The organism is Agromyces hippuratus (assembly GCF_013410355.1).
Classification (GTDB): domain Bacteria; phylum Actinomycetota; class Actinomycetes; order Actinomycetales; family Microbacteriaceae; genus Agromyces; species Agromyces hippuratus.
The window spans coordinates 959193-1016116 of the sequence record NZ_JACCFI010000001.1 but is presented as its reverse complement, the minus strand read 5'-3'; the positions used below and the strand labels follow the sequence as shown (position 1 = coordinate 1016116).

Sequence of the window (56924 nt, the reverse complement as noted above, 5' to 3'; positions counted from 1 at the left end):
CTGCACGCATGATCGGCGCCGCCTCGGGGTACGGCCGCAGGATGTGCGCACCGAGGGCGCGCAACGCGAGCGACCTGCGCCCGTCGGTCACGCCGGCTCCGGTCGCGAGCCGGCGCCCGAGCGCCTGCAGGCTCCCGCTGCGCACGGTCGACTCCGAGGTGAGCTCCGCGTTGAAGGCCCCGAGCAGAGCCCGCTGCTCGAGCTCGGGCGCTCGACCGTGGAACAGGCCGGCTGCCCGCAGCAACTGCTCGGTGCCGCCCCTCACCCCTTCGGGATCGGCCACGAACAGGGCGAGCATGGCGCGCAGCATGAGCACCCGCCCCTCGGCCACGGGGTCGAGGGCGGCCGGGTCGATTCGGTCGAGCATCTCGGCCGCGAAGCGTGCCGCACCGGCGACCGCGGCGGCCTCGGCGGCGGCGACGAGCCTCGCCTCCCGCTGCGGCCCATGGCTCGACAGATCGGCCGCGCGCGCCAGCAGTCGAGCACGTGAGACCGTGCCGCCACGCCCGCCCGCGGCATCCGCTGCCAGTTCGAGGCGGTCGGCGACCTCGTCGTCGATGCCGAGCGTGGCCTCTGCCGCGTGCCAGACCGCGAGATCGGGACGACCACGTGCTCCGGCGACCGATTCGAGCGCCTCGTGCACGCGGCGACGCTCCGTCGCTGGCATCGCGTTGTAGACGGCAGCGCGGACGAGCGGATGCCGGAACTGCACGCGGTCGCGCGAAGTGGCGAGCCCGGCGCTCTCGGCCGCCCCGGAGGCATCGGCGGGCACGGCGAGCCGGCGAGCGGCTTCGTCGATGAGCGCGGGATCACCGGTGGACTCCGCCGCGACGATGCCGAGCCACCGACGCGTGTCGGCCGGAAGCGCTTCGACCGCGCGAAGGTAGGTGGACTCCAGGCGTTGACCGATCGGAACGGGCCGAGCCCGAGCGAGGAGTCGGTGAGCTGCTGTGCGGTGAACTCCCGCGCAAGGTCGGTGAGGGCGAGCGGATTGCCACCCGTCTCCTCGGCGAATCGCATCGCGAGGTACGGGTCGACCTGATCCGTCGCCGACCGATTCAGCACGTGCACGGCCGTCTGCGCGTCGAGCCCTCCGAGCTCCAGGGAGGCGATGCCGGCGGCCGCGCGATCGACTCTCGGGTCGGGGCGGGTGCTGAGCACGATCGCCACCGCCTCCGCCTTCAGCCGACGCGCGACGAACGCGAGCACCTCGAGCGACTCGGGATCGGAGAGGTGCGCGTCATCGACGACGCACACGAGCGGTTCGCGCTCTGCGGCGGCCGCGAGCAGCGACAGCATGCCGAGGCCGACGAGGTATCGGTCCGGTGGCGGCCCCTCGTCGACGCCTGCGGCGATGCGCAACGCCGATGCCTGGCGACGCGGCAGAGCCGGTACGAGGTGTGTGAACGGCGTCCCGAGTCGCTGCAGCATCGCATACGGCATGGCCGACTCCGCCTCGAAGCCGTCGGAACGGACGACCCGAACGCCTGCGAGGTCGTGCATGGCCGCTTCGAGCAGGGTCGTCTTCCCGATGCCGGCCTCGCCGCGCAGGAGCAAGGCCGAGCCGTGCCCGTTGCGCGCCGAACCCACGAGCACGGCGAGACGTTCCAATTCTTCGCCGCGGCCGAGGAGCGAGGGCTGGATGTTGTCGATGGGGTTCACGGTAGTAGAGCGCTCTCAGCTGGCGCTAGACCGAATCCTCACGGGCGATCAGATCGCGAGCACGCTGCGCGCACGTTCGTCGACGCCTCGAGGGGGCCGAAATCGCGAATCGAGAACGCTGCGCGTGTGGCGAGAGCGCCGGAGGCAACGACGAGTGGGTCGTGTGGAGGGGATGACGGGAATCGAACCCGCGTGATCAGTTTGGAAGACTGAGGCTCTACCATTGAGCTACATCCCCGCGTACCCGCTCGCGGGCACTGGATCATCGTAGTACACGATGACCCCCCTCTCGTGACGCGCGCCGCGTATGCCGCCCGTCGAGTGCCTATCGCAGGGCTGCGATCGAGCGGATGGCGCCGCGAGCGAGCCTCATCTGGCGTTCGTAGGTCGCGGCGAGCACGACGAGCAGTACGCCGGCGATGCCGAGCCACAACCACCACCACACGGCCTCGTAGAGGTCGGTGATCCACGGCCAGAGCTGCACGAGCGCGTGCACGAGCAGCACCGCCCCGCCGAGCAGCAACGGGGCCTGCAGGCGGCGAACAGCGCCGACGACGAGCACGGCGACCGAGACGACGCCGAGCGTCACGATGCGCCACAGCTGGGGATCGGTGAAGTCGGCGAAGAGCGGCGGCACGAGCAGCACGGCCAGGCCCGGACCGAGAGCCGGCCAACTGCCGAGCTCGGGAGCGCGGCGCATGCGGAACCAGCCGACGCCGATGAGCGCAACGCCGACCGAGGCGGTGACGAGATCGAACGTGTCGAGCTGACCGGAGAACAGCACGATCGTGCCGCCGAGGGCCAGCGCGCAGAGCATCGTCCAGACGAACACCGAGCCGGCGAGGGGCCTCGCCGTCGTCGCGGCCGACGCGATGCACGCGAGAGCGAGCACGGGGAACAGCACGGCCGAGCGGAGCAGCGGTTCGTCGCCCGTGACGATCTCCAGCAGTGTCGGCACGGTGGCGAGCGCGACGGATGCCGCGAGCAGCACCTCAGCCAGCCAGGCGGGGCGCGACGCGGTGCGCGCCCACATCACCGCGATCGTGACGCCCGCCGCCAGGGCGATGAGCGGCCAGAACTCGACGACGAGCACGCTCTCGGCGCGATCCGCGGCGACGGTGGCACCGCGCACGAGGCCGGCGCCCGTGAACGCGACCCAGCCGGTGAGCACGCCGAGCAGCCGCACGGGCACCCCGCGCGCGACTTCGGGCAGGAACACCGCGGCGACCGCCAAGACGATGCCGATCGACACGAGCAGCAGGGCCCGCAGCTCGGCAACGCCCGCCGTGCCGATGCTCGGGAGCACGGCGACGGCGGCAGCGGTCGCGAACAGCGCCGTGCGGCCCTGAGCGGGAGCGGCGCCGCTCGTGCGACGCCACGTGATCAGCCCGCCGGTGGCGGCGAGGGCGGCGGCGAGCGGCAGCGTGTAGGCCTCGACATCGCCGACGCCCGAGCCGGAGAGCCGCACCCAGACCGTCGTGACCCCGAGCACGAGGCTCAGCCAGCCGAGATGCCTGGCCGGCGAATCGCCGCCGATCGGATCTCCGTCGAGTGCGGCGAGCACGATCGGCACCGGGGTCAGCAGCAGGAGCACGAGCCAGAGCTCCGAGGAGCCGAACGAGCCGGTGACGCCGGCGACGAGCGCGACCGCGCCGACGACGCCCGCGGCGACGGCCCAGACGAGTCGGGTACGACTCGTGCGCTCGGGCACCACGTGAGCCAGCGCCGCGCCGAGCAGGGCCGCGCCCGCGATGGCGATACCGATGGTCTCCCACCCGAACGCCTCGTCGACGACGACCACGGAGACGAAGGCGAGCGCGAGCGGAGTCGTCGCGGCGAAGGCGACGCGCAGTGCCTCGGGGACGCCGAGGCGCAACCAGACCACCCCGGCGATGACGAAGATGCTCGCCGGCACCCAGCGCCACGAGGCATCCGTCTCGAAGGCGAGTGCGCAGATCGAGATCACGGATGCCGCGAACAGCGGCGTCACCGCGCACAGGCGATCGCTCGTGCTGCCGAAGCGCACGACAGCGGCGGCGACGAGGAGCACGGAGGAGGCGACGGCGAGCCACATCCACGGCTCGATGAGCTGCACGTCGTCGGGAGCCTGCCAGAACGGGATGGAGAACACGGCGAAGACGAAGAGCGTCGACGCGATAGCGAGGTGCGTCGCGCCGGCCGCCGGTACGGCGACCGCAGGCCAGACCCGGCGCGCGATGACGCGGCCGACGATCGCGAGTGCGATCACGATCGTCGCGACCCACGGCCACACCGTCGCGTTCGAGTAGCCCACCCACCACGCCAAGGCGGCACTGGCGCTGCCGCCGACCGCGAGGGCCGCGAGCAGGCCCGGTGCCTCGAGGCGATGCCGGATTGCGGCGAGGGCGAGCGCGCCGCCGGCGAGCACGAGGAGCAGCACGGCGGCGATCGCGGGGCCGGGGGCGACGCAGGCGACGGCGATGCCGCTCGCGAAGGCTGCAGCGGTCGGGATCGCGGCCAGCGCCCGGCCGCTCCGCACGAGCACCGAGATGACGAGCGCGCCGACGGCGACGACGGCGGGCACGAGCACCGCGGTGAGGTCGTGATCGGGGATGCCGGGTCGCAGCTGCTCGTCGAGCTCGAGATTCCACGGCGGCACGCTTCCGGCGAACCTCGTCCAGACGACGCCGAGGCCGAGCAACACGCCGGGAAGCACCGAGCAGGCGGCGACGGCGATCGCCGCGACCATCGCTGCGAGGGAATCCCGTGCGACCGGGCCCGCGAGTCGTGTGCCGGCGGCGAACACTGCTGCGACGGCACCCGCGGCGGCCGGGGCGAGCCAGAGCGAGACCTCGCTGCCGAGTTCGCTGAAGATCGCCAGGGTCGGCGCCAGCGCGAGGCTCAGGCCGAAGGCGGGCGCCGCGATCACTGCCCAGACCGTGCCGAGCCCGTGTCGCAGTCGCACCGCGAGCAGTGCGAGCAGCCACGCGGCCGCCACCACGAGGTACCACCACAGCTGGCTCCACGGCACCTCGGGCAGCGCCCAGTAGGCGGGGAGGAGGGCGAGCGCTCCGCCGACGAAGCCTGCCGCCATCACGATGGTGCGCTCGACCGTGGCGGGCAGCAGCACGGCCGCCGACCCCAGGAGGGAGACAGCGAGGAATCCGACCCAGAACGGGGTGCTGAGCTGGTCGTCGGGCGCGGCCTCGCTGGCGAGCAGGAACACGCCGACGGGAGCGAACGCGGCCGCGGCGATGCCCGCGATGCGGATGCCGCTCGCCGCTCGCACGCCGACCAGCACCGCAGCCACGACGAGCAGGGCGCCGCCGAGGTACGCCGACGTGCCGATGGTCTCGGTGCCGAACAGCATGTTGGCCCGCACGATCCACACGTCGAGCAGCAGCAGCACGATGGCGACGGATGCCACGCCCTCGGCGGTGCCGGGAAGGCGGCGGGCCCTGAGCAGCCACGCGACGCCGAGCACGAGCACGCTCGCCACGGCGATGATGATCGAGCGCACCTCGAGGGACGCGACGAGGTAGGCGACGAAGAGGAACACGATCGCCGTGATGGAGATGAGCACGACGCCGAGCGTCAGGAGCAGCACCTGCACGCCCGAGCGTCCGGAGCGAGGCGCGGCGACCGGCGCGGTCGCGCCCGCGGGTGCCGGAGCAGAGGCCTGGAGCTGCTGGGGGATCGAGGTCGGGGTCGGAGTCACTGCCGGAGTCGGCGGCACTGGTACCGGCACCGACAGCACCGGCGGCGCCTGGGCCGGAACCATCGCGGGGGAGGGCGACGGCGTCGCCGCCGCAACGGGAGCAGCATGCGCCGCGGCATCCGTCACGCTCGCCGCAGCCTGACGAACGCGGGAGGTCTGCGCCTCGCGCATCGTCGAGATGAGCGACTGCCGGTCGGCTTCGCGATCGTGCAGTGCGCGGCCGGCGGCGAGCAGCTCGCCCGCGGCGGGCACCGAGAGGTCGAGTCCGCAGGTGCCGCACACCGCGCTGCGCAGCGCGCTGAAGCAGGAGGGGCAGAGCGTCGTGTCGATCAGTTGCGCGGGGTCTGACGGCCAGCGTCGGAGGTCGCGGGCATCGGCGGGCTGCTCGGGCATGGCCACACTCTGCCATGGTCGTGAGCGCCAGCGGTGGATCATCCACAACTCGGTGTCGGGCGCCCGAACCCCGGATGCACAGCACGGGCCTCACGCTGTGCAGTAGACTTTCCGGGGTCCATCCGTCTGACGCATGCTTCCGCATGCCCGCACGGCTGAATCGACGAGTTGAGTCGCGACTCGGGGCGTAGCTCAGCTTGGTAGAGCGCCCGCTTTGGGAGCGGGAGGTCGCAGGTTCGAATCCTGTCGCCCCGACGAGTTCCAGGACTCGACACGAACTTCCACACAACAGGAGAACTTCCACATGCCGACCACTTCGGTTGAGAAGCTGAGCCCCACTCGCGCCAAGCTCACCATCTCGGTGACGCCCGAGGAGCTGAAGCCCAGCATCGCCCACGCGTACGAGCACATCGCCGAGCAGATCAACGTGCCCGGTTTCCGCAAGGGCAAGGTGCCGCCGCCCATCGTCGACCAGCGCGTCGGCAAGGGCGCCGTGCTCGAGCACGCCGTCAACGAGGGCCTCGACGGGTTCTACCGCGCCGCCGTCGCCGAGCACGAGCTGCGCCCCCTCGGTCGCCCCGAGGCCGACATCGTCGAGTGGCCCAGCGACAAGGACTTCTCGGGCGACCTGCTGCTCGCCATCGAGGTCGACGTGCGCCCCGAGATCGAGCTGCCCGCCTACGAGGGCATCGAGCTCACGGTCGACTCCGTCGAGGTCGCCGACGACGAGGTCGCCGAAGAGCTCGACCGCCTGCGCAGCCGCTTCGGCACGCTCATCACGGTCGACCGCCCCGCCACGGCCGGTGACTTCGTCACGCTCGACCTCGTCGCCAAGATCGACGAGAACGAGGTCGACACCGCCAGCGGCATCTCGTACGAGCTCGGCTCGGGCGACCTGATCGAGGGCATCGACGAGGCCCTCGACACGCTCTCCGCAGGCGAGACCACCACCTTCGCGTCGAAGCTCCTGGGCGGCGACCACGAGGGCGAGACCGCCGAGATCACCGTCACCGTCTCCGCCGTGAAGGAGCGCGAGCTCCCCGCAGCCGACGACGACTTCGCGCAGATCGCGAGCGAGTTCGACACGCTCGCCGAGCTCACCGACAGCCTCAAGGAGCAGGTCGCGCGCAACAAGTCGTTCGGTCAGGGCAGCCAGGCCCGCGACCTCCTCGTCGACAAGCTCCTCGAGCTCGTCGAGGTTCCCGTCGCGCAGGCCGTCATCGACGACGAGGTGCACCGTCACCTCGAGAACGAGAACCGCCTCGAAGACGACGAGCACCGCGCAGAGGTCGCCGAGTCGAGCGAGAAGGCGTTCAAGACGCAGATCCTGCTCGACACGATCGCCGAGGCCGAGAAGGTCCAGGTCAGCCAGGACGAGCTGACCCAGTACCTCGTGCAGGGCGCAGCCCAGTACGGCATGGACCCGAACGAGTTCGTGCAGATCCTCAGCCAGAACGGCCAGATCCCCGCCATGGTCGGCGAGGTCGCGCGCAACAAGGCGCTCGCGATCGCGCTCGGCAAGGCGAAGGTGTCGGATGCCGCGGGCAAGCCCGTCGACCTCTCCGAGTTCACCGCCGTCGCCGCTGCCGAGGCTGAGGCCGAGGCAGAGGTCGTCGACGAGGCCGAAGAGATCGTCGAAGAGGCCGAGGCCGCCGAGAAGCCCGCGCCGAAGAAGCGCGCGCCGAAGAAGGCCGCCGTTGCCGACGAGGCCGCCGACGCCGCTGAGAAGCCCGCGCCGAAGAAGCGCGCAACGAAGAAGGCCGACGCCGAGTAATTCGGTGATCGAACGGTGAAGGGGTCGGGCGTTTCGCCCGGCCCCTTCCCGCATTCACGGGAGGTACGTGCATGAGCGACTGGCAGCAGCGGGTCGACGCGGTGTGGGCGTCGGCCGACGAACTCGGCGACCACGAGGTGATCCGCCGCATCGACTCCCTCGCGGCGGAACGCCCTGCGGGCGACCCGATCGCGCTCTTCGAGCAGGCCGGCGCTCGCGACTCGGCAGGCCTCGAGGCCGAGGCGGAGCCGCTCTACCGGCAGGCCATCGCGGGCGGGCTCTCGGGCTCCGAACGCGTTCAGGCGCACGTGCAGCTCGCATCGACGATCCGCAACCTCGGGCGCCCGCTCGAGGCGATCGCCATGCTCGACGAGATCGAGCCCGAGTCCGGAGAACTGCGCGACGCCGTCGTCGCGTTCCGCGCCCTTGCACGGGTCGATGCGGGCGACGCGCGGCTCGCGGCATCCGAGGCCCTCGCAGCTCTCGCCCCGCACCTGCAGCGGTACCGGGTGTCGCTCGCCGCATACGCTGCGGAGCTCGCGGCATCCGCCTAGGGCGAACAGCCCCGTTCCTGCGCGTTGCACCGGATAGATTCGAGTGAACGCGACAACGGAAACGGAGCGACACATGGCCGAACCGACACCAGGCACCGGTGTTTTCGATCGACTGCTGAAGGACCGCATCATCTGGCTTGGCTCCGAGGTGCGCGACGAGAACGCGAACGAGATCGCCGCGAAGCTGCTGCTGCTCGCGGCAGAAGATGCCAAGAAGGACATCTACCTCTACGTGAACTCGCCCGGTGGCTCGATCACGGCCGGCATGGCGATCTACGACACCATGCAGTTCGTGCCGAACGACATCGTCACCGTCGGCATCGGCATGGCCGCCTCCATGGGGCAGCTGCTCCTGACGGCCGGCACCAAGGGCAAGCGGTACATCACCCCCAACGCCCGCGTGCTGCTGCACCAGCCGCACGGCGGCTTCGGCGGCACCGCGAGCGACATCCAGACGCAGGCGCAGCTCATCCTCGACATGAAGAAGCGACTCGCCGAGATCACCGCGGCGCAGACGGGCAAGACCGTCGAGCAGATCAACGCCGACGGCGACCGCGACCGCTGGTTCAACGCGCAGGAGGCCCTCGAGTACGGCTTCGTCGACCACATCCGCGAATCGGCACTCGACGTTGCCGGCGGCGGCGGAACCCAGGCGTAGGCACGCGAGAGAAGAGAGAACGAGCGAATGAACATCCCTGCTTTCGGTGGCACCGCCTTCAACGGCGTTCAGGCACCGGGCTCGCGCTACATCCTGCCGAGCTTCGAGGAGCGCACGGCCTACGGCTACAAGCGCCAAGACCCCTACGCCAAGCTCTTCGAGGACCGCATCATCTTCCTCGGCGTGCAGGTCGACGACGCATCCGCCGACGACATCATGGCGCAGCTGCTCGTGCTGGAGTCGATGGACCCCGACCGCGACATCATCCTCTACATCAACTCGCCCGGTGGCTCCTTCACGGCCATGACCGCGATCTACGACACGATGCAGTACATCCGTCCGCAGATCCAGACGGTCGTGCTCGGCCAGGCGGCCTCGGCCGCCGCGGTGATCGCAGCAGCCGGCACGCCGGGCAAGCGACTCGCGCTGCCGAACGCCCGAGTGCTCATCCACCAGCCCGCCATGGGCGAGGCGGGTCACGGCCAGGCGTCCGACATCGAGATCCAGGCCGCCGAGATCATGCGCATGCGCTCGTGGCTCGAAGAGACGCTGTCGCGTCACTCGAACCGCACGCCCGAGCAGGTGCACACCGACATCGACCGCGACAAGATCCTGTCGGCGAGCGAAGCGCTCGAGTACGGTCTCATCGACCAGGTGCTCAGCTCGCGCAAGAGCCTTCCGGCGATCACGCGATAGCTCGCGGCACCGTGAACGCGGCGGATGACCGGCTGAACGACAGCCGCGCCATCCGCCGCGTTTCGCTGTCTCCGGATGCCGCGATCGACCGTGTCGCCTGGCCGGCGAGCATTCCCGCGATCGATCAGCTGATCGGCGACGGCGGCATCGAGTTCTCGCCGGGCCTGACCTTTCTGGTGGGCGAGAACGGCAGCGGCAAGTCGACGCTGCTCGAGGGCATCGCCATGGCCTACGGGCTGCCGCCGGAGGGCGGCAGCAGCAACGGCGGCACTTCGACGCGGCCGAGCGAGTCGCCGCTCGCGGAGTGGCTGCGCATCGAGCGCAGTCCATCGGCGCAGCGGTGGGGGTTCTTCCTCCGTTCCGAGACGATGCACGGCTACTACAGCTACCTCGAAGCGCTGCCCGACAGCCCCGATCGGCACCTGCACTCGCTCAGCCACGGCGAGTCCTTCAACGACCTGCTCGACAACAAGCTGAACCATCCGCGCTACCGGGCCGGGCTCGTCTGCCTCGACGAGCCCGAGGCAGCGCTCTCGTTCTCGTCGATCCTCGGGTGGATCGCAGGCCTCGACCGCATGGTCGCCCGCGGCACCCAGATCATCTGCGCGACCCACTCGCCGGTGCTGGCATCCGTGCCGGGTGCCACGATCCTGGAACTGGGGGAGTGGGGCATCCGCGAGACGAGCTGGGAGGAGCTCGAACTCGTCGCCCACTGGCGCGGGTACCTCGACGATCCGCGTCGCTACCTCCGCCACCTCCTCGACTGAACGTCCCGGTTCGCGTCCCGCGAACGACCGAGCGTGTCGAATCCCGCGCGCTACCCTCGATCGGCCCGATCTCGGGCTAGGCTCGGAACAGATTCGTCGACAGGGAGGGTTTCGATGGCACGCATCGGAGAGAGCGCCGACCTGCTCAAGTGCTCGTTCTGCGGAAAGAGCCAGAAGCAGGTGCAGCAGCTCATCGCCGGACCCGGCGTCTACATCTGCGACGAGTGCGTGGAGCTCTGCAACGAGATCATCGAGGAGCGCCTCGCCGAGGCCGGCGAGACCGAGGTCGGCGAGTTCGAACTGCCCAAGCCGAAAGAGATCTTCGGCTACCTCGAGGAATATGTCATCGGCCAGGAGGCCGCGAAGAAGGCACTCGCCGTCGCGGTCTACAACCACTACAAGCGCGTTCGCGCTCGCACGGCACTCACGTCGGCAGACGCCCGTGACGATGTCGAGCTCTCGAAGTCCAACATCCTGCTCATCGGCCCCACGGGCTGCGGCAAGACCTATCTCGCGCAGACGCTCGCGAAGCAGCTGAACGTGCCGTTCGCCGTCGCCGACGCCACCGCGTTGACCGAGGCCGGGTACGTCGGCGAAGACGTCGAGAACATCCTGCTGAAGCTGATCCAGGCCGCCGACTTCGACGTGAAGCGCGCCGAGACCGGCATCATCTACATCGACGAGGTCGACAAGATCGCCCGCAAGGCCGAGAACCCGTCGATCACGCGCGATGTCTCCGGCGAGGGCGTGCAGCAGGCGCTGCTCAAGATCCTCGAGGGCACGGTCGCATCCGTGCCGCCGCAAGGCGGCCGCAAGCACCCGCACCAGGAGTTCATCCAGATCGACACGACGAACGTGCTGTTCATCGTGGCCGGCGCCTTCGCCGGGCTCGAGGACATCATCTCGTCGCGAGCCGGCAAGCGCGGCATCGGCTTCGGCGCACCGCTGCACAACAAAGAAGACGAAGCCGACATCTTCAGCGAGGTCCTCCCCGAAGACCTCCACAAGTTCGGCCTCATCCCCGAGTTCATCGGCCGTCTTCCCGTCGTCGCGACGGTGACGCCGCTCGACCGCGAGGCGCTCATGGAGATCCTCACGGTGCCGCGCAACGCACTCGTGCGCCAGTACCAGCGCATGTTCGAACTCGACGGCGTCGAGCTCGACTTCGAAGAGGAGGCGCTGCAGGCGATCGCCGACCTCGCGGTGCTGCGGCAGACCGGCGCCCGCGGGCTCCGCGCCATCATGGAGGAGGTGCTCGGGCCGATCATGTTCGAAGTGCCGTCCTCCACCGGCGTCGCCCGTGTCGTCGTCACGAAGGCCGCGGTGCTCGACAACGCCGCGCCCACGATCGTGCCGCACGCCAAGCAGCGTCGCACCGAGAAGTCGGCATAGCCCGGGCCGAGAGCGAGCGCCGCCCATCTTCCACACCGTCGTCGCGGGCGTCATCGCGGCCATCACCGGATTCGCGAGCTCGTTCGCCCTGGTGATCGCGGGGCTCGTCGCCGTCGGTGCGACCGAGACGCAGGCAGCCTCGGGGCTGTTCGCCCTCTGCATCGCGACGGGTCTCCTCTGCATCGTGCTGCCGCTCGTCACGCGCATGCCGGTGTCGTTCGCCTGGTCCACGCCCGGTGCGGCGCTCCTCGTCGCCGCGGCAGCGACCACGCAGCAGTTCGCCGCCGCGATCGGCGCGTTCATCGTGTGCGGCGTGCTCATCGTGCTCGCCGGCCTCTGGCCCGCGCTCGGCAGGGCGATCACGAGCATCCCGAAGCCGATCGCGAGCGCGATGCTCGCCGGCATCCTCTTCCCGATCTGCGTCGCACCGGTGTTCGCGGCGGTCGAGCAGCCGGCGATCGCGGTGCCCATGGTGCTCGTGTGGCTGCTCCTCGCGCGCCTCGCTCCGCGCTGGGCGGTGCCCGCGGCGATGCTCGTCGCGGTGATCGGCATCGCCGTGCTCGCGGGGCCCGCGGTGATCGCGAGTGAGGCCGTGCGACCGCAGCTGCAGTTCGTGGCTCCCGTCTTCGACCCGTTCGTGATCGTGAGCCTCGGCCTCCCGCTCTTCATCGTGACGATGGCCGGGCAGAACGTGCCGGGCTTCGCCGTGATGTCGACGTTCGGCTATCGCCTGGCACCGAGGCCGGTGCTCATCGCCTCGGGAGCCGCCTCGGTCGGCGCGGCGTTCGCCGGCGGCCACGCGCTGAACCTCGCCGCGATCACCGCGGCGATCATGGCGAGCCCCGAGTCGAACCCCGACCCGCGCAGGCGCTGGGTCGCGACGTTCACCTCGGGCATCGTCTACCTCGTGCTGGGAGCCGGCGCAGGTCTCGCCGCCGCCGTGGTTCAGGCGTCGCCGCCGATCATCATCACCGCCGTCGCAGGACTCGCACTGCTCGGCGCCATGGTCACCGCGTTGACCGGCGCGCTCGAAGACCCGCGTCAGCGCATCACGGCGATCGGCACGTTCCTCGTGACCGCGTCAGGGGTCGCCGTGGTCGGCATCGGTTCCGCATTCTGGGGTCTCGTCGTGGGCGGGGTGCTCATGCTCTGGTTGGGGCGTGACGGGTCCGCCCCAGTCGCGACGGCACCCGCCTCAGCGGCCGCAGCGCCGCACTCAGGCGACGGCGAGCACGATCGAGACACGGAACCCGCGTAGTCAGTCGAAGACGCGCACGAGCTCCCAGCGGTCGTCGCGGCGGCGCACGTCGAACACGTGCGTCTCGCCGTCGTCTGCGCTCGCCTGGAATCGCCAACCGGTGATCTGCAGCGGGGGGCGCCCGGGTGACACGTCGTAGCGAGCCACCGGAGTCCACCAGTCGCACGGGCCCACGAGGGTCGTCGGCGTATCGCTCACCCGGAACCGACGCGCCCGCCACACCAGTCGCTCGGGGCGGCCGTCGTCGCTGGTCCACAGCTCGACGTACTCCTGCACGAGCGACATGGGCACCTCACCGATTCGAATGTATGTTCGATGGTATCACCGGGCGACGGCATGCGAAACGCCGCCGTGCGCGATGCACGGCGGCGTTCGACGGGTGGGGTGCGGCTCAGGCCAGGTCGTCGTCGGTGCGGGCCCCGAAGACGATCTCGTCCCAACTCGGCATCGACGCGCGGCCCTTCTTGGCGCCCCCACGGGCGCCGGGGCTCGAGACGCCCTTGCCGCCCCAGATGCTGCGCGCGGCGGTGCCGGGCTTCTCCTCGGGCTGTTCGGACTCTGGGGTCTCCTGCACGGGCGCCGCGGCGGGTGCCGCCTGCGGGCGCTCGGGTTCGCTGCCCGCGGCCTCGCGTTCGCCGCGTCGGCGGCGCAGAGCCTCGAGCAGGTCGGCGGTCTCGCCGAGCGTCTGCTTCGGTTCATCCGCTCGCTTGATCGCAGCGCGTGCCACCGCGGGGCTCGAGGCCTGCGGCGTGCGCGCGTACGGAAGCGGTTCGAGGTGGGGTGCCGTGTCGAAGTCGCCGTGCTCGGGCTCTTCGAACGTGAAGGCGCCGCTGTCGAAGCGGGACTCCTCCGACTCGGGGCCGACGGCGCGGAGGCGGGGGATGAGCCCGCCCTTCATCTCGCCCTGCTGCGAGAGCGTGATCGCCTCGGAATTCAGCGGCTGCAGTGCCTGCTTCCGGGGCTCGAAGCTCCAGCGGGCGTCGTGGTCGATGGTCTCGGCGGTGAACTCGAGCTTGATGATCCAGCCGCGTTCCTCGTCCTTCCAGCTCGCCCAGCGTTCGCCGTGGGCGCCGAGCTGCGCGAGCCGCTCGCGGATGACGCCGCCGAACGACGGCGGCTCGTCGGCCGGGTCGGTCTCGGTGGTGACGTGAACGGGCACCGCGAGTGCCGAGGTGACCATGTGTTCGCGCTCAGCGAGCACCGGGCCCTCGAAGCGGCGGATGTAGTCGATCGACGCGCCGGTGACCTGCGCGACTTCTTCGGCCGACATTCCTGCACGAATGTGCGCCTGCACCTCGCGGGGCGAGGGTTTCGGTCCGACGTGCTGCTCGGGTTGCGCCTGACGGATGCGGGATTGCAGCACCTCGTCGATCTCGATTCGGAAGCGCGCTCCATCGTCGGAAGCGGCGAGCAGCGCGCCGTTCTCGACTCCGATTACCTTGAGTTCTTGCATCGCGACAAGCCCTTCCGTGCTTTCGTCTCCGCCCAAGGATGCCACGTCCGCATGTGTGCTCGTGGGAATAGGGCGGGCGCGCCGGAAGTTGAGCACTGAGCACCTGTGCAAACGCTGCAAAAGTGGTTTGCTAACCGCACCGATTTGATGCAGACTATGGCCGCCGAATCATCGGCGATGAAGAAATGGATGGGAATGGCAACGGATTACGACGCACCGAGGAAGACCGAAGACGACTCCGAGTCGATCGAGGCCCTCAAGGAGCGCGTCCCCGACAAGATGTCGGGCGTAGTGGATGTCGATGACGCCGATAACCCCGGCGGGTTCGACCTCGCTGGTGCCGATCTCTCCGACGTCGAACTCGACGTCGTGGTGCTTCCGCCGCAAGCCGACGAGTTCACCTGCGTGAACTGCTTCCTCGTGAAGCACCGTTCGCAGATGGACCACGAGACGAAGCTCGGACCGATCTGCTTGGAGTGCGCGTCCTAGACGCCAGGCTCGGTACGTTCAGGCCGTCGCGATCCATTGATCGCGGCGGCCAGTTCTTTCGGATGACGCGTCGAGACCAGCCAGTACGGCGTCGGGTCCGACGGGTCGGTGATCGGCACCCGCACGACGGGCTGCACCCAGCCGCGGATCACGAGGAACGCCCGTGCGTCGAGGCCCGTGCCGCGTTCGGCGCGAGCCGCGGCATCCGTCGCACCGGTCGCGACGCCGGTGTCCGCCAGCGCGATCGATGCGCGACCAGCACGGAGGCGGCCGTCGGCCACCTCGATGACGGGGGCCGTGAAGCTGAGCGCCGCGACCGTCGCTCCGTAGAGGATCACGCCGGTCGCGATGCCGGCGGGCATCGAGACGGGCGCCAGCACCAGGATGCTGGACGGGATCAGCAGCAGGCTGACGATGTAGATCCACGGCGTCGGCCAGAGTTTCTCGCGGTAGTCGGGCATGGCTCTATTCGACCAGACTTCTGCACTACCCTCGAACAGTGACCGATTCCGTCGATGTGCTGATCACCGCAGACCGCGTGCCGAACTACGCCCATCCGGGCGACGCGGGCGCCGATCTCCACGCTTCCGAGGCCGTCGTGCTCGGTCCGGGTGAGCGGGCCACGGTGGGCACCGGCGTCGCGATCGCGCTGCCCGACGGCTACGTCGGCTTCGTCGTGCCGCGCTCGGGCCTCGCCTTCAAGCACGGCATCACGATCGTCAACGCACCCGGCACCATCGATGCCGGCTACCGCGGTGAGATCAAGGTCGCACTGTTGAACACCGACGCCCGCGAGGAGCACGCGATCGAGGTCGGCGACCGCATCGCCCAGATCATCGTGATGCCGGTGAGTCGCGCTCGATTCGTCGAGGTCGAGCGGCTGCCCGGCAGTCTGCGCGGCGAGGCAGGATTCGGCTCCACCGGCTTCGGGGAGCACAAGTCAGGAGTGAACGCGTGAGCGACATCGAAACCAGCGGCGACATCCCCGCCGAGCAGCCCAAGTCGGCCCCCGAAGACCGCGCCGAAGCGGGTCCCTTCGACGAGGCCGAGGCGAACCCGGTTCGCCCGTACGTCGATCTCGGCGGAGTGAAGGTGCTGCCGCGCGACGGACTCCACCTCCGACTCGAGGTCGAGGAGGGCACGAAGCGCGTCGTCGCGATCGGCCTCGACTACGCGAACTCGACCCTGCAGGTGCAGCCGTTCGCCGCGCCGCGCTCGAGCGGTCTCTGGCACGAGATCCGCGCGCAGATCGCCGACCAGATCGCCCGTCAGGGCGGCACGACCACCGTGCGCGAAGGCTCGTTCGGGCCCGAACTGCTGGCGCAGATCCCCGTCGCGGCGGGTGAGGGTCAGCCCGGCCAGATGCGCCTCGCGCGCTTCATCGGCGTCGACGGACCGCGCTGGTTCCTCCGCGGCGTCATCGCCGGCGAGGCCGCCGTCGACCCGGCTGCGGCGGCGAAGGTCGAAGACCTGTTCCGCTCGATCGTCGTGGTGCGCGGCAGCACGCCGATGCCGCCGCGCGACCTCATTCCGCTGCGCATGCCCGCGTCCTCCGCGGGTGCGCCCACGGTGTGACCGCGATGACGAACGCCGACGGTCCGTCGAGCGCCGGCGACGGCGAGCGAGCGGATGGCGCGGCTGAACACCCGGCCGAGACGGACGGTGCCCCCGGCACGGCCGACTCGACCGCCACGGCAGGCGAGTTCGGTCGGCAGTTCGCCGCTGCCGCGGAGAAGAGCGGTCTCGGTGCGCTCGCGCGCGACGAGAAGCTGAGCGGTCGCGACCTCCTCACCGCGGTCGGCGGGGTGCGGGGCATCCTCGAGGCGTTGCTGCCCGGCCTCGTGTTCCTCATCGTCTACAGCGGACTCACGAGCTTCGCCGGTCAGGACCCGCAGGCGGCCCTCGTACCCGCGCTCGTCGCATCCGTCGGCCTCGCGGTGATCTTCACGGTCGCCCGCCTCGTCGTGAAGGGCCAGCCGACCCAGGCCATCGCCGGCCTCATCGGTGTGCTCGCCTCGGCGGCGCTGGCGCTCTGGTCGGGCGACGCGCGCGACAACTACGTGATCGGCTTCTACACGAACGCCGCCTACGCGCTCGGGCTGACCGTCTCGCTGCTCGTCGGCTGGCCCGCGATCGGCCTGATCGTCGGATTCCTCATGGGCGACGGCGTCGCGTGGAAGCAGGACAAGCGCAAGTACCGGGCCGCCCAGTTCCTCACGCTCGTCTGGATCGGGCTGTTCGTCGCGCGTCTCGCGGTGCAGCTGCCGTTCTATCTCGCGAACAACGTCGAGGCGCTCGGCGCCACGCGCCTGATCATGGGCGTGCCGCTCTACGCGCTCGTGCTCGTGTTCTCGTGGCTCGTCGTACGGGCGATCTACCCGTCATCCGCTCGCTCCGGCGAGTGATAGAGTTATCTCGACGTCAAGATAAATCCGCACACCGTGCGAGGCCTGTCGGCGGGCGAGTGGCTTAGGTTACCCTTGCTGGAACAGCCCCATGTCTGACGGAGAAGATGGAGTGCCGCCTGCATGTCCGGCGGCACCCGCGAAGGAGAGGACATCGTGTCTGCAGTGAACAGTTTCGGGGCGAAGGACACGCTCCGCGTCGGTGATGAGTCCTACGAGATCTTCCGACTCGACACCGTGCCGGGCCATGAGAAGCTTCCGTTCAGCCTGAAGGTGCTGCTCGAGAACCTCCTGCGCACCGAAGACGGCAAGAACGTCACCAAGGAGCAGATCGAGGCGCTCGGCTCCTGGGTTCCCACCGCAGAGCCCGACACCGAGATCCAGTTCACGCCGGCGCGCGTGGTCATGCAGGACTTCACCGGCGTTCCCTGCATCGTCGACCTCGCCACCATGCGCGAGGCGGTCGTCGCCCTCGGCGGCGACCCCAACAAGATCAACCCGCTCGCTCCCGCAGAGATGGTCATCGACCACTCGGTGATCGCCGACCTCTTCGGCACCGAGAACGCGCTCGAGCGCAACGTCGAGATCGAGTACGAGCGCAACGGCGAGCGTTACCAGTTCCTCCGCTGGGGCCAGACCGCGTTCGACGACTTCAAGGTCGTGCCGCCGGGCACCGGCATCGTGCACCAGGTCAACATCGAGCACCTCGCGAAGGTCACGTTCACCCGCGAGGTCGGGGGAGTCCTCCGCGCCTACCCCGACACCTGCGTCGGCACCGACTCGCACACCACCATGGTCAACGGCCTCGGCGTGCTGGGCTGGGGCGTCGGCGGCATCGAGGCAGAGGCGGCCATGCTCGGCCAGCCCGTCTCGATGCTCATCCCCAAGGTCGTCGGCTTCAAGCTCTCGGGCGAGATCCCCACGGGCGTCACCGCGACCGACGTCGTGCTCACGATCACCGACATGCTCCGCAAGCACGGCGTGGTCGGCAAGTTCGTCGAGTTCTACGGCTCGGGCGTGGCATCCGTGCCGCTCGCCAACCGCGCCACCATCGGCAACATGAGCCCCGAGTTCGGCTCGACCGCGGCCATGTTCCCCATCGACGACGTCACCCTCGACTACCTGCGCCTCACCGGCCGCAGCGACGAGCAGATCGCCCTCGTCGAGGCGTACTCCAAGGTCCAGAAGCTCTGGCACGACGCCGACACCGAGCCCGAGTTCAGCGAGTACATGGAGCTCGACCTCTCGACCGTCGTCCCCTCGATCGCCGGCCCGAAGCGTCCGCAAGACCGCATCGAGCTCTCCGAGTCCAAGAGCGCCTTCGAGAAGGACCTGCTGAACTACGCGACGGTCGACCACGACCTCGTCGACCTCGAGGGCGCGGAGTCCTTCCCGGCATCCGACCCGCCCGGAAACTCGCCCGAAGACGAGTACAGCCACCACGAGCACCACCACAAGAGCCACGCTCCGGCGACGGCCTCGAAGCCGACGGATGTCACGCTCGGCACCGGTGAGCAGTTCGTGCTCGACCACGGCGCCGTCGCGATCGCGGCGATCACCTCGTGCACGAACACCTCGAACCCGTCGGTCATGCTCGCTGCGGGCCTGCTCGCGCGCAATGCGGCGAAGAAGGGCCTGAAGGTCAAGCCGTGGGTCAAGACCACCCTGGCTCCGGGCTCGAAGGTCGTCACCGACTACTACGAGAAGGCCGGCCTCACCGACGACCTCGAGGCCCTCGGCTTCTACACGGTCGGCTACGGCTGCACCACCTGCATCGGCAACTCGGGCCCGCTGCTCGACGAGATCTCGGCCGCGGTCAACGACTCCGACCTCGCCGTCACCGCGGTGCTCTCGGGCAACCGCAACTTCGAGGGTCGCATCAACCCCGACGTGAAGATGAACTACCTCGCGAGCCCGCCGCTCGTGATCGCGTACGCTCTCGCCGGTTCGATGAACTTCGACTTCGAGGTCGACTCGCTCGGCAAGGACACCGACGGCAACGACGTCTTCCTGAAGGACATCTGGCCCGACGCCGCCGAGGTGCAGCACACGATCGACACCTCGATCAACAAGGACATGTTCGTCACGCAGTACGCCGGTGTGTTCGACGGCGACGAGCGCTGGCGCTCGCTCGAGACGCCGACCGGCGCGACCTTCGAGTGGGACGCGCAGTCGACGTACGTGCGCAAGCCCCCGTACTTCGACGGCATGACCATGGAGACCACGCCGGTCTCCGACATCGTCGGCGCCCGCGTGCTCGCCAAGCTCGGCGACTCGGTCACGACCGACCACATCAGCCCGGCCGGTTCGATCAAGGCCGACAGCCCGGCCGGTCACTACCTGACCGAGCACGGCGTCGACCGCAAGGACTTCAACTCCTACGGCTCGCGTCGCGGCAACCACGAGATCATGATCCGTGGCACGTTCGCGAACATCCGCCTGAAGAACCAGCTCCTCGACGGCGTCGAGGGCGGGTACACGCGCGACTTCACGCAGGCCGACGCGCCCCAGTCGTTCATCTACGACGCGAGCCAGAACTACCAGGCTCAGGGCACCCCGCTCGTCATCTTCGGCGGCAAGGAGTACGGCTCCGGCTCGTCGCGCGACTGGGCGGCCAAGGGCACGAGCCTGCTCGGCGTCAAGGCCGTCATCACCGAGAGCTTCGAGCGCATCCACCGCTCGAACCTCATCGGCATGGGCGTGGTGCCGTTGCAGTTCCCCGCAGGCGAGAGCTGGGCATCGCTCGGCCTCGACGGCACCGAGGTCGTCTCGATCTCGGGTCTCGAGCAGCTGAACGAGGGCGTCACGCCGAAGACCGTGCATGTCGTGGCCACGCCGAGCGAGCACTCCGCCGCCGGCAAGGCGACCGTCGAGTTCGACGCGGTCGTCCGCATCGACACGCCGGGTGAGGCGGACTACTACCGCAATGGCGGCATCCTGCAGTACGTGCTGCGTTCGCTCGTCTAAACGCTCGCAAGAGATTCGGGGGCGGTCGGCTTGGTGCCGATCGCCCTCTTGTCTGCCCTGCTTCGCAGGAAGCCCGGCGTAGACTCGTTCCGTTCGGCGGCACCTGCCCGCGACCCTCCGGAGGCAAGACGCATGACCCTGCTCGAGACCATTTCGGGACCTCGTGATCTCGACGCGCTGAGTCCCGAACAGCTCGACCAGCTGGCGCGCGAGATCCGCGAGTACCTCGTGGCGTCGGTGTCGAAGACCGGTGGCCACCTCGGCCCGAACCTCGGCGTCGTCGAGATGACGATCGCCATCCACCGCGTCTTCGAGTCGCCGCGCGACGCGATCGTCTTCGACACCGGGCACCAGTCGTATGTGCACAAGCTCCTGACGGGCCGACGCGACCTCTCCACCATCCGCAAGACAGGTGGTCTCGCCGGGTATCCGCAGCGCTCCGAGTCCGAGCACGACATCGTCGAGAGCTCGCACGCGTCGAGTTCGCTGTCCTGGGCCGACGGCATCTCCAAGGCCTTCGAGATGACCGGTCAAGACGATCGCCACGTGGTCGCGGTCGTCGGCGACGGGGCGCTCACGGGCGGCATGACGTGGGAGGCGCTCAACAACATCTCCGACGACAACACGCGCAAGCTCATCGTGGTCGTCAACGACAACGGTCGCTCGTACGCACCCACGATCGGAGGCATGGCGCGGTTCCTCAACACCGTGCGCACGAAGCAGACCTACCGCAACCTGCACCTCTCGAGTCGACGCGCGTTCGACCGTCTCGGCGCTCCGGCCAGCGCGTTCTACCGCGGCGTCCGCGGCGGCCTGCACGGCTTCCTCAGCCGCTTCACCGACAATGAGGCGCTCTACTCGAACCTCGACATCAAGTACATCGGCCCGATCGACGGTCACGACGAGCGCGCCATGGAGTCCGCGCTCCGCCAGGCCAAGGCCTATGGCGCCCCTGTCATCGTGCACGCGATCACCGACAAGGGGCGGGGCTACGAGCCTGCCCTGCGCGACGCGGCCGATCAGTTTCACGCGGTGGGCCAGATCGACCCCGAGACCGGTGAATCCCTCGAGACCGCCTCGGCGCCGTCGTGGACGAGCGTCTTCGCCGATGAGCTCGTGCATCTCGCCGAGAGCAACGAGCGGCTCGTCGGCATCACCGCGGCGATGCTCCGCCCCACCGGGCTGCACCGCATGGCCGAACGGTTCCCGAGCCGGGTCTTCGACGTCGGCATCGCCGAACAGCACGCCGCGACATCCGCTGCCGGGCTCGCCTTCGGCGGGCTGCACCCGGTGGTCGCCGTGTACGCGACATTCATGAACCGCGCCTTCGACCAGGTGCTCATGGACGTCGCATTGCACAAGGCGGGCGTGACCTTCGTGCTCGACCGCGCCGGTGTCACCGGCCCCGACGGCCCGAGCCACCACGGTGTGTGGGACCTCTCGATCCTGCAGGTCGTGCCTGGCATCCGCATCGCCGCACCGCGCGACTCGGTGCGCCTCGTCGAAGAGCTCGGCGAGGCCGTGGCGGTCGACGACGCGCCGACCGTCATCCGCTTCCCGAAGGGCACCGTCGGCGTCGACTTCGACGCCGTGCGGCGCACCGCCGACGGCGTCGACGTGCTCGCCGAGTCCGAGCGCAAAGACGTGCTCATCATCACGGTCGGCCCGATGGCCGAGACCGGTCTTCAGGTGGCCGAGCGCCTCGAGGCGCAGGGCATCGGCGCCACCGTGGTCGACCCCCGCTGGGTCGTTCCGGTGCCGCGCAGCATCATCGACCTGGCGGCCGCGCACCGCATCGTCGTCAGCATCGAAGACGGCATCCGGGTCGGCGGCATCGGCACGCGCATCCGCCAAGACCTTCGCGAGGCGGGCGTCGACACGGCGGTGACCGAGCTCGGCCTGCCCGACGAGTTCCTCGACCACGGCTCGCGCTCCGACATCCTCGAGCGAGTGGGGCTCACCCCGCAGCACATCGCACGCGACGTCACTGCCATGGTGCTCGGCTCGAAGCTGCCGCACGCCCGCGGTGCCGGCGCCGAAGCGGGCGTTTCGACCGACACGAGCCCGCAGCCGCGCGTCTGACGATCTCCCGACGTCAACCCGTTCGGTAGACGTGCTCGACCGCGCCGTTCGGGAACGGCGTCGTTCGGACGAGCGTGAAGCGCGGGGTCGCCGTTGCGACTGGCAGGAGCGGTCTGCCACGGCCGAGTGCCACCGGCATGTACGTGACGAGCAGTTCGTCGAGCCGTTCCACCTCGAGGAACTCGGCGGCGATCGGTCCGCCGCCGACGATCCAGACGTTCCGCTCGCCGGCCTCCGCTCGTGCGGCGTCGGCGATCGGGAGGACGTCGCCGGACCTGGATCGCAACCAACCGAGCCCATGATGTTCGTCGGCGATGAATCCGTCGAGGCTCGAAGCGACGGAGTACTGGAACTTCGTCATGCTCCGAGCAGAGAGAAACGGCCCCCGGCATGCCGGGGGCCGTTTCTGTGAGGTGGCTTCGAGGCTACGCGCCCACACCCGTGATGGTCGGGTGGTGGAACGTGTCGCCGAAGACGCGCTCGGACGCGCCGACCCGGTCGAGGTACGGCGTCAGGCCGCCCATCTGGAACGGGAAGCCGGCGCCGAGCACCATGCAGAGGTCGATGTCCTCTGCAGCCGCCACGACACCACCGTCGAGCATGAGGCGCACCTCACGGGCGAGGCCGTCTTGCAGGGCCACGAGGATCTCGTCGGCCGAGCGGGGGTTCTTACCGCCGGCGACGATCTTCAGGGCGCCCTTGTCGAAGCCCTTGACCTTGCCCTTGTCGTCCTTGTCGAGCAGCTTGCCGTAGTCGGCGAGCTTGTGCAGGTTCTCGCTGCGGTAGAACCGGTCGGGGAACGCAGCGTGGTGGGTGTCGAGCACGTGCGCCCCGACCTTCAGGCCCACGAGGTCGAGCAGCACCGAAGGTGCCATGGGCAGGCCGAGCGGGGCGATCGCCTCGTCGACGGTCTGGAACGAGGTGCCCTCGTCGACGGCCCGCATCGCCTCGCCGAGCAGCACGGCGAGGAGCCGGTTGACGACGAACCCGGGGGTGTCTGCCGTGATGACCGCGTTCTTGCGCAGGTTCTTCGCGGTGACCATGGCGGTCGACAGCGTCGCCTCATCGGTGTGCGGCGTCTTCACGACCTCGATCAGCGGCATGACCGCGACCGGGGTGAAGAAGTGGAAGCCCACCAGGCGCTCGGGGTGCGCGAGCTTCGCGCCGATCTGCTCGACCGACAGCGACGAGGTGTTCGTGGCGAGCACGGCCTCGGGCGAGATGAACTGCTCCACCTCGGCGAAGACGTTCTGCTTGATCTCGAGTTCTTCGAAGACGGCCTCGATGACCCAGTCGCAGTCGGCGAAGTCGGCCTTCTCGGTGGTGCCCGTGACGAGCGCCTTCAGGCGGTTCGCCTCATCGGGGGAGATGCGGCCCTTCTCGAGGAGCTTGTCGATCTCTTCGCCGATGTAGGCGACGCCCTTGTCGACGCGTGCCTGGTCGATGTCGGTGATGACCACCGGCACCCGCAGGCGGCGCACGAACAGCAGGGCGAGCTGGCTCGCCATGTAGCCGGCCCCGAGGACGCCGACCTTGGTGACCTTCTTCGCGATCGCCTTGTCGGGCGCACCGGCGGGGCGCTTCGCGCGCTTCTGCACGAGGTTGAAGGCGTAGATCGAGGCCTGCAGCTGATCGCCGACGATGAGCTCGGAGAGCACGTCGTCTTCGCGCTCGAAGCCCTCGGCCTTCGTGCCGCTCTTGGCGGCCCTCATGAGGTCGAGCGCCGCGTACGGCGACTTCGGCACCGAGCCGATGCGGCTCTTCAGCATCTTCGTGGCGATCGCGATCGCGGCATCCCACTTCACGAGGCGCTCGACCTTGCCGGGCTCGTTCGGGCGCTTCACCTTGATGCGGCCCGAGATGACGCCGTCGGCCCACTTGATCGAGTCCTCGAGGAACGCGACCGAGTCGAACTTCGCGTCGGCGATGCCGAGCTCCATCACGTCGTCGGCCTTCATCGTGCGGTTCTGCTTCAGCGGGTTCTCGATGACGACCTTGAGGGCGTTCTCGATGCCGATCAGGTTCGGCAGCAGGTAGGCGCCGCCCCAACCGGGGATGAGGCCGAGGAAGACCTCGGGCAGGGCGACTGCGGGCACCGAGGCATCCACCGTGCGGTAGTCGGCGTTCAGTGCGATCTCGAGGCCGCCGCCGAGGGCGAGGCCGTTGATGAACACGAACGACGGCACACCGAGCTCGGAGGCCTTGCCGAGCGCGAAGTGGCCGAGCTGGCCCATCTTGCGGGCGGTCTCGCGGTCGGGGATCTCGGCGACCTTCGACAGGTCGGCGCCCGCAGCGAGGATGAACGGCTTGCCCGTGATCGCCACGGCGTGGATCTCGCCTGCTGCAGCGCGCGCCTTCAGCTCGTCGAGGGTCTTCGCGTACTCGAGCAGCGACACCGGACCGAGGGTGTTCGGGCGGGTGTGGTCGCGGCCGTTGTCGAGCGTGACGAGGGCGAGCGTCTTGCCGCCCGAGATCGGCACGTCGCGCACGAAGGAGTGCGTGACGACCTCGTCGTCGGAGAGGGCGGCGAGCGAGTCGAAGTCGATCTTCGTGTAGTCGGTCATCAGGCCTTCTTCGCCTTCTTGTCGTAGTTCGGGTTCTCCCAGACCATGGTGCCGCCCTGGCCGAGGCCGACGCACATGCTGGTGATGCCGTAGCGCACGTCGGGGCGCTCGGTGAACTGGCTCGCGAGCTGGTTCATGAGGCGCACGCCCGAGGAGGCGAGGGGGTGGCCGACCGCGATCGCACCGCCCCACGGGTTGACACGGGGGTCTTCGTCGGCGATGCCGTAGTGGTCCATGAACGAGAGCACCTGCACGGCGAACGCCTCGTTCATCTCGAAGATGCCGATGTCGTCGATCGAGAGGCCCGCCTTGCGCAGCGCCTTCTCGGTGGCGGGGATCGGGCCGATGCCCATGATCTCGGGGTCGACGCCGGCGAAGGCGTAGCTGACGAGTTTCATCTTCGGCGACAGGCCGAACTCCTTCGCGGCAGCACCCGAGGCGAGGATCGCGGCGGTCGCGCCGTCGTTGAGGCCCGAGGCGTTGCCGGCCGTGATGCGGCCGTGCGGGCGGAACGGCGTCTTCAGGGCGGCGAGGCCCTCGAGCGTCGTCTCGGGGCGCATGACCTCGTCGCGCGTGGCGAGGCCCCAGCCCTGCTCGGTGCGGATCGCGACGGGCACGAGGTCCTGCTGGATCTTGCCCGCGGCGTAGGCCGCTGCGGTCTTCTGCTGGCTCGCGAGGGCGAAGCGGTCGCTGCGCTCCTTCGTGAGCTGCGGGAACCGGTCGTGGATGCGCTCGGCGGTCGCGCCCATCACGAGGGCGTCTTCGCCGACGAGGCGCTCGCTCAGGAATCGCGGGTTGGGGTCGACGCCCGAGCCCATGGGGTGGTGCCCCATGTGCTCGACGCCGCCGGCGATGGCGAGGTCGTACATGCCGAAGCCGATCGAGCCCGACATCATCGCGGCGGCCGTCATGGCGCCTGCGCACATGCGGTCGATCGAGAAGCCGGGAACGGTCTTCGGGAGTCCGGCGAGGATCGCGGCCGTGCGGCCGAGGGTGAGACCCTGGTCGCCGGTCTGGGTCGTCGCGGCGATGGCGACGTCGTCGATGCGGTCCTTCGGGATGTTCGGGTTGCGCTCGAGGAGTCCGACGATCGCCTTCACGACGAGGTCATCGGCCCGGGTGTTCCAGTACATGCCCTTGTCGCCGGCCTTGCCGAACGGGGTGCGGACCCCGTCGACGAATACGACTTCAGCTTGATCAGCCACGCTGCAGCTCACTTTCGGTCAGGATGCTTCGATCCTACGAACGCCGCTGCGGAGGCGCTGAATCGCTTGACGGAATCTACGAAGCGTCGGAGGTGGCGTCTTCGACGGATTGTGCCGCCTCGACAAATGCAACAGCGATTCTCTGTGAGGTTGCGGCAACCTGCCACTCGCGTGCACCGAGCGCCCGAAGCGCCTCGCCGATGGCCTCAGCCGTCGTCTCCGCGGGCGGCGTCCAGGCCACCCGGCGCAGGTGATCGGGCGTGAGCAGGTTCTCGACGGGCATGTTCATCTGCTCGGCGACCTCGGTCACGGCGGCCTTCGCGAGCCTGAGGCGCGCGTCGGCTTCGGGATGCCTCGCAGCCCAGGCGCGCGGCGGGGGAGGAGCGTCGCTCGGCACCCGCACCTGCGGCAGGTCGGTCGTCGCGAGCCCGCGCTCCACGGCTCCCCACCAGCGGTCGAGCTCGGTGCGGCTCGCACGGCCGTTGAACTCGCGGAGGTCGGCGAGGGCGCGCCGGGTCGACGGCAGCGTTCGGGCGACGGCGAGGAGCGAGGCATCCGGAACCAGGCGGCCGGGCGCGACATCGAGCTCGGTCGCGAGCGCGTCACGTGAGAGCCAGAGCTCGCGGGCCACCGCGAGGTTGCGGGGGCTGCGCATGGCGTGGATGCCGGAGAGGCGTCGCCACGGCTCGGCCGCAGGCGGCTTCGCGGCGCGGTGCAGCACGGCGTCGAACTCCTCTGCCGCGAGCTCGGCCTTGCCGTCCTCCTCGAGGCGTGCGCCGAGTCGCTCGCGCACGTCGACGAGCAGCTCGACGTCGAGGGCCGCGTACTTCAGCCACGACTGCGGCAGCGGCCTCGTCGACCAGTCGGAGGCCGAGTGCTCCTTGGCGAGCTTGATGTCGAGCAGTTCCTCGACGACCGAAGCCAGGCCGACCCGCGGCATGCCGAGGAGCCGCGCCGCGAGCTCGGTGTCGAAGATGCGCTCGGGGTCGAGGCCGACCTCGCGGAGGCACGCGAGGTCTTGGCTCGCCGCGTGCAGCACCCACTCCTCGGAGCGGATGGCGTCCTGCAGGGCCGAGAAGTCGGGGATCTGCGGCGGATCGAAGAGGAACGTGCCCGAACCGCGCCGGAACATCTGGATCAGATACGCCCGCTGCGAGTAGCGGAATCCGCTCGCCCGCTCGGCGTCGACTGCGATCGGACCCTCGCCGTCGCGGAGTCGCCTCACCGCCTCATCGAAGGCGGCGGGGGTCTCGATCACCTGGAATTCATCCACGGTTCGTCCTCCGACGGGGCAGGGGAGTCACCCCTTCTGATCGGGGCGGCAGTCCTGCGAGCATGCACAACAACTCTGCCCAGCCTTCCACATGCGGGCCGATGGCCGAGTCGAGCGGCGTCCACGAGGCGCGCAGTTCGATCTGCGCGCCGTCGCCCTGCCGGGCGAGTTCGCCGAAACCGGTGGAGAGGATCTTCGTCGCCGTGCCGGAAGCGGCGATGTAGCGCGCGCCTCGTGCATCGAGGGCGTCGACGAGCCACGACCACGCGACGTCGGCGAGGAACGGGTCGAGGCCGATGTCGGTCTCGAGGGGCGCCTGCGCGAAGCACACGATGCGGAAACGACCGCCCCATGCCTCGGGCTCGCTCTCGTCGTGCAGCAGCACGAACCGCCCGGTTCCGAGCTCGGAGTCGTCATGTCGGCTCGGGGTGACATCGGCCGAGAGGGCGACGGCGTTCGGCGCCAACGAGCCAGGAGCCGGAATCTCCGAGATGCGCAGCTCCGTTCTGGGAGAGGCGGCCCTGAGCGACGCGAGGGCGGCCTCGAACTCGGGTGGAAGCGGAGGCGCTGAGTCGGGCACGAGTGCAGACTAGAGTCTCGGATACTGGGGACGTCGGCGGCACGCCGCGCCACCGGCACACGGTGACTGCTTCGGGAGGAAACGGATGCGTCGAAAGCGCGGTGCAGGGGCCACGGCGGCGATCGCGGCAGGTGCCGTCGGGCTCATCGCCGTGACGATCGGGGCGGCGACCGCCGCCACTGCGGTGTTCTTCGCCCGCAAGGTGGTGACCCCGCCCGAGAAGCGCGAAGAAGACGTGCGCATCACGCGTGTCGACCTCGCCGCGGGCGAGATCACGCTGGTCGCCTCGGAGGAGACGCGCATGCGCGGCCGCTACGGACTCTGGTTCGACCACGACGCGGGTCACGCCAGGCTCGGCGACGTCATCGACGACGGCGAGCGCGAGGTGCGGCGCAGCATCGATTCCGTCGACTTCGGCCGCCTCGACCGGGCGACGCGCGGCCGCATCAACGGCTGGTACCACCTCGGCCCCTGGGAGCTCGAGCTGCCGTACGACAACGCCGTCATCGAGACCGAGCTCGGCCCTGCGCCGGCATGGGTCATCAGGTCGGCGGATGACTCGGCGCGCTGGGTCATCCAGGTCCACGGTCGTGGCGCGAAGCGACCCGAAGCACTGCGCGCCGTGCCGCCCGCGTACGACGCGGGATGGAACTCGCTGCTGATCTCGTATCGCAATGACGGCGATGCTCCCGAGAGCGAAGACCGCAGGTACGGTCTCGGCGGCACCGAGTGGGCCGACGTGGTCGCCGCGACCCGGTTCGCCGTCGAGCACGGCGCCGAGGAGATCGTGCTCATGGGCTGGTCGATGGGCGGCGCGATCTCGCTGCAGGCGGTGCTGCGCTCGGCAGAGGTGCGCGAGCGACTCGTCGGCGTGATGCTCGATTCGCCGGCCATCGACTGGGCCGACATCCTCCGCTTCCAAGGGCAGCTGTACAACCTGCCGCCCGAGCTCGGCGACCTCGTGGTGCGGGTGCTCGGCGGACCGCTCGGCAGCGGGCTCACCGGCATCGGCGCGCCGATCGACGTCGAGGAACTCGATCCGATCGCCCGGGCCGACGAGTTCGACGTGCCGATGCTGCTCATGCACAGCGTCGACGACGGCTTCGTGCCGATCGACGGATCGAGCCGTTTCGCGGCCGCCCGCCCGGACCTGATCGAGTTCGAGGTGTTCGAGGGCGCGCGACACACGAAGCTCTGGAATGCCGAGCCCGAGCGATGGACGGGACTCGTGCGGTCGTGGCTGGAGCGCCGCACCGAGAGCGCAGCCCGTATGGGTGACGAGGCGCAGATCGCGGGCTGACCGGCAGTCGCCGCGAACCCTACGCGGCGACCCGCTCGCGGACCTGCCGCTTGATACGGCCGAGCATGCCGGTCATGCCGCGCACCCGGAGCGGGGAGACCGCCTCGCCGAGCCCGAGCGACTGCGGGTAGTCGGCGGGCACGTCGAGCACCTCGTCGGTGGTCAACCCGTCGAGTCCCTGCACGAGGATCGAGGCGAAGCCGCGAGTGGTCGGCGACTCGACCGGCGCGGTCGCGAACAGGTGCACTCGCCCGCCTGCGACCTCGACGAAGATGAAGACCGGCGACTGGCACTCCTCGACCCGTTCGAACAGGTCGGGATGGTCGGCGTAGCGCTCGGGCAGCTCGGGCAGTTCGTTCGAGAACTCGAGCAGCAGTTGCAGGCGGTCGCGCACGCCGAGGGCGAGGAAGTCGTCGCGGGTCTCGGCGAGTCGTGCGGGCAGGGTCGTCGCGTTCATCGGGATCCATTCTCCCATGTCGTGCAGCGGCCCCGCCCCTCGCGGCGTCAGCGAGCGGGCGCCTCGCCTCGCGCGGCGCCGGTGACGATCGGCACACGCACGGCGCTGCCCCACTCGGTCCACGAGCCGTCGTAGTTGCGCACCTTCTCGAAGCCGAGCAGGTGGTTCAGCACGAACCAGGTGTGGCTCGAACGCTCGCCGATGCGGCAGTAGGCGATGATGTCGTCGCCGTCGGCGAGGCCGACCTCGTCGCGGTAGATCGCGTCGAGCTCGGCGCGGGACTTGAACGTGCCGTCTGCGGCCGCGGCGCGGGCCCAGGGCACGGATGCCGCGGTCGGGATGTGCCCCGCACGCAGTGCGCCTTCCTCGGGGTAGGCGGGCGCGGTCGTGCGTTCACCGCTGTACTCCTCTGGGGAGCGCACGTCGACGAGCGGGTTGCCGAAGTGCGCGAGCACGTCGTCCTTGTAGGCGCGCACGACGCGGTCGTCGCGCTCGACCACGGGGTACTCGACCGGCGTCACCTCGGGAGCGGCCGTCGTCAGCTCGCGGCCCTCGGCGATCCAGAGGTCGCGGCCGCCGTCGAGCAGGCGCACATCCTCGTGGCCGAAGAGCGTGAAGACCCAGAGCGCGTACGCGGCCCACCAGTTGTTCTTGTCGCCGTAGATCACGACGGTGGTGTCGCGGGCGATGCCCTTCGAGCCGGCGAGGGCGGCGAACTGCTCGCCGTTCACGTAGTCGCGCACGACGGGGTCGTTGAGGTCGAGGTGCCAGTCGATCTTCACGGCGCCGGGGATGTGCCCGGTCTCGTAGAGCAGCACGTCTTCGTCGGATTCGACGACGACCAGCCCCGGTTCACCGAGGTGCTCGGCGAGCCATTCGGTGGTGACGAGACGCTCGGGGTGCGCGTACTCGGCGAGCTTCTCAGCGGCGTCGAACTCGGCGGACATGGGGTACCTCCTGGGATCGCCTGGTCGGCGGGGTGTTCGAGGGGAGCGGACTAGGCTGATCACCTGTCCACCACGAATCTACGCGGCGTACGGGGCGAAGTCACAAGCCCTGTCATCCGATGCAACAGATGCACACCGGGAGCTCCTCCAGCATGACCACGGCATCGAGCCAGCCACTCATCCGTCTCGTCGAGAGGAACCCGTCGATCTCGGGGGCCGAGATCGCCGCGGAGCTGTCGCCGCCGCCGCAGTTCGAGCACGCGTCGTTCGAGTCGTACCGGCCCGACCCCGACTTCCCGTCGCAGCAGGCCGCACTCGATCGTCTGAAGGAGTTCGCCGGTGCGTGGCGTGCGGCGCAGCGCCCCGGCGGGTTCTTCTCCCGCAAGCGCCCCGCGCGCATCGAGCTGCCCGGTGTCTATCTCGACGGCGGCTTCGGCGTCGGCAAGACCCACCTGCTCGCCGCGCTCTGGCACGTGGCGCACGGCCCGAAGTACTTCGGCACGTTCATCGAGTACACCGCGCTCGTCGGCGCGCTCGGCTACCAGCCGGCGGTCGAGCTGCTGCGCGGTGCGAAGCTCATCTGCATCGACGAGTTCGAGCTCGACGACCCGGGCGACACGATGCTCATGACGCGGTTCCTCGGCGAGCTCATGGCCGGCGGCACCCGGGTCGCGGCGACGTCGAACACGCCCCCGAACGCGCTCGGCGAGGGCCGGTTCGCGGCCTCCGACTTCCTTCGCGAGATCCACGCCCTCTCGTCGAACTTCGAGACCCTCCGCATCGACGGTCTCGACTACCGCCGTCGCGACACCGAGGGGCACGCCGAATCGCTCGCGGGCGATGCCGACGTCGCACGCACGGCCGCGGCCCTCGCCGAGCGCGGGCACCGCATCTCGCTCGACGGCTTCGACGACCTCGTCGCGCACCTCGCGACCGTGCACCCGTCGAAGTACGTGAAGCTCGTTGCAGGTCTCGAGTTCATCGCCCTCGAGGGCGTGCATGAGCTCACCGACCAGAACGCGGCGCTGCGCCTCGTCGCCTTCATCGACCGCGTCTACGACGCCGAGGTGCCGATCATCGCGAGCGGCCTGCCGCTCGACGAGGTCTTCGGCGGCGACATGATGTCGGGCGGCTACCGCAAGAAGTACCTTCGGGCGATGTCGCGCATGATCGCGCTGACCACGGGCGAGCTGCCCCCGCACGACTGAATCCAGCAGACCGAGCGATTCACATCGCTTGAGCGGCGCTCGGAAACGTGCTGTTTACCTGCGGACCCCGCACGTAACAGACGCGAAACAGTAGACGGTCCCGCTCGAAACGTCCTCTCGTGAAACTTGGCGACACAGGTTCCCCCGCCTGTATTCCTGAGAGAGGTTCGAGATGGATCAAGGCAACACCGCGTTCCTGTTGATCATGGCGGCCCTGGTGCTGCTCATGACCCCCGGACTCGCATTCTTCTACGGCGGGCTCGTCAAGGCGAAGAGCGTCATCAGCATGATGATGATGAGCTTCGGTGCGATCGGCCTGATCGGCGTCCTCTGGGTGCTGTACGGCTACGCCATCGCATTCCCCGGTGCTGAGGGTCTCGTCGCCCCCTGGTCCATCGACTGGTCGGCCATCGGCCTGACGAGCCTGCTCGAGACGCCCGAGGGCGCCGCCTACCCGCCGCTCGCCTTCGTGGCCTTCCAGGCGACGTTCGCGATCATCACGGTCGCGCTCATCTCCGGCGCCATCGCCGACCGCGCGAAGTTCGGCGCCTGGATGATCTTCGCCGCGATCTGGGCGACGATCGTCTACTTCCCGGTCGCGAGCTGGGTGTTCAACTTCGGCCTCGCCGACGACGGCTCGTTCGCCTACGGCGGCTGGACGACGTTCGGCATGCAGGAGGCCTTCGGCGTCGGCGTCATCGACTTCGCCGGTGGCACCGCGGTGCACATCAACGCGGGCGCAGCGGCCCTCGCCCTGGCGCTCGTGCTGGGCAAGCGCGTCGGCTTCTCGAAGGGCGCCCACGTTCCGCACAACCCGCCGTTCGTACTGCTCGGCGCAGGCCTCCTCTGGTTCGGCTGGTTCGGCTTCAACGCGGGCTCCGAGCTCGCCGCCGACGGCACTGCGGCGCTCGCATGGGTCAACACCCTGGCAGCACCGGCCGCTGCGCTGCTGGCCTGGCTCCTCGTCGAGAAGATCAAGGACGGCAAGCCCACGTCGGTGGGCGCGGCATCCGGTGCGGTGGCCGGCCTCGTGGCCATCACCCCCGCGTGCGCGTCGCTGACGCCCGGTTGGGCGATCGTGCTCGGCCTCATCGCCGGAGCGGTCTGCGCCCTCGCGATCGACCTGAAGTTCAAGTTCGGCTTCGACGACTCGCTCGACGTCGTGGGCATCCACCTCGTCGGCGGCCTCATCGGAACGCTGTACCTCGGCTTCTTCGCGAACAACACCGGCCTGATCTACAGCGGCGACCCGACCCAGCTGATGGTGCAGGCCATCGCCGCCTTCACGGTGCTCGCCTACTCGTTCGTGCTCGCCTTCATCATCGGCACGATCATCCAGAAGACGATGGGCTTCCGGGTGACCAACGAAGACGAGATCGCGGGCGTCGACACCGTGGTCCACGGCGAAGACGCGTACAAGCTCGAGACCGTCTGAATCTGACGGAATCACCGCGAGGGCGGTGGGGTAGTGTGCCGGTGTGTCAGACACCAGCCGCTTCCTCACCGCCCTCGTCCGTGTCGTCGGGTCGTTGCTCGGGTCGGGCTCGTCCAAGGCGTCGGTCGGCCGGCCATCGGGTCAGCCACGGCCGCAGGCGGGCGGCACGACGCGAACAACGGATGCCGCTGAGCGGGCGTCGACCGCGACCGACACGCTGTCTCCGGGGCAGGCGGGGGAGTCGGCCACGATCGAAGTCGACCCGCGGCGCCTCCGCGACGTTGAGCTGAGTTACGCGCCGTCGCGCGACGGCGAGCCCGATCCGGGCGAGGTCGTGTGGACCTGGGTGCCCTACGAGGAGAACGACGGGCGCGGCAAGGACCGGCCGGTCGTCGTGGTCGCGGCATCCGGCGCAGGCGACTACCTGGCGGTGCAGCTGACCAGCAAAGCGCACGACGGCGATCGCGACTTCGTCTCGCTCGGTACCGGCGCCTGGGACGGCGAGGGGCGGCCGAGCTGGGCGCGCATCGATCGGGTGTTCCGCGTGCGTGCCGGCGGCATGCGCCGCGAGGCGGCCTCCCTCGATGCCGAGCGCTACGGCCGGGTGGCTGCCGCGCTCGATGCGCGGTACGGCTGGCGCTGACGCGCTGAGCGGGGCTGTGCCCGCTCGGAGCGACCCGGATCAGGCGCGTGGCGGCGTGTGGAGCCCGAACGGCGACCCCTGGTCGTCGCGGCACAGGCGGAACTCGCCGAAGGTCGCCATGGTCTCCTCGTCGTCGCTGCCGGGGAGCGACTCGACAGTGCCACCGAGCCGTTCGACGGCAGCGACCGCAGCATCCAGGTCTTCGACCCGGAAGAAGACATACGGGGCTGCGCCGGGATCGCCGCCGTGCACGCCGGCCGGCACGCCGGCGCCGGTGACCGAGTAGCCGTCGCCGCCCGGCCCCGACTCGAACGTCCAGCCGAAGAGCTTGCCGTAGAAGCTGCGTGCCGTCATGGCATCCGCTGCGCCGAATTCGATGAATGAGACCTCGCCCGACATGGTTCCCCCTCGCTTCGCGCGTGCTCAGGGCACACGGTAGTCGGAGGCCATGCGGGCCACAACGGGGAACGAGACGGCCGGGGCGACGCATCTCCGGGGCTCAGGTGCCCGGAAACGAAGAAAGCCCCCTGTGGAGAGGGGGCTTTCGTGGGCGATGCCGGGCTCGAACCGACGACCTCTTCCGTGTGAAGGAAGCGCGCTACCAGCTGCGCCAATCGCCCATGTGGGATTTGCGAGCCACACGAGGTGACCGCGGACTCGATACTAGCCGACCGAGGAGGGTGAATGCACATCGAGGGATGGGCATGCCGCGCGAGACGGTTCGAGGAGGCCTCGAACCCCATCGACACGCCCGGGATGCGGGGGTGGATTCGGCCCGTGATCAGCGCGAATCCGCTGCTCGACCCCGTCAGTTTGTGAATCGTTCAGGGAATCAGTTAGAGTCTTCATGCACGCAGAAATGCGAGCAACGCGGATGTGGCGCAGTGGTAGCGCATCACCTTGCCAAGGTGAGGGTCGCGAGTTCGAATCTCGTCATCCGCTCTGATCAGGATGGGGCGAAAGCCCCATTCCTGTTCTTTTGGTGGTGAACCCAGACACGGTGGATTGGCCGAGAGGCGAGGCAGCGGCCTGCAAAGCCGTATACACGGGTTCGAATCCCGTATCCACCTCCAAGCTGAGAACTTCCATTCTCGACTTGGGCGATTGGCGCAGCGGTAGCGCGCTTCCCTGACACGGAAGAGGTCACTGGTTCGATCCCAGTATCGCCCACAACAAGAAAGCCCCGGCATCGCCGGGGCTTTCGTCGTCTCCGGGTGTCGTGTCGGGGGCCAGGTGCCATCCATGTGCCACAGCGAGTGCGGCGAGGTCCCTACTCGCCTGCTTCATGAATGGGGCATCGCTCCGGTGCACCGCCCGTGCCACGAGACCACGTCCAGTCATCGGTGAGGTCGTCGAATCGGAAGACCCCGACGAGCTCGACCGGCAACCGCTGCTCCCGCTGGTGGAGGCCTTCGATCTCGACGAAGACGCTGCGTCCAGATTCCCCCGGCAAGACTGGGACCACTTCGGTCATCGTCCCGGGTGCGGTACCCGTCGTGACGGTCATACCAGATGTCAGGTCGGCCGTGCCCGAGGCGAGCCACAGCGTACTGGCCGTGTCCTCGGCCTGGACCGAGGTCACCGCGATCTGCGTCGCGAGCAGGTCGCCGCAGATCGCGAACGCGATCGTCCCGTCGCCGTTGAGGCGTGCGGCCATCGGCTCGCGGTATCCCGGGAAGAGCGGGCCGCATCCCGAGAGGGATATCGCGGCCAGCGCTGCCACGCTCGCAGTGAGTACCGTGGTCGCCGATGACGTCATGCGACGACGGTACGGGTTGGGATCATCGACCCGGTCACGCTGCCGTCACATCTCGGTATCGTTTCGCGCCGGTGTTCGGGCGCGGTCGAGCGCCGTGGCCGGGCTACCAGTCGTGACGTTCGAGCGTCGTCCGGAGCGCGTCGAGATCCACCTGCGCTCATGGCTCACGGTTCGGCTCGGTGCGACCGCTCATAGCGCCAGCCGCGCAGCCCGCGAAAGGTCGGGGTCACTGGCTCGTCGTCGTGCAGGCTGTCCGGCCACGAGAACGGGCCTCCGCGCATGACGCGACGATCGCGTCGGGCATCCGGATCGGCGCGAACCGGCCCGACCACCGACGGGCGGCGGGTGCGATCACCCGACCTGCTCGAACACGAGCGGGGGATAGGTGATGCGAGTCGTGTACCAGGCCCACGAGTCGCCTGCGGTCTGCTCGATGGCCGCCCAGCCTCCGTATGCGGGCAGGTTCTTCAAGGTGAGGCTCACGGTCTGCTTGCCGTTCACGCTCCTGGGCCCTGCACCGACGACCGTGCCGGATGCCGCATAGCCGCTCCCGTTCAGTGTCACCGGGGCCCCGGACTCCACCGAGAAGGTACAGACGTAGGTGCCGACCCCGGTGATGCCGTAGGCGGCCGGTTCGAAGTGGATGGAGACCGCGGGGTTGCGGGTCGGCGATTCGCGGCGATCGAAGCCGGCATAGGGCGTCACGGCGTCGGTCTGCATGATCGTCGGGCGGATGAGCGTGAGGTTGGTGCGTCCCTTGCCGACGGTGTGCACGGGGGAGAGGTGGTCGATCGGGGCCCAGAAGATCGGGCCGAGCACGAGCTCGCCGACCCGGTACTTCTCAGCCCACTCCTCGAGGCGGATGTCCGGCTCGAAGTCGGCGAATTCGACGACACGCTCATCGAACTCGCTACGGGAGCCCAGTTCTTTCGATGTCTCATACATGAGGGAAACTCTAAAACTGTCGTGCGCGCACCGTCTCAGGGGCAGCACCGAAGTGCCGAACGGCGCGCCCGCGGCGACTACAGTTGAAGGGTTCTGTAGACCGATTCAAGGAGTGGATTCAGGTGGCCGACGGCTTCGAGCTCTTCACCGACCGTTCCGTTGTCGCAATGCGCGTCAACGGCGAGCTCAAGGACCTCGCCACGACGGTCACGGAAGCAGACGTGGTCGAACCCGTCACGATCGACTCGCCCGACGGCCTGAACATCCTGCGCCACTCGGCCGCGCACGTGCTCGCGCAGGCCGTGCAGACGGTCAACCCCGAGGCCAAGCTCGGCATCGGCCCGCCCGTCACCGACGGCTTCTACTACGACTTCGACGTCGCCGAGCCGTTCACGCCCGAAGACCTCAAGGCGCTCGACAAAGAGATGTCGCGCATCATCCGTGCCGGCCAGCGCTTCATGCGCCGGGTCGTCACCGACGACGAGGCGCGCGCCGAGCTCGCGAACGAGCCGTACAAGCTCGAACTGATCGGTCTCAAGGGCTCTGCGTCGACCGGCGGCGACAACGAGAGCGTCGAGGTCGGAGCCGGAGAGCTCACGATCTACGACAACGTCGACCCGAAGACCGGCGAGACCGTCTGGAAAGACCTCTGCCGCGGCCCGCACGTGCCGAGCACCCGCATGATCGGCAACGGCTGGTCGCTCATGCGCGTCGCCGCCGCCTACTGGCGCGGCTCCGAGAAGAACCCCCAGCTCCAGCGCATCTACGGCACCGCGTGGCCGACGAAAGACGAGCTGCGCGCGTACCAGCACCGCCTCGAGGAGGCCGCTCGCCGCGACCACCGCAAGCTCGGCACCGAGCTCGACCTGTTCTCGTTCCCTGAGGAGATCGGATCGGGCCTGCCGGTCTTCCACCCCAAGGGCGGTGTCGTCAAGCGCGAGATGGAGGACTACGTCCGCCGTCGTCACATCGAAGAGGGTTTCCAGTACGTCTCGACCCCGCACATCACGAAGGGTCACGTCTTCGAGTTGAGCGGGCACCTGCCGTACTACAAGGACACGATGTTCCCGCCGATGGAGCTCGAGAACTCCGAGTACTACCTCAAGGCGATGAACTGCCCGATGCAGAACCTCATCTACCGCTCGCGCGGGCGGTCGTACCGCGAGCTGCCGCTGCGGTTCTTCGAGTTCGGCACCGTGTACCGCTACGAGAAGTCGGGCGTCGTGCACGGGCTCACCCGCGTGCGCGGCCTCACCCAAGACGACTCGCACAGCTACGTGACCCCCGAGCAGGCGCCGGGCGAGATCCAGCACCTGCTCGACTTCGTGCTGGGCCTCCTCCGCGACTTCGGCCTCGACGACTTCTACCTCGAGCTGTCGACTCGCGACGCGAACTCCGACAAGTTCAAGGGCAGCGACGAGCAGTGGGAGGTCGCCACCAACGTGCTGCGCGACGTGGCCGAACGATCCGGTCTGCAGCTCGTGCCCGACCCGGGCGGCGCCGCGTTCTACGGCCCGAAGATCTCCGTGCAGGCGCGTGACGCGATCGGCCGCACCTGGCAGATGTCGACGATCCAGTACGACTTCAACCAGCCAGAGGGCTTCGGCCTCGAGTACACCGCGGCCGACGGCACGCACCAGCAGCCCGTGATGATCCACTCCGCGAAGTTCGGCTCGATCGAGCGGTTCTTCGGCGTGCTGATCGAGCACTACGCGGGCGCATTCCCGGTGTGGCTCGCCCCCGTGCAGGTCGTGGGTATCCCCGTGGCTGAGGACTTCGCGCCCTATCTCGGCGCGATCATCGAGCAGCTGAAGGGCGCCGGCGTGCGCGCCGAGCTCGACGTCAGCGACGACCGCATGCAGAAGAAGATCCGCACGCACACCACCCAGAAGGTGCCGATTCAGCTCATCGCCGGCGACAACGATCGCTCGGGTGAGACGGTGAGCTTCCGCTTCCGCGACGGCACTCAAGAGAACGGCGTTGCGATCGCCGAGGCGGTCGAGCGCATCAAGCAGGTCATCGAGGAGCGTCGCCAGGTCGTCACTCGCGACGACCTGTTCGCATGAGCGCCTACCAGCCGGACGAGTTCGAGGGCGTGCCGACGGATGCCGCGGCCGACCTCGCCGGCGTGCCCGACGCCTTCCAGCGACTCTGGACGCCGCATCGGCTGGTGTACATCCAGCACGGCCAGCAGCCCGACGAGCACACGTGCCCGTTCTGCCGCGCCCCCGAGATGAGCGACGAGCAGTCGCTCATCGTCGCGCGCGGCGAGCACGCCTTCGTGCTGCTGAACCTCTACCCGTACAACAGCGGGCACCTGCTCGTCTGCCCGTACCGCCATGTCGCGACCTACGACGAGGCGACGCCCGAAGAGATCGCCGAGATCGGCGAGCTCACGCAGATCGCGATGCGGGTCGTGAAGCAGGTCTCGAAGTGCGACGGGTTCAACATCGGCATGAACCAGGGGCGCATCGCGGGGGCTGGCATCGCCGAGCACCTGCACCAGCACATCGTGCCGCGCTGGGCGCTCGACTCGAACTTCTTCCCGATCATCGCCGGCACGAAGGCGCTGCCGCGCCTGCTCGGCGAGGTGCGTCAGGAGATCGCCGAGGCGTGGCCCGCATCAGCGTGATTCGCTGACGCGGGCCGGGCCGGGGCCGTCAGCGCACCTGGCGCACGGTGAACTGCAGGCCCGGGTTCGCGTAGAACTCCTGCGCCTCGACGAGCTGCAGCTCGCGTTCGCCCGAGGTGTGCGTGAGCGAGAGCAGGTCGAAGACGCTCGAGGTGGCGCGAGCGAGCGCTTCGGCCGCGTCGCCCGTGCGACGGTAGTGCGCCGTGAAGAGCGCCGCGGTGACGTCGCCCGAGCCGTTCGCCTTCATCGGCAGCAGCGGGGTCTGCACGATCCAGGCCCCCGAGTCGTCGACGGCGAGCATCTCGATCGTGCCCTCCTCGCGGTCGGGTCGCTCCACGCTCGTCACGAGCACGGTGCGCGGGCCGGTGGCGCGCACCAGGTCGACCGACGCCAGCGTCGACTCGAGCGTGTCGGGCTCGGTCTCGGTGAGGAAGCCCAGCTCGAATTGGTTGGGCGTGATGATGTCGGCCGCGGGCACCACGCGGTCGCGCAGCAGGATCGGGATGGCAGGGGCCACGAAGCATCCGGACTTCGCGTTGCCCATGACCGGGTCGCAGGCGTACACGGCGTCGGGGTTCGCGGCCTTGACCCGCGAGACCGCATCGAGGATGACGTCGGCGATGCCCTCGCCGCCCTGGTAGCCCGAGAGCACGACGTCGATCTGCGGGAACACGCCGCGCTCCTCGATGCCCGTGATGACATCGCGCACGTCGTCGGGGCTGATCATCGGTCCGCGCCAGGCGCCGTAGCCGGTGTGGTTCGAGAAGTTGACGGTGTAGACCGGCAACACCTCGACGCCGATGCGCTGCAAAGGGAAGACGGCGGCCGAGTTGCCGACATGACCGTAGGCGACCGCGGACTGGATCGAGAGAATCTTCACCGCTCGATCATCGCACCTCCGCCGCCGATGCCCGGTCGCGGCGCCGCCGCTACCGGCGAACCGCGCGAACGGAGGCGCCGAGATCGGCGGCCAGCTTCCGCAGGTCGGCGTCGTCGAGGTCGTGCACGGTGAGGCGGAGGTGATCGGATGCCTCGCCGCCGCCGAGTGCGAATTCGTCACCGGGCCTGGCGAGCCACCCGCGGCGCATGAGCTGCTCGGAGACGGCGCGGGCGGGCGCACCGAGCGGGACCCAGACGTTCAGTCCGTCGCCCGCCTTCGTCGGGAGGCCCTCGGCGGTGAGCAGCTCGGCGAAGGCGGCGTTGCGGGCGGCGTAGTGCTCGCCCGCCGCGCGGATGCCGGCCGCGACCTCGGGGTCGGTCGCGAGGGCGCGCACGAGCCGCTGCAGCAGGTGGCTCACCCACGTGGTGCCCGGGGTCAACCGCATCGCGAGCCGGTCGGCGGTCTCGGGGTCGGAGGCCGTGACGGCGAGGCACATGTCGGGACCGAGGAACTTCGAGACCGAGCGCACGAGCGCCCACCGGCGATGCTCGGTGCCGATGAGGGAGTGGTACGGCAACTGCGAGAGCAGCGAGTAGTGGTCGTCTTCGATGACGAGCACGTAGGGGTGGTCGCGGAGCACGGCGCGCAGCTCGGCGGCACGCCCTTCGGAGAGGCTCGCCCCCGTGGGGTTCTGCGCGCGCGGCGTGCAGATGACGGCTCGCACACCCTGTTCGAGCGCCGCCCTGAGGCCGTCGACGGTCATGCCCTCGTCGTCGATCGGCACGGGCACCGCGCGGTAGCCGGCGACGCGCACGGTGTGGATGCTCGTGAGGAAGCACGGGTCCTCGAGCGCGACGGCGTCATCGCGGGTGAGCGCCTGGGCGAGCAGCCGCTCGACGGCGTCGCCGGCGCCGCTCGTCACGGTGATGCGCATCGGGATCGCGGGAGGCAGGTCAGCGCTCATCCACTCCTGCGCCCAGCGGGCCAGGTCGGGATCGATGACGGGTTCGCCGTAGAGCACGGGGCGCCGGGCGATGCTCGCCAGCGCGTGGGAGGGGTCGGGAATGCGCGACGGATCTGGGTTGCCGGTGCCGATGTCGCGGAGCGCCGTGTCGGCGGCGAAGCCCTCTTGGGCGACGGTGGAAGCGCCGGCCACGCGGGTGCCGCCGCGACCGAGGGTGATCACGATGCCGGCGTTCATGAGCTGCCGGTAGGCCGAGACGGCGGTGTTGCGATTGACGCCGAGGTGCTCCGCCAGCGTGCGGACCGGCGGGAGTGCATCGCCGGGGCGCAGCGTGCCGCGTTCGATCAGCGTGCGCAGGCTGTCGGCGATCTCCGCCGCTGAGCGACCTTCGATGTCGATGATGTCGAACCGCCCTTCCTCGTCTCTGCGACCATGCTATCTTTTGGCCTAGGACAATACTTCTGTTGGTCTGTTCTGATGCGCGACAAGGTGCCGCGCACGTCCGAGTCCTGATGCGCGACAGAGTGTCGCGCACGTCCGAGAGGATCCCCCTGTGACCGTATCCGAAACGGGTTCGAGCCGCGTGAAGCGCGGCCTCGCCGAGATGCTGAAGGGCGGCGTCATCATGGACGTCGTCACCCCCGAGCAGGCGCGCATCGCCGAGGACGCCGGCGCCGTCGCCGTCATGGCCCTCGAGCGCGTGCCCGCCGACATCCGCTCGCAGGGCGGCGTCGCCCGCATGAGCGACCCCGACCTCATCGACGCGATCATCGCCGAGGTGTCGATCCCCGTCATGGCGAAGGCCCGCATCGGTCACTTCGTCGAGGCGCAGGTGCTGCAGGCCCTCGACGTCGACTACATCGACGAGTCCGAGGTGCTCTCGCCCGCCGACTACGTGAACCACATCGACAAGTGGGCGTTCAACACCCCCTTCGTCTGCGGTGCCACGAACCTCGGTGAGGCGCTCCGCCGCATCAACGAGGGTGCCGCGATGATCCGCTCGAAGGGCGAGGCCGGCACCGGCGACGTCTCCGAGGCGACCAAGCACATCCGCAAGATCTCCTCCGAGATCAACGTGCTGCGCTCGATGACGAAGGACGAGCTCTACGTCGCGGCGAAGGAGCTGCAGGCGCCGTACGAGCTCGTGCTCGAGGTCGCCGAGACCGGCAAGCTCCCGGTCGTGCTCTTCGTCGCCGGCGGCGTGGCCACCCCGGCGGATGCCGCGATGATGATGCAGCTCGGCGCCGACGGCGTGTTCGTCGGCTCGGGCATCTTCAAGTCGGGCAACCCCGAGGCGCGCGCAGCGGCCGTCGTCAAGGCGACCACGTTCTACGACGACCCCTCGGTCGTCGCCGCCGTCTCGCGCGGCCTCGGCGAGGCCATGGTCGGCATCAACGTCGCCGACCTCGCCGCACCGCACCGCCTCGCCGAGCGCGGCTGGTGACCACGAGCCTCAGGAGCGGTTCCCTCGATGCGGGGGCGTCGGCTTCGGCCGGCCCCCGCGTCGGGGTGCTCGCCCTCCAGGGGGACTTCCGCGAGCACGCGCACGTGCTCGCGACGCTCGGCGCCGACGTCTCGCTCGTGCGTCGCCCCGAGGAGCTCGACGCGGTCGACGGTCTCGTGATCCCGGGCGGCGAGTCGAGCGTCATGGACAAGCTCGCGCGCACCTTCGGGCTGCAGGCGCCGCTGAAGGCCGCGATCGCCGGCGGGCTCCCGGTCTACGGCACCTGCGCCGGACTCATCATGCTCGCCGACACGGTGCTCGACGCGATCGCCGGCCAGGAGTCGCTCGGCGGCCTCGACGTCGTCGTGCGCCGCAACGCCTTCGGCTCGCAGAACCAGTCGTTCGAGACCGACCTCGACATCCCGGCGCTCGGCGAGGTGCCGGTGCACGCGGTGTTCATCCGCGGGCCGGTCGTCGAGTCGGTCGGCGCCGCCGCGACGCCGCTCGCAACGCTCGCCGACGGGCGCGTCGTCGCCGTCGAACAGGGCAACCTCCTCGGCACGAGCTTCCACCCCGAGATCACGGGGGAGCACCGATTCCACGAATACTTCCTCGCGAAGGTGCGCGCCCGCGTCCCGATCTCCAGCTGACGCACGGCGCGCTGCAGACCGGGCGATGCGGGAGGTCGGCGGCGCTCGCTAAGGTCGCAGCATGGCCGACTTCATCGCACTGCTCCGCGGTGTCAACGTCGGGGGCATCACCGTGAGATCAGCAGACCTGCGCGAACTGTTCCTGCGCCTCGGCTTCGGGGGAGTCCGCACGGTGCTCGCGAGCGGCAACGTCGTGTTCGAGAGCGAGACGAAGGAGACCCGCGAGGCGCTGAAGGCGCGCATCGAGCAGGCGCTCCGCGAGCGCTTCGACTACGACGCGTGGATCGTGCTCGTCACCCGCGCCGAACTGCAGCGCGCGGTCGACGGGTTCCCGTTCGACGCCGACGATGAGCGTCGGCAGCCGTGGGTGATCTTCGCGTCCGAATCCGCGGTCATCGACGAACTCGCGGGGTTCGCCGCCGACGCCGACGCCGAGGTCGACCCGATCGCACGAGGCGACGGCGTCGTCTACTGGAACCCCGTGAAGGGCACCACCGTCGACACGCCGTTCGCGAAGTTGCTCGCCAAGGCACGGTTCAAGCCGTCGACGACGAACCGCAACCTGCGAACCCTCCGCAAGATGCTCGGCTGAGCCCGAATCCCGGCTCCCTGCGAGCACCGGAGTTCAGGGGAGGCACCGAGCCGAAGGGCGGGTCGTCACGGGGGCGGGATGCCGTGGCATCCGCTTCGCTGACTTCCCATGACCACTCGACTCCCCAGTTCCGGCGCGCCGGCCGTCACCGGCGCGCCCGAGACGTCCTGCCGCAGCGACGAGATCGTGCTCATCCACCGGATGTTCCGCCGGCTCTTCGGCGAGGCGCCCGCGCTCGTGCGCGACGTCGTGCCCGGCGATGTGCATCGGGCCGCCTTCCTCTCGAAGCACCTGCACGGCCTCACGAAGCTGCTGCACGTGCACCACCATGCCGAAGACGACTTCTTCTGGGACCGGATGACCGAGCGCGCGCCCGCCTGCGGCCTCCATGTCGCCCTGATGCGGAAGCAGCACCAGACCGTCTCCGACCAGCTCGACGAGGTCGACGCCCGCATCGACGCCTGGACGGCGAGCGGCGCGGATGCCGCGTCGGCCGAGCGCCTGGCGGCGGCGCTCGACGAGGTCGACCGGAGCCTCGCCGAACACCTCGCCGACGAGGAGCGCGAGGCGTTCCCCGTGCTCGACGCGGTGCTCTCCACCGCCGAGTGGGACGAGATCGAGGCGCACGCCCAGCACGAGAAGCCGCCGCTGCCCCTCTTCCTGCTGCTGGGGCTCATGATGGAGGCGGTGCCCGAGGCCGACCGCGCCGCATGGATGGAGCGCGAACTGCCCGCGCCGATGCGGCTCGCCTACCGCCTGTTCGGTCGCCGCGGCTACGAGCGAGCGCTCCGCCGTCTGCATCCCGCACCGAAGGAGCGCGTGGCGGGTGCGCGTCGCTGACTTAGAATGGTGGCGCGCGAGCCGTGGCCCGGCCGCGCGAGGATTCGATTCAGGAGACGCATGTCCGGGCATTCCAAGTGGGCGACGACCAAGCACAAGAAGGCGATCATCGATTCGCGCCGTGCGAAGTCGTTCGCGAAGCTCATCAAGAACATCGAGGTCGCCGCGAAGATGGGCGGCGCCGATCTCTCCGGCAACCCGACCCTGGTCGACGCCGTGCAGAAGGCGAAGAAGACCTCCGTCCCGAACGACAACATCGACCGCGCCATCAAGCGCGGCGCCGGCCTGACCGGTGAGTCGATCGACTACACGACGATCATGTACGAGGGCTACGGCCCCAACGGCGTCGCGCTCCTCATCGAGTGCCTCACCGACAACAAGAACCGCGCGGCCGCCGAGGTGCGCACGCTCATGACCCGCAACGGCGGCACCATGGCCGACCCGGGTTCCGTCGCGTACAACTTCGCACGCAAGGGCGTCATCGTCGTCGCGAAGACCGAGGGTCTCAGCGAAGACGACGTGCTCGGCGCGGTGCTCGACGCCGGTGCTGAAGAGGTCACCGACGAGGGCGAGACCTTCGAGGTCATCACCGAGGCATCCGACATGGTCGCCGCGCGCACCGCGCTGCAGGAGGCCGGCATCGACTACGACTCGGCGGATGCCGCGTTCGTGCCGTCGCTCAAGGTCGAGATCGACGCCGAGACCGCCCGCAAGGTGTTCCGTCTCATCGACGCGCTCGAAGACAGCGACGACGTGCAGAACATCTACAGCAACTTCGACCTCACCCCCGAGGTGCAGGCCGAGCTCGAAGCGGACTAGCCGATCGCCGTGCGAGTGCTCGGCATCGACCCCGGCCTCACGCGATGCGGCGTGGGCGTCGTCGATGTCGAGCCGAACCGCACGGCGCGACTCGTCGACGTCGTGGTGCTGCGCTCGCCCGCCGAGCTCGACACGCCGCGCCGACTCGTGCGCATCGCCGAGGGGCTCGAGGCGATCATCGAGGAGCACCGGCCCCAGGCCGTCGCGCTCGAGCGCGTCTTCGCACGAAGCGACGTCTCGACGATCATGGGCACCGCCCAGATCTCGGGCGTCGCCATGCTGATCGCCGCCCGCCGCGCACTTCCGGTCGCGCTGCACACGCCGAGCGAGGTGAAGGCTGCGATCACCGGCTACGGGCGTGCAGACAAGAAGCAGGTCGGCGCCATGGTTGCGCGCATCCTCGGACTCGACGAGGTGCCGAAACCAGCGGATGCCGCCGACGCCCTCGCCCTGGCGATCTGCCACGCCTGGCGCACCGGGGGCGTCGCAGGCGCCGCCGTGCGCGACGGAGCCGACGGCTCGGCCGACGACTCCGCCCTCACGCCGGCCCAGCGGGCGTGGCTCGCCGCGGAGCGCTCCGCCTCGGTGTCGGGGGCGGCCCGTAGGCTGAAGCGGTGATCTCCTCTCTTCGTGGCCGTGTGCTCGCAGCTGCCGGTGGTTCGGTCGTGATCGAGGTCGGCGGGGTGGGGTTCCACGTGAATACGACCCCGGCCCTCGCCCTCTCGATGCGCGAGGGCAACGAGGCATCCGTGCACACCACGCTCGTGGTGCGCGAAGACTCGCTGACGCTCTTCGGCTTCGCCACGCGCGACGAGCTCGACGTCTTCGACCTGCTCATCGGCGTCACGGGCGTCGGGCCGAAATCGGCGCTGGGCGTGCTCTCGGTGCTCTCGCCCGGCCAGATCGCCGAGGCCGTGCAGCGCGACGACGACGCCGTCTTCCGCAAGGTGAGCGGCATCGGCCCGAAGACCGCGAAGCTCATCACCGTCTCGCTCGCAGGCAAGCTCGTCGCGCCGGCCGTGTCGACGCCGCACGCACCGGTCGTCGCCGGCGGCGCCGCAGACAGCGTGCTCGCGGCGCTCACCGGCCTCGGCTGGTCGGAGCGGGTCGCGGCAGAGGCCGTCGACGAGACGATCGCCGCGGCATCCGACATCGAGGCCGCGTCGGTGCCGACGCTGTTGCGGCTCACGCTCGCACGGCTCGGCCCCGCGCAGCAGACCGGGCGGGCACGATGAGCGACGATCTCGACCTGACCGACCCGGTGCTCGCCTCAGAGGCCGAGCTCGCGTTCGAGGGCGCGCTCCGGCCCAAGAGCCTCGGCGAGTTCGTCGGCCAGACCCGCGTGCGCGGGCAGCTGCAACTGCTGCTCACCGCGGCGACGCTGCAGCAGCGCACACCCGACCACATCCTGCTCGCGGGCCCTCCGGGTCTCGGCAAGACGACCCTCGCGATGATCGTCGCCCACGAGGGCGGGCGCCCGCTGCGCATGTCGAGCGGTCCGGCCATCCAGCACGCCGGCGACCTCGCCGCCATCCTCAGCTCGCTCGTGCCCGGCGAGGTGCTCTTCATCGACGAGATCCACCGCATGGCGCGTTCGGCCGAAGAGATGCTCTACCTCGCCATGGAGGACTTCCGCATCGACATCATGGTCGGCAAGGGAGCGGGGGCGACCTCGGTGCCGCTCGACCTGTCGCCGTTCACGCTCGTCGGGGCGACCACGCGCGCCGGGCTGCTGCCGAACCCGCTGCGCGACCGGTTCGGCTTCACCGCGCACCTCGAGTTCTACGACGAGGCCGAACTCGAACAGGTCCTCGCGCGTGCCGGCACCATGCTCGGCCTCGATGCCGACAAGGAGGCACTCGCCGAGATCGCCGGGCGCTGCCGCGGCACGCCGCGCATCGCGAACCGGCTGCTCCGGCGGGTGCGCGACTACGCGCTCGTGCACGGTGAACGCGTCGACCTCGGCGCCGTCCGCGCCGCCCTCGAGCTCTACGACGTCGACCCGCTGGGGCTCGATCGCCTCGACCGCGCCGTCATGGAGATGATCCTCACGCGCTTCGGCGGCGGGCCGGTCGGCCTCAACACGCTCGCCGTCTCGGTGGGCGAAGAGGCCGAGACGATCGAGGCCGTCGTCGAGCCGTTCCTCGTGCGCATCGGGCTCATCACCCGAACGCCGAGGGGGCGCGTCGCCACTCCTGCGGCCTGGCGTCACTTCGGTCTCGCGGCTGATGCGCCCGATGCGGCAGCGGCGCTTCCGATCGATGACCTATAATCCTTGAAGCTGACCCCTCAGCACCGACGACTTCGTGCGCGCGTCGCACTCCGGAAGGTACTTCTCCTCTCATGACGTTCGATCCGTTCACCATCATCATGCTCGCCGTCCTGGCGGTGCTCATCTTCTTCATGTTCCGCAACTCGCGCAAGCGTCAGGCAGACGCCCGCGAACTGCAGTCGAAGGTGCAGCCTGGCGCGAAGGTGATGACCAACTTCGGCGTCTTCGGCACCATCCTCTCGATCGATGAAGACGAGAACCAGGTGCTCCTCGAGACCTCCCCGGGCACCGTGCTCACCGTGCACCGCCAGACGGTCGCACGCGTCGTCGAGCCGAAGGCCGACGTCGTCGAAGAGTCCGCAGCGATCGAGGGCGAGCCCGAGTTCGGCGAGCGTCTCGATGCCGAGACCGATGCGACCTCGACGGACGCGACCGACGAGAAGCCCGACACCAAGAAGTCGGACGACTAAGACTCAACCCCAGGCTGGGCCCGTGCGCTGACGCGCGGGCTCTCTGCAGAGAAAGCGGAACACGTGGCTGCACCATCGAAGCGGTCATCCCGGCCGACCCCCGTGCGCAAGGCATGGAGATCACTCACCTGGCTGGGTGTCATCATCGCGCTGCTGTTCGGCATCAATGCCGCCGGCGTCATCTGGGGCGGCGGGTCGTGGACTCCGAAGCTCGCGCTCGACCTCGAGGGCGGCACGCAGATCATCCTCGAGCCCAAGGTCGAGACCGGCGCGAGCGTCTCGCAGGAGCAGCTCGACCAGGCGGTCTCGATCATCCGCCAGCGCGTCGACGCCTCGGGCGTCTCCGAAGCCGAGATCAACACCGAGGGCCAGAACGTCGTCGTCCGCATCCCGGGCGAACTCGACGACCAGACTCGGGCGCGCATCCAGCAGTCGGCGAAGCTCGAGCTCCGGGCCGTGCTGCTCGCCGACGCGGCGACCAACACGGCGATCGACCCGAGCGCGAGCCCCGAGCCGGCCGAGGCTCCTGCGGAAGAGCTCGAGTCGACCCCGACGGCGAAGCCGACGGACGGCAGCGACCCCTCGTGGGTCACGCCTGCGCTGCAGCAGGAGTTCGACGACTTCGACTGCTCGCAGATCGACGAGAACTCCGCGAACGTGGCACCGGCCGACGAGCCCCTCGTCACGTGCGACGTGACCCGTACCGCGAAGTACCTGCTCGGCCCGGTGGAGGCGAGCGGCGAGAACATCGTCGACGCCACCAACGGCATGGTGCAGACGCAGACCGGTGCATCGACGGGCCAGTGGGCCGTCAACATCGTGTTCGACGCAGAGGGCACCGAAGACTTCGCCACGGTCAGCACCCGCCTGTTCGGCCTGCAGGGCCAGACGCCCCGCGACCAGTTCGCGTTCGTGCTCGACGGCCAGGTGCTCACCGCGCCGTCGATGAACGGCGCGATCACCGACGGCAAGCCGCAGATCACCGGCAGCTTCGACCAGGCCTCGTCCAAGGCGCTCGCCGACCAGCTGAAGTTCGGCGCACTGCCGATCAGCTTCACGGTGCAGTCGTCCGACACGATCTCGCCGACGCTCGGCACCTCACAGCTCCAGTCGGGCCTGATCGCCGGCCTCATCGGCCTCATCCTCGTGGTGATCTACACGATCTTCCAGTACCGCGCCCTCGCATCGGTCACGATCGCCTCGCTCGTGATCGTAGGCATCATCACCTACCTGATGATCACGATCCTGTCGTGGCGCGAGGGGTACCGCCTGTCGCTGGCCGGCATCGCGGGCCTCATCGTCTCGATCGGTTTCACCGCGGACTCGTTCATCATCTACTTCGAACGCGTTCGAGACGAACTCCGAGACGGCAGGCCACTCGTCGGTGCAGTCGAGGCGGGTTGGAAGCGCGCATTCCGAACCGTGCTCGCATCGAAGGCCACCAACCTGCTCGCAGCCATCGTGCTCTTCGTGCTCGCCGTCGGCAGTGTCAAGGGCTTCGCGTACACGCTCGGACTCACGACGATCATCGACGTCGTCGTGGTCATCCTGTTCACGCACCCGATGCTGCAGCTGCTCGCGCAGACCCGCTTCTTCTCCAGCGGCAACCCCTGGTCGGGTCTCGACCCGAACGCGCTCGGAGCCGTGTACCGCGGCCGTGCCGAGTTCCGCAAGCCTGTCGGACAGCCGGCGAAGAAGACCGCGGCCAGCGCGAAGGAAGCGCAGCGCCGCCAGACGATCGCCGAACGGAAGGCCGCTGCTGCAGTGGGCGCCTCCGATTCGTCCGACGAAGGGAAGGAGTCCTGATGGCGAACCGTCTCACGACCTTCGGCAACGACCTCTACACCGGCAAGCGCTCCTTCAACTTCGTGGGAGGCCGCAAGAAGTGGTACACGATCGCCGGGATCCTGATCCTGCTGTCGGTCGTCGTGCCGCTGCTCACCGGCGTCAACTTCAGCATCGAGTTCCGCGGCGGCTCGCAGTTCCAGATCGCGCAGGTCGAGAACGCCACCCCTGAGCCCGCCATCGAGGCGGTTCACTCCGTCGTTCCCGACGCCGAGGTGCGTGTCGCGATCATCGGTGGAACCGGCGTGCGTGTGCAGACCGACCAGCTCGAGCAAGCAGATTCCGAGGACGTGACCGGCGCTCTCGCCGAGGCGTACGACGTGCCCGAGTCGGAGGTCACCTCCTCGTTCATCGGCCCCAGCTGGGGCGCGGACGTCACTCGGCAGGCCCTTGTCGGCCTCGTCGCGTTCCTCCTGCTCGCGGGCATCATCATGGCGCTGTACTTCCGCACCTGGAAGATGTCGCTCGCGGCGATCCTCGCGCTGATCGGCGACCTCGTCGTGACCGTGGGCATCTATGCCGCGGTCGGCTTCGAGATCAGCCCGGCGGCGACCATCGGTATCCTCACGATCCTCAGCTACTCGCTGTACGACACCGTCGTGGTGTTCGACAAGATTCGTGAGAACACCGCAGAAGACGGTCAGGAGTCGCGGCGCACCTTCGCCGAATCGGTGAACCTCGCGGTCAACCAGACCCTCGTGCGCTCGATCAACACGAGCGTCGTGGCTGCGCTGCCCGTCGCGGCGATCCTCTTCATCGGCGCCGGTGTGCTCGGAGCCGACACGCTCCGCGACATCTCGCTGGCACTGCTCATCGGCATCCTCGTCGGCACCTGGTCGACGGTGTTCGTCGCGGCTCCGCTCTACTCGCAGCTGCGCGAGGGGGAGCCGGCGATCAGCCGCCATGACCAGAAGGTCCTGAAGGAGCGTGAGCGCGCGGCATCCGTTTCGACGGGAGCCGAGGCGCTGCCCACCGCATGATGTTCGCGGCCGGCGTGAGCCGTGTGGCGCGTCGAAGCCTCCGGAGCGGCGATAATTGAGTTCCGGAGGTGAGCGATGACGGAAGCGGGAGTCAACTCGACGGCATCGCTGCGCCGTCTGGTGCCCCGCATCTTCTCGAAGGCGCAGCCCTCCGGCGCGGTCGACACGCTCATGCGCACGGTGCGGATGCACCACCCGAAGGCGGATCTCTCGCTCATCGAGCGGGCCTACACGGTCGCCGAGCGCGCCCACGAGGGGCAGAAGCGCAAGAGCGGTGAGCCGTACATCACGCACCCGATCGCGGTCGCGCAGATCCTCGCCGACCTGGGCATCGGGTCGAAGACCGTCGCGGCGGCGCTGCTGCACGACACCGTCGAAGACACCGCGTACACGCTCGACCAGGTGCGCGCCGACTTCGGCGACGAGATCGCGATGCTCGTCGACGGCGTCACGAAGCTCGACAAGGTCAAGTACGGGGACTCCACGCAGGCGGAGACCGTTCGCAAGATGATCGTCGCGATGTCGAAGGACATCCGCGTGCTCATCATCAAGCTCGCCGACCGGCTGCACAACGCGCGCACGTGGGGCTTCGTGCCCGCGGCATCCGCTGCTCGCAAGGCGACCGAGACGCTCGAGATCTATGCGCCGCTCGCGCACCGCCTCGGCATCCAGACGATCAAGTGGGAGCTCGAAGACCTCTCGTTCGCCGTGCTCTACCCGAAGCTCTATGCCGAGATCGAGAGTCTCGTCAAGCAGCGCACCCCGCAGCGCGAAGAGTTCGTGCAGAACGTCATCGACCTCATCACCGACGACCTGAAGGCCGCGAAGATCCGCGGCAAGGTCGTCGGGCGCCCCAAGCAGTACTACTCGATCTACCAGAAGATGATCGTGCGCGGCCGCGACTTCGACGAGATCTACGACCTCGTCGGCATCCGAGTGCTCGTGAACTCGGTGCGCGACTGCTATGCGGTGCTCGGTGCGATCCACGCGAGGTGGACCCCGCTGCCCGGCCGCTTCAAGGACTACATCGCGACGCCGAAGTTCAACCTGTATCAGTCGCTGCACACGACCGTCATCGGCCCGAAGGGGCGCGCGGTCGAGATCCAGATCCGCACGCACGACATGCACCAGCGAGCCGAGTACGGCGTCGCCGCGCACTGGAAGTACAAGGAGCGCATGGCGGGCGGCCGCACCGCCGACAAGTCCGGTCAGAACGAGACCGACATGGCGTGGCTCGCCCACATCTCCGACTGGCAGGCCGAGACCGCCGATCCCGGGGAGTTCCTCGACTCGCTGCGGTTCGAGATCGGCGCCAAAGAGGTCTACGTCTTCACGCCGAAGGGTCGGGTGATCGGCCTGCCCGCGGGTGCGACCCCCGTCGACTTCGCCTATGCGGTGCACACCGAGGTCGGTCACCGCACGATGGGTGCGAAGGTCAACGGCCGGCTCGTTCCGCTCGAGAGCGAGCTGTCGAGCGGCGACGTCGTCGAGGTGTTCACCTCGAAGAACCCCGACTCGGGGCCGAGCAAGGACTGGCTGGGCTTCGTCAAGAGCCCTCGCGCCCGCAACAAGATCCGACAGTGGTTCACCAAGGAGCGGCGCGACGAGGCGATCGAGCAGGGGCGCGACGCGATCGCCCGCGCCATGCGCAAGCAGAACCTGCCGCTGCAGAAGCTCATGAACCAGGAGTCCTTCGCCGAGGTCGCAGCGCAACTGCGATACGACGATGTCTCCTCGCTGTACGCCGCCGTCGGCGAAGGCCACGTGTCGACGCAGTCGGTGCTCGAGAAGGTCGTCGCACTCGTACGCGACGTCGACGAGGGCGACGAGCCCGACCTGCCGATCCCGGTGCGTTCCCGGCCGTTGCCGCGGCACTCCGACTCGGGAGTGCTCGTGCGTGGTGCTCCCGACATCCTCGTGAAGCTCGCCAGATGCTGCACCCCAGTGCCGGGCGACGAGATCGTCGGATTCGTCACCCGCGGCGCAGGAGTCTCGGTGCACCAGGCGAGCTGCCACAACGTGCAGAGCCTCATGCAGGAGCCCGAGCGCATGATCGACGTGGAGTGGGCGCCGAGCTCGAAGAGCGTGTTCCTCGTGCAGATCCAGATCGAGGCGCTCGACCGTGCCGGGTTGCTCTCCGACGTCACGCGCGTGCTGTCGGAGCACCACGTCAATATTCTCTCGGCCAATGTCTCGACCTCGACCGACCGCCTCGCGCTCAGTCGCTTCGTGTTCGAGATGGGTGACACGACGCACCTCGATCGCGTGCTCAACGCGGTGCGTCGCATCGACGCCGTCTACGACGTCTACCGCGTCAGCGACGGCTGACGCCGACCCTGCCGCTCTCGGCCATCCGCGAGCATCGCCTCGACACGGTCGAACCGTCGGAGGGCGAGCCCGCGATGGGGCATGCGTGTCGAGTCCTCGAGCCGACGACGCAGGTCGGCGCGGAGCCCCGGGTGGTCTGCGCAGAGCGCGGTGACGATCGACTCGACCTCGCCATCGGGCTCTGCGGGGTCGCGAAGCAGGTCGAAGCCGGTGCGCACCGGAGTGGTGCACCTCGCGCGTGGGTACTCGATGATCTCGTCGGGTTCGATCGCCACTTCGCGCACGACCAGTCGCGGGCCTGAGACCAGGGCCACTCTGGCGGTTCGCGGCACGCAGAACCGGGCCAGCGTCGGGGGAGCGGTGAGTGCGCCGTGCACCCACGCCGCAGAGTGCCGTTCGATCACGAGGGTGCGAGGGGCGCGCAGCGCGACGGCCGCTGCGCGCAGTGACGGCAGATCGGGTTCGTCGACCGGCGCCCATGCCTCGTCGATCATCATGAGTTCGCCGTCGATGCGCGCAGCGCAGAGCTCGGCGATCGAGAGGTCGTCGATGCTGAGCACGGTCGGGAGCTTGGCCATACGGACATGCTGCGACACCCGAGCGCCTCAGGACGCAGACGGCGGCCATCTGTGGAGAACGCACCGCCGATTCGCCCGATCGCGGCAGAGACCGCGATCAGGCGAGGCGGACTCAGCCGCCGACGGCCTTCAGCCAGGCACGGCGTGCGTCGAGGGCTTCGCGGGCGGATGCCGCGGCCTTCGCGTCGCCGGACGCCTCAGCGGCGGCGAGCTCGGCTTCGAGCTTGTCGATCGCGTCATGCAGCTGGCCGAGCATGCCCTCGGAGCGAGCCTTCTTCTCGGGGTCCTCGCGCTGCCAGCGCTCCTCCTCGAGCGACTTCACGTGGTTCTCGATCTTGCGGAGCCGGTCTTCGACGACCCGCACCTGATCGCGCGGAACCTTGCCGATCTCGTCCCACTTGCGCTGGACCTTGTTGAGGTCGGCGCGGGCCTGCTTGGGGTCCTTCGCGGTCAGCAGCGGCTCCGCCTCCGTGAGGAGCGCGAGCTTCTCGTCGAGGTTCGCCCGGTAGCTCTCGTCCTCCTGCGCGTCGATCTCGGCCTTGGCGCTGAAGAGCACGTCGCCTGCGGCCTTGAACTTCGCCCACAGCGCGTCGTCGAGCTTCTTGCCCGCACGGCCGGCGAGCTTCCACTCGTCGAGCAGGTGCCGGTAGTCGCCCACCGCGTCGGCGCCGCGCGGCGCGAGTGCCTCGGCACGCTCGATCAGCGCCTGCTTGCGGGTGCGCACGTCGCGGTGCGCGGCGTCGAGCTCGGCGAAGAAGGCCTTCCGGTGCGTCTCGATCGTCGAGCGAGCGGCGCGGAAGCGCTTCCACAGCTCATTGGCCTCGTTCTTCGGCAGGCGGGGGCCGTCTTGCTGGTGGAGCTGCCAGCGGGCGAAGAGCTCGTCGAGTTCGGCGGTCGCCTGCTTCCACTGCGTCTTCGCAGGGTCGCTGGCCGCGAGTGCTTCGGCGGCCTCGACGATCGCGGTGCGCTCGGCGATCGCCTCGGCGACCGCGGCCTTCGACTCGGCCTGCTGCTGCTCCGTCAGCTCCTTGGTGGTGCCGGAGAGCGCCTCGAGACGCTGTGCGAGCGACTCGAGGTCGCCGACGGCGTTCGCGGTGGAGACCGAGGAACGGAGGGTGGCGACGGCCTTCGCGACATCTGCCGCGGGAGCACCGCGGCGGACGCGCTGCTCGAGCAGGCCCACCTGGCCCGCGAGGTCGGCGTACTTGCGCTCGAAGTAGGCGAGTGCCTCTTCAGCCGAACCGTCGGGGTACTGCCCGACCGCTCGTTCGCCGTCGCTCGTGCGCACGAAGACGGTGCCCGTCTCGTCGACGCGGCCCCACGGTTGCTGATCTGAATCGGTCACGGCCTCACCCTGTCGTATGTCGGATGCCGCCCGGAGGCGACGTTGACGGCATCAAGCCTATTGCACCGCCGAGGGGCGGCGCGGGCCGTCACTCGATCGTGAACGCCGTGATCGTGGTCGGTACGGCGGGGGCGCCGTCGCCGGCGCCGTCGCTCGTGCCGGCGTCGAGCACGCCGGCGCGGAGTTCCTCGAGACCGTTCGTCACCTTGCCGATGACCGTGTATCCGCCGGTGTCGCCGGGAAGCGTCGTGTCCTCGTAGACGATGAAGAACTGGCTGCCGTTGCTGTACTGCGATGCGGCACGTGCCATCGCGATCGTGCCGGCCGGGTAGAGCCCGTCGGCGGGAGCGTTCTCGACGGGGCCGTAGCTGTAGCCGGGACCGCCGGTGCCGTCGCCGCTCGGGTCGCCGCACTGCAGCACCCAGATGCCCTCGGTCGTGAGGCGGTGGCAGCTCGTGCCGGTGTAGAAGCCCGACTGGATGAGGCTGATCTCGCTCGAGACGGCCTGCGGCGCGGCAGCGCCGTCGAGTTCGACGCCGAGGGGGATGTCGTTGAGCGTGAGCGTGCCGGTCCAGGTGCGGTTCTCGGCGAGGTCGGCCGACGGCACGTCGCCCTGGTTCTCGCCTTCGGCGGGAGTCGGGGTCGGCGTGGGCGTCGCGGTGGCGACGGGATCGGCGCCGGGTCCGCCGCTGAAGTAGAAGAGCTGGGCGGCCGTCGCGAGTGCCAGCACGACGACGAGCGCGAGCACTGCGATCACGTTGTCGCGGGTGCGCCGGCGTGCCTTCCTGGTGTGGACTTCCTGGCGTGCCTGGTAGGTGCGAAGGCGCGCTCGTTCTTCACGCGCCTGTCGGTCGTTCGATGCCACGCATGCTCCTTCTCGGGACTCCTGCGTGCCGACTCTACGCAAGGCGGGGTGCCCAGACCAATCGCCGCACCGATCAGGGGCCGAGATCCGGCGTCGGATGCCGCGACTCGGGTCGGTCGCGTGGTCGATTCGGGCCCGGCCCCCGGTGTCGGATGCCGCGACTACGCTTGACGGCATGGTGGATTCCGGCCCGGGGCTGCGTTCCGGCGCGACCCCGCTCGCGGTGCGCATGCGCCCGACGAGCCTCGACGAGGTGGCCGGTCAGCGGCACCTGTTGACGCCCGGGTCGCCGCTCGTCGCCCTCGCCGGCGATCGTTCGGGGGAGTCGGGGTCGGTCTCCGTCATCCTCTGGGGGCCGCCCGGCACCGGCAAGACGACGCTCGCCCAGGCGATCGCCCGTTCGTCGGGCCGCAAGTTCGTCGAACTCTCGGCCGTGTCGGCCGGAGTGCGCGACGTGCGCCAGGTGATGGAGGAGGCGCGGGCGAGCCGCGATCTCTACGGCCTCTCGACGGTGCTCTTCCTCGATGAGATCCACCGCTTCACGAAGGCCCAGCAAGACGCGTTGCTTCCGGGCGTCGAGAACGGCTGGGTCATCCTCGTGGCCGCGACCACCGAGAACCCGTCGTTCTCGGTCATCTCGCCGCTCCTGTCTCGTTCGCTGCTGCTCACCCTCGAACTCCTCACCGATGACGACCTCGGGGTGCTGGTCGATCGGGCGGTCGCCGATCCGCGCGGCCTGTCGGGCAGGGTGGCGCTCGACCCCGAGGCGCGGGCCGCCATCATCCGGCTCGCCTCGGGCGATGCGCGACGTGCGCTCACGGCGCTCGAGGCGGCCGCCGTGGCCGCAGCGCAGGCGG

General features: G+C 69.3%; 52 protein-coding genes, 6 tRNA genes and 1 pseudogene (2 of these 59 cut by a window edge). 36 read left to right on the top strand and 23 right to left on the bottom strand.

Annotated elements, in window-relative coordinates:
* From BJY17_RS19065 to BJY17_RS04905, 4 genes and pseudogenes are all read right to left on the bottom strand, one after another.
* Positions 1-772, bottom strand: the beginning of a protein-coding gene (locus tag BJY17_RS19065; RefSeq protein WP_456057512.1) for a hypothetical protein. Its footprint begins 1274 nt before the window's first position; 772 of the gene's 2046 nt are visible here — the first part of the coding sequence; the start codon lies at positions 770-772; its stop codon lies off the left edge, out of view.
* Between the two features lie 404 nt (positions 773-1176).
* Positions 1177-1662, bottom strand: a pseudogene (locus BJY17_RS19060) (ATP-binding protein); the annotation flags it as partial.
* Between the two features lie 164 nt (positions 1663-1826).
* Positions 1827-1900 (bottom strand) — tRNA-Gly (locus BJY17_RS04910).
* An 87-nt stretch (positions 1901-1987) separates the two neighbouring features.
* On the bottom strand, positions 1988-5752 hold the full coding sequence (locus BJY17_RS04905) for an SCO7613 C-terminal domain-containing membrane protein (RefSeq protein ID WP_179550368.1): 3765 nt from the start codon (positions 5750-5752) through the stop codon (positions 1988-1990).
* A gap of 181 nt (positions 5753-5933) precedes the next feature.
* Between BJY17_RS04905 and BJY17_RS04900 the strand changes: the two genes are divergently transcribed.
* The 8 genes from BJY17_RS04900 to BJY17_RS04865 all read left to right on the top strand — a co-directional run bounded on the left by BJY17_RS04900 (position 5934) and on the right by BJY17_RS04865 (position 12851).
* A tRNA-Pro gene (locus BJY17_RS04900) sits at positions 5934-6007 on the top strand.
* Positions 6008-6056: 49 nt separating this feature from the next.
* Positions 6057-7526: a trigger factor gene (tig, locus tag BJY17_RS04895; protein ID WP_179550367.1), complete on the top strand. Its 1470-nt coding sequence runs from the start codon at positions 6057-6059 to the stop codon at positions 7524-7526.
* Positions 7527-7597: 71 nt separating this feature from the next.
* Entirely contained in the window at positions 7598-8080 is a 483-nt protein-coding gene (locus tag BJY17_RS04890) for a tetratricopeptide repeat protein (protein WP_179550366.1), read from the top strand.
* Positions 8081-8153: 73 nt separating this feature from the next.
* On the top strand, positions 8154-8738 hold the full coding sequence (locus tag BJY17_RS04885; RefSeq protein WP_179550365.1) for an ATP-dependent Clp protease proteolytic subunit: 585 nt from the start codon (positions 8154-8156) through the stop codon (positions 8736-8738).
* Between the two features lie 27 nt (positions 8739-8765).
* Entirely contained in the window at positions 8766-9434 is a 669-nt protein-coding gene (locus tag BJY17_RS04880; protein WP_179550364.1) for an ATP-dependent Clp protease proteolytic subunit, read from the top strand.
* Between the two features lie 11 nt (positions 9435-9445).
* Positions 9446-10201 carry an AAA family ATPase gene (locus BJY17_RS04875; RefSeq protein WP_179550363.1) on the top strand — a complete coding sequence of 252 codons (756 nt, stop codon included), beginning with the start codon at positions 9446-9448 and terminating at the stop codon, positions 10199-10201.
* 114 nt (positions 10202-10315) lie between these two features.
* Positions 10316-11593, top strand: a complete 1278-nt coding sequence (clpX, locus tag BJY17_RS04870; protein WP_179550362.1) for an ATP-dependent Clp protease ATP-binding subunit ClpX — start codon at positions 10316-10318, stop codon at positions 11591-11593.
* Positions 11594-11618: 25 nt separating this feature from the next.
* A complete protein-coding gene (locus tag BJY17_RS04865; protein ID WP_179552720.1) occupies positions 11619-12851 on the top strand; it encodes a benzoate/H(+) symporter BenE family transporter in 1233 nt (410 codons plus the stop codon).
* On the opposite strand, the gene BJY17_RS04860 is transcribed toward BJY17_RS04865, so the two are convergent.
* Together BJY17_RS04860 and sepH are read right to left on the bottom strand one after the other, a co-directional pair.
* The gene (locus BJY17_RS04860) at positions 12852-13136 is read right to left on the bottom strand and encodes a hypothetical protein (protein WP_179552719.1); all 285 of its coding nucleotides are present in this window, start codon (positions 13134-13136) and stop codon (positions 12852-12854) included. It lies immediately after the preceding gene.
* Positions 13137-13242: 106 nt separating this feature from the next.
* Entirely contained in the window at positions 13243-14304 is a 1062-nt protein-coding gene (sepH, locus tag BJY17_RS04855; protein ID WP_179550361.1) for a septation protein SepH, read from the bottom strand.
* Positions 14305-14499: 195 nt separating this feature from the next.
* Here sepH and BJY17_RS04850 point away from each other — a divergent pair, with 195 nt between their 5' ends.
* Positions 14500-14793: a DUF4193 domain-containing protein gene (locus BJY17_RS04850; RefSeq protein ID WP_056009399.1), complete on the top strand. Its 294-nt coding sequence runs from the start codon at positions 14500-14502 to the stop codon at positions 14791-14793.
* Here BJY17_RS04850 and BJY17_RS04845 read toward each other — a convergent pair.
* Positions 14790-15254, bottom strand: coding sequence for a DUF3093 domain-containing protein (locus tag BJY17_RS04845; protein ID WP_179550360.1), 465 nt, complete (start codon positions 15252-15254; stop codon positions 14790-14792). The genes BJY17_RS04850 and BJY17_RS04845 overlap by 4 nt on opposite strands.
* 38 nt (positions 15255-15292) lie before the next feature.
* Between BJY17_RS04845 and dut the strand changes: the two genes are divergently transcribed.
* The 5 genes from dut (at position 15293) to dxs (ending at position 22247) form a co-directional block, all read left to right on the top strand.
* Positions 15293-15751, top strand: coding sequence for a dUTP diphosphatase (gene dut / locus BJY17_RS04840; protein ID WP_179550359.1), 459 nt, complete (start codon positions 15293-15295; stop codon positions 15749-15751).
* Complete coding sequence (locus BJY17_RS04835) at positions 15748-16368, top strand: DUF3710 domain-containing protein (RefSeq protein ID WP_322789750.1); 621 nt, start codon at positions 15748-15750, stop codon at positions 16366-16368. Before dut ends, BJY17_RS04835 begins: the two co-directional genes overlap by 4 nt.
* A gap of 5 nt (positions 16369-16373) precedes the next feature.
* Positions 16374-17198 (top strand): DUF3159 domain-containing protein, encoded by an 825-nt coding sequence (locus tag BJY17_RS04830; RefSeq protein ID WP_179550358.1) that lies wholly within the window; start codon positions 16374-16376, stop codon positions 17196-17198.
* Between the two features lie 156 nt (positions 17199-17354).
* Positions 17355-20165 (top strand): aconitate hydratase AcnA, encoded by a 2811-nt coding sequence (acnA, locus tag BJY17_RS04825; RefSeq protein WP_322789749.1) that lies wholly within the window; start codon positions 17355-17357, stop codon positions 20163-20165.
* Positions 20166-20297: 132 nt separating this feature from the next.
* Positions 20298-22247 (top strand): 1-deoxy-D-xylulose-5-phosphate synthase, encoded by a 1950-nt coding sequence (gene dxs / locus BJY17_RS04820; RefSeq protein ID WP_179550356.1) that lies wholly within the window; start codon positions 20298-20300, stop codon positions 22245-22247.
* Positions 22248-22260: 13 nt separating this feature from the next.
* Here dxs and BJY17_RS04815 read toward each other — a convergent pair whose 3' ends face one another.
* The 5 genes from BJY17_RS04815 to BJY17_RS04795 form a co-directional block, all read right to left on the bottom strand.
* Positions 22261-22608, bottom strand: coding sequence for a dihydrofolate reductase family protein (locus tag BJY17_RS04815; RefSeq protein ID WP_179550355.1), 348 nt, complete (start codon positions 22606-22608; stop codon positions 22261-22263).
* Between the two features lie 64 nt (positions 22609-22672).
* Complete coding sequence (locus BJY17_RS04810; RefSeq protein WP_179550354.1) at positions 22673-24811, bottom strand: 3-hydroxyacyl-CoA dehydrogenase NAD-binding domain-containing protein; 2139 nt, start codon at positions 24809-24811, stop codon at positions 22673-22675.
* Complete coding sequence (locus BJY17_RS04805) at positions 24811-26016, bottom strand: thiolase family protein (RefSeq protein ID WP_179550353.1); 1206 nt, start codon at positions 26014-26016, stop codon at positions 24811-24813. The genes BJY17_RS04810 and BJY17_RS04805 overlap by 1 nt, the downstream gene beginning before the upstream one ends.
* A gap of 76 nt (positions 26017-26092) precedes the next feature.
* Entirely contained in the window at positions 26093-27289 is a 1197-nt protein-coding gene (locus BJY17_RS04800) for a ribonuclease D (RefSeq protein WP_179550352.1), read from the bottom strand.
* Positions 27282-27869, bottom strand: a complete 588-nt coding sequence (locus tag BJY17_RS04795) for a DUF3000 domain-containing protein (RefSeq protein ID WP_179550351.1) — start codon at positions 27867-27869, stop codon at positions 27282-27284. The genes BJY17_RS04800 and BJY17_RS04795 overlap by 8 nt, the downstream gene beginning before the upstream one ends.
* Positions 27870-27954: 85 nt before the next feature.
* Between BJY17_RS04795 and BJY17_RS04790 the strand changes: the two genes are divergently transcribed.
* Positions 27955-29169: an alpha/beta hydrolase family protein gene (locus BJY17_RS04790; RefSeq protein WP_179550350.1), complete on the top strand. Its 1215-nt coding sequence runs from the start codon at positions 27955-27957 to the stop codon at positions 29167-29169.
* Between the two features lie 19 nt (positions 29170-29188).
* Here BJY17_RS04790 and BJY17_RS04785 read toward each other — a convergent pair whose 3' ends face one another.
* Together BJY17_RS04785 and BJY17_RS04780 are read right to left on the bottom strand one after the other, a co-directional pair.
* A complete protein-coding gene (locus BJY17_RS04785) occupies positions 29189-29626 on the bottom strand; it encodes a SufE family protein (protein ID WP_179550349.1) in 438 nt (145 codons plus the stop codon).
* Positions 29627-29673: 47 nt separating this feature from the next.
* Complete coding sequence (locus BJY17_RS04780) at positions 29674-30573, bottom strand: sulfurtransferase (RefSeq protein ID WP_179550348.1); 900 nt, start codon at positions 30571-30573, stop codon at positions 29674-29676.
* Positions 30574-30725: 152 nt separating this feature from the next.
* On the opposite strand from BJY17_RS04780, the gene zapE reads away from it, so the two are divergent.
* From zapE to BJY17_RS04765, 3 genes are all read left to right on the top strand, one after another.
* A complete protein-coding gene (zapE, locus tag BJY17_RS04775; protein ID WP_179550347.1) occupies positions 30726-31781 on the top strand; it encodes a cell division protein ZapE in 1056 nt (351 codons plus the stop codon).
* Between the two features lie 172 nt (positions 31782-31953).
* On the top strand, positions 31954-33216 hold the full coding sequence (locus tag BJY17_RS04770; protein ID WP_179550346.1) for an ammonium transporter: 1263 nt from the start codon (positions 31954-31956) through the stop codon (positions 33214-33216).
* 43 nt (positions 33217-33259) lie between these two features.
* Complete coding sequence (locus BJY17_RS04765; RefSeq protein WP_179550345.1) at positions 33260-33859, top strand: type II toxin-antitoxin system PemK/MazF family toxin; 600 nt, start codon at positions 33260-33262, stop codon at positions 33857-33859.
* A 39-nt stretch (positions 33860-33898) separates the two neighbouring features.
* On the opposite strand, the gene BJY17_RS04760 is transcribed toward BJY17_RS04765, so the two are convergent.
* Together BJY17_RS04760 and BJY17_RS04755 are read right to left on the bottom strand one after the other, a co-directional pair.
* The gene (locus BJY17_RS04760) at positions 33899-34258 is read right to left on the bottom strand and encodes a VOC family protein (RefSeq protein ID WP_179550344.1); all 360 of its coding nucleotides are present in this window, start codon (positions 34256-34258) and stop codon (positions 33899-33901) included.
* 148 nt (positions 34259-34406) lie between these two features.
* A tRNA-Val gene (locus BJY17_RS04755) sits at positions 34407-34479 on the bottom strand.
* Between the two features lie 250 nt (positions 34480-34729).
* Here BJY17_RS04755 and BJY17_RS04750 point away from each other — a divergent pair.
* The 3 genes from BJY17_RS04750 (at position 34730) to BJY17_RS04740 (ending at position 35029) form a co-directional block, all read left to right on the top strand.
* Positions 34730-34801: transfer RNA gene (locus BJY17_RS04750), tRNA-Gly, on the top strand.
* Positions 34802-34858: 57 nt separating this feature from the next.
* Positions 34859-34932, top strand: a tRNA-Cys gene (locus BJY17_RS04745).
* 25 nt (positions 34933-34957) lie between these two features.
* Positions 34958-35029 (top strand) — tRNA-Val (locus BJY17_RS04740).
* Between the two features lie 100 nt (positions 35030-35129).
* Here the strand turns inward: BJY17_RS04740 and BJY17_RS04735 are convergent.
* Together BJY17_RS04735 and BJY17_RS04730 are read right to left on the bottom strand one after the other, a co-directional pair.
* Positions 35130-35618 carry a hypothetical protein gene (locus BJY17_RS04735; protein ID WP_179550343.1) on the bottom strand — a complete coding sequence of 163 codons (489 nt, stop codon included), beginning with the start codon at positions 35616-35618 and terminating at the stop codon, positions 35130-35132.
* A gap of 351 nt (positions 35619-35969) precedes the next feature.
* Positions 35970-36563: a hypothetical protein gene (locus BJY17_RS04730; RefSeq protein WP_179550342.1), complete on the bottom strand. Its 594-nt coding sequence runs from the start codon at positions 36561-36563 to the stop codon at positions 35970-35972.
* A 167-nt stretch (positions 36564-36730) separates the two neighbouring features.
* Here BJY17_RS04730 and thrS point away from each other — a divergent pair, with 167 nt between their 5' ends.
* Together thrS and BJY17_RS04720 are read left to right on the top strand one after the other, a co-directional pair.
* A complete protein-coding gene (gene thrS / locus BJY17_RS04725) occupies positions 36731-38629 on the top strand; it encodes a threonine--tRNA ligase (protein ID WP_218890116.1) in 1899 nt (632 codons plus the stop codon).
* Entirely contained in the window at positions 38626-39195 is a 570-nt protein-coding gene (locus BJY17_RS04720) for an HIT family protein (protein WP_179550340.1), read from the top strand. The genes thrS and BJY17_RS04720 overlap by 4 nt, the downstream gene beginning before the upstream one ends.
* 28 nt (positions 39196-39223) lie before the next feature.
* Here BJY17_RS04720 and pdxY read toward each other — a convergent pair whose 3' ends face one another.
* A complete protein-coding gene (gene pdxY, locus BJY17_RS04715; RefSeq protein ID WP_179550339.1) occupies positions 39224-40075 on the bottom strand; it encodes a pyridoxal kinase PdxY in 852 nt (283 codons plus the stop codon).
* A gap of 49 nt (positions 40076-40124) precedes the next feature.
* The gene (locus BJY17_RS04710; RefSeq protein ID WP_179552717.1) at positions 40125-41441 is read right to left on the bottom strand and encodes an aminotransferase class I/II-fold pyridoxal phosphate-dependent enzyme; all 1317 of its coding nucleotides are present in this window, start codon (positions 41439-41441) and stop codon (positions 40125-40127) included.
* Positions 41442-41592: 151 nt separating this feature from the next.
* Here BJY17_RS04710 and pdxS point away from each other — a divergent pair, with 151 nt between their 5' ends.
* The 12 genes from pdxS (at position 41593) to BJY17_RS04650 (ending at position 53279) form a co-directional block, all read left to right on the top strand.
* Positions 41593-42483, top strand: a complete 891-nt coding sequence (gene pdxS, locus BJY17_RS04705; RefSeq protein ID WP_056009358.1) for a pyridoxal 5'-phosphate synthase lyase subunit PdxS — start codon at positions 41593-41595, stop codon at positions 42481-42483.
* Positions 42480-43133: a pyridoxal 5'-phosphate synthase glutaminase subunit PdxT gene (pdxT, locus tag BJY17_RS04700; RefSeq protein WP_322789748.1), complete on the top strand. Its 654-nt coding sequence runs from the start codon at positions 42480-42482 to the stop codon at positions 43131-43133. Before pdxS ends, pdxT begins: the two co-directional genes overlap by 4 nt.
* Before the next feature lie 61 nt (positions 43134-43194).
* Positions 43195-43725 carry a DUF1697 domain-containing protein gene (locus tag BJY17_RS04695; protein WP_179550338.1) on the top strand — a complete coding sequence of 177 codons (531 nt, stop codon included), beginning with the start codon at positions 43195-43197 and terminating at the stop codon, positions 43723-43725.
* 108 nt (positions 43726-43833) lie between these two features.
* Positions 43834-44565, top strand: a complete 732-nt coding sequence (locus tag BJY17_RS04690; protein ID WP_179550337.1) for a hemerythrin domain-containing protein — start codon at positions 43834-43836, stop codon at positions 44563-44565.
* A gap of 60 nt (positions 44566-44625) precedes the next feature.
* Positions 44626-45384: a YebC/PmpR family DNA-binding transcriptional regulator gene (locus tag BJY17_RS04685; protein ID WP_179550336.1), complete on the top strand. Its 759-nt coding sequence runs from the start codon at positions 44626-44628 to the stop codon at positions 45382-45384.
* Positions 45385-45393: 9 nt separating this feature from the next.
* Positions 45394-46002, top strand: coding sequence for a crossover junction endodeoxyribonuclease RuvC (gene ruvC, locus BJY17_RS04680; protein WP_179550335.1), 609 nt, complete (start codon positions 45394-45396; stop codon positions 46000-46002).
* The gene (gene ruvA / locus BJY17_RS04675; RefSeq protein WP_179550334.1) at positions 45999-46619 is read left to right on the top strand and encodes a Holliday junction branch migration protein RuvA; all 621 of its coding nucleotides are present in this window, start codon (positions 45999-46001) and stop codon (positions 46617-46619) included. Before ruvC ends, ruvA begins: the two co-directional genes overlap by 4 nt.
* Complete coding sequence (gene ruvB / locus BJY17_RS04670) at positions 46616-47656, top strand: Holliday junction branch migration DNA helicase RuvB (protein ID WP_179550333.1); 1041 nt, start codon at positions 46616-46618, stop codon at positions 47654-47656. Before ruvA ends, ruvB begins: the two co-directional genes overlap by 4 nt.
* A gap of 71 nt (positions 47657-47727) precedes the next feature.
* Complete coding sequence (yajC, locus tag BJY17_RS04665) at positions 47728-48126, top strand: preprotein translocase subunit YajC (protein WP_179550332.1); 399 nt, start codon at positions 47728-47730, stop codon at positions 48124-48126.
* A gap of 63 nt (positions 48127-48189) precedes the next feature.
* The gene (secD, locus tag BJY17_RS04660; RefSeq protein ID WP_322789747.1) at positions 48190-49932 is read left to right on the top strand and encodes a protein translocase subunit SecD; all 1743 of its coding nucleotides are present in this window, start codon (positions 48190-48192) and stop codon (positions 49930-49932) included.
* Complete coding sequence (secF, locus tag BJY17_RS04655) at positions 49932-50951, top strand: protein translocase subunit SecF (protein ID WP_179550331.1); 1020 nt, start codon at positions 49932-49934, stop codon at positions 50949-50951. Before secD ends, secF begins: the two co-directional genes overlap by 1 nt.
* A 75-nt stretch (positions 50952-51026) precedes the next feature.
* The gene (locus tag BJY17_RS04650) at positions 51027-53279 is read left to right on the top strand and encodes a RelA/SpoT family protein (protein ID WP_179550330.1); all 2253 of its coding nucleotides are present in this window, start codon (positions 51027-51029) and stop codon (positions 53277-53279) included.
* Here the strand turns inward: BJY17_RS04650 and BJY17_RS04645 are convergent.
* The 3 genes from BJY17_RS04645 to BJY17_RS04635 all read right to left on the bottom strand — a co-directional run bounded on the left by BJY17_RS04645 (position 53258) and on the right by BJY17_RS04635 (position 56067).
* Positions 53258-53857, bottom strand: coding sequence for a hypothetical protein (locus BJY17_RS04645; protein WP_179550329.1), 600 nt, complete (start codon positions 53855-53857; stop codon positions 53258-53260). The genes BJY17_RS04650 and BJY17_RS04645 overlap by 22 nt on opposite strands.
* Before the next feature lie 112 nt (positions 53858-53969).
* On the bottom strand, positions 53970-55202 hold the full coding sequence (locus BJY17_RS04640; protein WP_179550328.1) for a DUF349 domain-containing protein: 1233 nt from the start codon (positions 55200-55202) through the stop codon (positions 53970-53972).
* An 88-nt stretch (positions 55203-55290) separates the two neighbouring features.
* Positions 55291-56067, bottom strand: a complete 777-nt coding sequence (locus BJY17_RS04635) for a peptidylprolyl isomerase (RefSeq protein ID WP_322789746.1) — start codon at positions 56065-56067, stop codon at positions 55291-55293.
* 175 nt (positions 56068-56242) lie between these two features.
* Between BJY17_RS04635 and BJY17_RS04630 the strand changes: the two genes are divergently transcribed.
* On the top strand, positions 56243-56924 hold the start of the coding sequence (locus BJY17_RS04630) for a replication-associated recombination protein A (RefSeq protein WP_179550326.1). 755 nt of this gene lie beyond the right edge of the window; only the first 682 of its 1437 coding nucleotides appear in the window; it begins with the start codon at positions 56243-56245; its stop codon lies off the right edge, out of view.

What these genes read in the sequence shown, in the direction of transcription:
- BJY17_RS04860 (WP_179552719.1), bottom strand. Translation starts at nt 13,136, where the DNA reads ATGTCGCTCGTGCAGGAGTACGTCGAGCTGTGGACCAGCGACGACGGC.
- BJY17_RS04735 (WP_179550343.1), bottom strand. Translation starts at nt 35,618, where the DNA reads ATGACGTCATCGGCGACCACGGTACTCACTGCGAGCGTGGCAGCGCTG.
- BJY17_RS04685 (WP_179550336.1), top strand. Translation starts at nt 44,626, where the DNA reads ATGTCCGGGCATTCCAAGTGGGCGACGACCAAGCACAAGAAGGCGATC.
- BJY17_RS04850 (WP_056009399.1), top strand. Translation starts at nt 14,500, where the DNA reads ATGGCAACGGATTACGACGCACCGAGGAAGACCGAAGACGACTCCGAG.
- BJY17_RS04650 (WP_179550330.1), top strand. Translation starts at nt 51,027, where the DNA reads ATGACGGAAGCGGGAGTCAACTCGACGGCATCGCTGCGCCGTCTGGTG.
- clpX (WP_179550362.1), top strand. Translation starts at nt 10,316, where the DNA reads ATGGCACGCATCGGAGAGAGCGCCGACCTGCTCAAGTGCTCGTTCTGC.
- BJY17_RS04830 (WP_179550358.1), top strand. Translation starts at nt 16,374, where the DNA reads ATGACGAACGCCGACGGTCCGTCGAGCGCCGGCGACGGCGAGCGAGCG.
- BJY17_RS04790 (WP_179550350.1), top strand. Translation starts at nt 27,955, where the DNA reads ATGCGTCGAAAGCGCGGTGCAGGGGCCACGGCGGCGATCGCGGCAGGT.
- tig (WP_179550367.1), top strand. Translation starts at nt 6,057, where the DNA reads ATGCCGACCACTTCGGTTGAGAAGCTGAGCCCCACTCGCGCCAAGCTC.
- BJY17_RS04770 (WP_179550346.1), top strand. Translation starts at nt 31,954, where the DNA reads ATGGATCAAGGCAACACCGCGTTCCTGTTGATCATGGCGGCCCTGGTG.
- BJY17_RS04890 (WP_179550366.1), top strand. Translation starts at nt 7,598, where the DNA reads ATGAGCGACTGGCAGCAGCGGGTCGACGCGGTGTGGGCGTCGGCCGAC.
- BJY17_RS04845 (WP_179550360.1), bottom strand. Translation starts at nt 15,254, where the DNA reads ATGCCCGACTACCGCGAGAAACTCTGGCCGACGCCGTGGATCTACATC.
- sepH (WP_179550361.1), bottom strand. Translation starts at nt 14,304, where the DNA reads ATGCAAGAACTCAAGGTAATCGGAGTCGAGAACGGCGCGCTGCTCGCC.
- BJY17_RS04720 (WP_179550340.1), top strand. Translation starts at nt 38,626, where the DNA reads ATGAGCGCCTACCAGCCGGACGAGTTCGAGGGCGTGCCGACGGATGCC.
- BJY17_RS04760 (WP_179550344.1), bottom strand. Translation starts at nt 34,258, where the DNA reads ATGTCGGGCGAGGTCTCATTCATCGAATTCGGCGCAGCGGATGCCATG.
- zapE (WP_179550347.1), top strand. Translation starts at nt 30,726, where the DNA reads ATGACCACGGCATCGAGCCAGCCACTCATCCGTCTCGTCGAGAGGAAC.
- ruvB (WP_179550333.1), top strand. Translation starts at nt 46,616, where the DNA reads ATGAGCGACGATCTCGACCTGACCGACCCGGTGCTCGCCTCAGAGGCC.
- BJY17_RS04885 (WP_179550365.1), top strand. Translation starts at nt 8,154, where the DNA reads ATGGCCGAACCGACACCAGGCACCGGTGTTTTCGATCGACTGCTGAAG.
- BJY17_RS04815 (WP_179550355.1), bottom strand. Translation starts at nt 22,608, where the DNA reads ATGACGAAGTTCCAGTACTCCGTCGCTTCGAGCCTCGACGGATTCATC.
- BJY17_RS04905 (WP_179550368.1), bottom strand. Translation starts at nt 5,752, where the DNA reads ATGCCCGAGCAGCCCGCCGATGCCCGCGACCTCCGACGCTGGCCGTCA.
- dxs (WP_179550356.1), top strand. Translation starts at nt 20,298, where the DNA reads ATGACCCTGCTCGAGACCATTTCGGGACCTCGTGATCTCGACGCGCTG.
- yajC (WP_179550332.1), top strand. Translation starts at nt 47,728, where the DNA reads ATGACGTTCGATCCGTTCACCATCATCATGCTCGCCGTCCTGGCGGTG.
- thrS (WP_218890116.1), top strand. Translation starts at nt 36,731, where the DNA reads ATGCGCGTCAACGGCGAGCTCAAGGACCTCGCCACGACGGTCACGGAA.
- BJY17_RS04810 (WP_179550354.1), bottom strand. Translation starts at nt 24,811, where the DNA reads ATGACCGACTACACGAAGATCGACTTCGACTCGCTCGCCGCCCTCTCC.
- secF (WP_179550331.1), top strand. Translation starts at nt 49,932, where the DNA reads ATGGCGAACCGTCTCACGACCTTCGGCAACGACCTCTACACCGGCAAG.
- BJY17_RS04785 (WP_179550349.1), bottom strand. Translation starts at nt 29,626, where the DNA reads ATGAACGCGACGACCCTGCCCGCACGACTCGCCGAGACCCGCGACGAC.
- BJY17_RS04880 (WP_179550364.1), top strand. Translation starts at nt 8,766, where the DNA reads ATGAACATCCCTGCTTTCGGTGGCACCGCCTTCAACGGCGTTCAGGCA.
- BJY17_RS04645 (WP_179550329.1), bottom strand. Translation starts at nt 53,857, where the DNA reads ATGGCCAAGCTCCCGACCGTGCTCAGCATCGACGACCTCTCGATCGCC.
- BJY17_RS04780 (WP_179550348.1), bottom strand. Translation starts at nt 30,573, where the DNA reads ATGTCCGCCGAGTTCGACGCCGCTGAGAAGCTCGCCGAGTACGCGCAC.
- BJY17_RS04730 (WP_179550342.1), bottom strand. Translation starts at nt 36,563, where the DNA reads ATGTATGAGACATCGAAAGAACTGGGCTCCCGTAGCGAGTTCGATGAG.
- BJY17_RS04695 (WP_179550338.1), top strand. Translation starts at nt 43,195, where the DNA reads ATGGCCGACTTCATCGCACTGCTCCGCGGTGTCAACGTCGGGGGCATC.
- BJY17_RS04690 (WP_179550337.1), top strand. Translation starts at nt 43,834, where the DNA reads ATGACCACTCGACTCCCCAGTTCCGGCGCGCCGGCCGTCACCGGCGCG.